Genomic DNA, 54,784 nt, shown 5'->3' on the forward strand with positions numbered 1-54,784 from the left:
TCCGGCGCCAAAGGCACCTTGCGGGCGTGAACCTTGAGGATCTTCTCGCGGCCGATGAAATCCGGGTTCGGCACCTGGATCTGCCGGTCGAAACGGCCCGGACGCATCAGCGCCGGATCGAGCACGTCCGGACGGTTGGTCGCGGCGATCAGGATGATGCCCTCATTCGCCTCGAAGCCGTCCATCTCGACGAGCAGCTGGTTCAGCGTCTGCTCGCGCTCGTCGTTGCCGCCGCCAAGGCCGGCGCCGCGATGGCGGCCGACCGCGTCGATCTCGTCGACGAAGATGATGCAGGGCGCGTTCTTCTTCGCCTGTTCGAACATGTCGCGCACGCGCGAGGCGCCCACGCCGACGAACATTTCGACGAAGTCAGAGCCCGAGATCGAGAAGAACGGCACGCCCGCCTCGCCGGCGATGGCGCGCGCCAGCAGCGTCTTGCCGGTGCCGGGCGGTCCAACGAGCAGCACGCCGCGCGGGATGCGCCCGCCGAGCCGCTGGAACTTCTGCGGATCGCGCAGGAATTCGACGATCTCCTGCAGATCCTCCTTGGCTTCGTCGACGCCGGCGACGTCCTCGAAGGTGACGCGCCCTTGCGTCTCCGTCAGCAGTTTCGCTTTCGATTTGCCAAAGCCCATCGCGCGGCCGCCTGCCCCGCCCTGCATCTGCCGCGCCATGTAGATCCAGACGGCGATGAAGAGCAGCAGCGGCAAGCCATTGACGAGCAGAGTCGTGAGCCAACCCGGACTGTCGTTCGCAGGCTTGGCGCTGATCTGCACCTTCTTGGACTCAAGCTTCTGCACGAGGCTCGGATCGCTCGGCGCGTAGGTCGTGAAGGAGCGGTTGTCGTTAAAGTGGCCGGAAATCTCATTGCCGGACATCGTCACGTCATGGACGCGGCCTTCATCGATCTGCACCAGCAGCTCGCTGAAGGTGATCTCGCGCGCCGGCGTGCGGGTCTGCTGATGCTGGAACAGCCCGAAAAGCAACGCGCCGACTGCGACGAACAGGACCCAAGGCAAATATTTCTTCCAATTCGCCTTCATTTTCACCTCCATGACGAGAGCCGCGGCGGGCCGGGCGTCGTCGCCAATATGTATGCATCCCCCCGCCGGAGCCGTAGATGCCTCGACTAGCGCAGGATGAGATTAGAAGTAATCTAGGTCAGGATGGCGCAATAGCCAAACAGGCGTCATAATTCGCCAAAAGTTGAGCGGATGAAAAAGATTGTCATCGCCGGCCTAAATGAATGCCTGGGCTCGGCTTTCTCGGGACTGACGGATGTTTTGACGCTCGCGCGGCGCGCCGTCGTTCGCGCCGCCGCGCCCGCTCAAAACGCCGAAAATCCTTTCTATGTCGTTACGGCAAGCGCGGACGGCGAGTCGATCCGCGATCGCGCGGGAGCGATCTTCCCCGTCGCGGCGCCATTCGAGGCCATTGCGACCTGCGACGCGATCATCGTGCCGAGTTTCTGGCCCGACGAGGACGGAAAGCCGCCGGACATGTCGCGCTTTAGCGCGGCGGCCGCCTGGCTGCGGCGCCACCACGCGCGCGGGGCGCTGATCGCAGGGTGCGGATCGGGCGTTTTTCTTCTCGGCGAGGCGGGTCTCCTGGATGGCCGCCGCTGCACGACAAGCTGGTGGCATCATGAAGAATTGAAGCAGCGGTATGCGCGAATCGACGCAGCCTGGGGCGCGCGGCTGATCGAGGACCGTCGAGTGGTCTCCGCCGCTGGCCCGCTGTCGTGGATCGACGTCGCTCTGCATGTCGTTCGCGCGCTTTGCGGAGTCGATGCGGCGCGAATTGCGGCGGATGTCACCCTGGGCGAGGCGGCGCCCGTCAAAGGCGCGCAGCGCGGCCAGACCGTCTACAACGCCGCGGCGCTGAACGAAGGCGCCGGCGCCTTTCTGACCGACGCCGAGCGAATCATCCGGCAATCCGATGCGGCGATGAGCGCTCAGGAGCTGGCGCGGGCTCTTTCGACGTCCGAGCGAACGCTGCATCGCAGGCTCAAACTGGCCTCCGGAGAGTCGCCCAAGACCTTCATCGATCGGATACGGGTCGAGACCGCGCGCATGTTGCTGGAAACCAGCGCCAAGCCGGTCAAGGAACTCGCCGCCAGCGCCGGCTTCGCCGACGAGGCGAGTTTTCGGCGCGCGTTCCGGCGTTTCGCCGGCATGGCGCCGAGCGCCTATCGGGTGTGGGCGCGCGCCAGAAGCCAGAACAAAGGCCAGCTTTTCGCATTACGCAAGGAAGCGGAAATCATTCCGAAAATGCTGACGACCATTTTCGACGCCTGCGTCAATGGCGTCACGCTCGCAGACCCCGAACTCGAAGATTCGCCGATCATTTACGCCAATCGACCGTTTATGCGAATCACCGGCTATGAACTCGACGAGATTATCGGACGCAACTGCCGCTTTCTTCAGGGCGGCGACCGCGACCAAGAGGGAAGACTGCGGCTGCGCGAAGCGATCCGCAATCGAGAACAGATCGAAGTCACGCTGCGCAATTATCGCAAGGATGGCGCGCTCTTTCATAACACGCTCAACATCACGCCTCTGTTCGACGCCGACGGCCGCCTCCTCTATTTCCTCGGCGTGCAATATGACGTCAGCACTCAGGTGCAGGCCGAGCTGGAAATCGGCGACCTTAAAGCGAAGCTTATGTCTTTGACGGATTAATCGTCATTGCGGCGCACTGACGCTGAAGCCCAGCCGACTAACCGTTGTTTAAGCCGGGATTACGGGCTGCAAGCCGAATCAGCGCGGCGCTCTTTTGAGCGGTGTGGCAGGTGCATCGCAAAACCTTTTCCTACTTGGCATATTTCTAAGTCGGTGCGCTAATTTGTCGCGCCTGCCTCAGATGCGGCTCTTCGTTTCCTCAATGGGCAGCGAGCCACAGGACAAACGCCATGAACGCGATCTCTGCGATTCTCTCAATTTTCGCCGCCGCCGCCGCTATCACGCTTGCGATCACAGCCTTCGTGAACGCCTGACAAATCGCGCGCGCACATACGAAGAAGCGTCGCTCGCCGCCCCGCGGCGAGACGCCGACGCCCCGCATTAGTCTATTTCCCTTGGATCGCTCGCCCGCGAGACGTTGTGCTCATGACCGGCAGCCCGTCTGGCGTAGTTTTTCTAGATCGGCAAGATTGATCGGCGGCGCCGTGGCGCCGGCGAGACTTTTGAACGGCGCGTTCATCGCAGCGCCGACCTCATAAAGCACAGCGCACATGTCGGCGCCGTCGATGCGCATGGACCGCGCTAATGTTTCGCCTGCGCAACCGCGCTGCGACAGCAGGCGATGCATCGACCTGTCGAAAACGCCGATCACATGCGTCAGCGCGGCGGCTTCAGCGATTGCATTCAGCGCGACGCCGAGCTGACCGATGGTGCGATCGCTGGCGACATCCGTCGCGCGAAAATCTCCGGCGGCGCGGAGCGTCAAACGACTTGCTTCCCAAATCAGCGGGCTTTCGACGCGTATGCCATCCGGCGCCGCTCCCGCGAAGGCATCGTTCAACATCGTCACGCCGGCAGTCGGCAAAACCCGCAGCGCTCCCGCGACGCATTCCGTTTCGTCGAGGGCAAGTACGTAGAGCGGATCCAGCGAATCAAAATAGTCGACGACCGCCAGCCGATGAACAGCGCCGGACGGCCGACCGGCATGCGCGTGAGCAGCGCCGAGGCGCAGGCCATACATCTCGTCCATGAGTCGGGGAAAGAGCGCGCGCGATTCGCCAGGCAGCAGCGCGATCATCGCTCCCGCCGATCGACCGAAGAAAGGTCCGTAGGAGCGGACTCGATCGCGGAACGCGGCCGTTCGACTCCGACGCGAATCAACCCTGTCTGGCAGGCTTCCTCAATCGCATCGTCGACGGAGGCGGCGTGAAGCCTGGCGCGCGCCGCTTCGAGCCAGAAGCGCACGGCAGTTGCACGAGCGCCGAGCGCGATTCCGATCTCATGATCGTCAATTCCTCGGGCCTTGAGGCGCAGGCAAGCCAACTCGCGATCCGACAGCCGAACGTCAACGTGGGATTCTCCTTTGAAAGCGTCTCGCACGCTGACGTGAAAGATCGCGCTCATGACCATGAGCCGGCGAATCAGGTCATGGCGCGGCGACAGCAGGGATGAAGCGTCTTCAGGGCAGCAGACGCTAAACAGCCCATATTCGCCGCTTCGGCCGCGCAGGGGAATGGAGACGCCGTCGGCGCCGAGGTCGAGCTCCAGCGCCTCGCCCAGGAGTTTTCTAACGACCGGATCGTCGCGATCCAGCAGGCGCCAATCGATCGGCATGATCCCCCCGAAGCCCGCGCGTACGACGGGCTCGAGGTCGACACGGCGCGCCTGGACATGGGATTTTCGCCACGACGCCGCATGAGCGGCGGAGAGCAGAGGTCGGTCGGACAGGCCCGTCGGGACGTTGAAGGCGAGGTAAGCGACATTCGCGAGGCCTGTCGCCCGCAGGAACTCGCTGAGGAAGCTGTTGGGAATAGGGATTCTGTCGGCGCGCGTGAGCCGATCGATGAGATCGAAAACATCTTCGAAATACACGCGACGCCTGTGGCCGGAAACAATTATCAATTTGATACAGCGTCGCCCGAAGTGAGGCAATGCGCAGGCCGCGAAGATAGCAAAAGGGGGGCTTAAGCCCCCCTGTAAGACGAAACGGGGCGTGAGCCCTTTCCAAAAGAAAGAGCCCGGCCGATCGGCCGGGCTCTTATATTTCGAACGTCAGGCTGGATCAGTATTTCGCAACAATCGGGGCATTGCCCCAGTTGAAGTGATAGTTGACGCCAGCGCGCACAATGTTTCCGTTGAAGCGAGTCTGCGACTGCGAAACCACTCCGGCGACAACGCTACCCGGGAAGAGTGTATTGCCCAAGGTTGTCAAGAGGCCCGCCGAGTAGCTGACATTGCCGAGATCGTAATACAGATATTCGACCTTGGCGGACCAGTTCGGCATGAACATCCACTCAAGTCCGGCGCCCGCCGTCCAGCCGACGCGCGTGTCGGAAAAGGTTCCAGACGAGAAAGCAGAGCTAGCGAGACATCCCGCCGGGAACTGAGCGCAGTCATTGTTGAACTGCGCGATGCCGGTCGACACCGAGACGCCGCCATAGGCGAGACCGCCTGTGCCGTAAACAAGCATGGTCGGGGTGAAGAGCCAGCCGAGTCGGCCGCGAACCGTCCCGATATAGTCAAGACGCTTCGAGGTCGTGATCGCGGTCGTAACGATTTCGCTGGCGGCGATAAACGGAAATGCGCCCGCCGCGGTAACCGACGTCTTGTTGCTGTTGCTGCTGGCGACGCCTTGGATGTCAGCCTCGACGCCCGCGACAAGGCGGCCGCCCCAGAACTGCCAATTATAGCCAATCTGGCCGCCACCGATGAATCCGCTGGTGTTGCCCTGCGAAACGCCCGAAGCCCCGAGCGCGGAATACGCGGCATATAAATTGGCCGCGCCGACTCCGGGGAGGGAGGAAATCGGGGCTGACGAGGTCCAGATGTTGTTGCTGTTGCCCCATGTCCCGCCGGCGTTCAGACCGACGTAAAAGCCGCTCCACAGCGGGGGCGGCGGCAGCGGGGGCGGCGGAGGAGCCTTGTAGCTGGGAAGATCGGCCGCCAAAGCCGAGCCCGTCAGCGCAACCATAAGAGCGGCGACGGAAAGAGCTCTTTTCATCTGTGTCCTCGTTGCTTGAGGCGGAAAATCTTCGCCCGATTGACTTGTTGAAACCTTCAGCGATCGCTCGCCATGCACTGCACTCAATCAGTCGAGGCCGCGCACAGTCAATGCAAAAGCCTCTGGTTTCACAGGCGCTCGGTTTGAATCTGGACGGGTGTGGCGCCGGCGCCACATCTCTCGCTCACGACAGAGGTTCGGCGACATGTAGACCGGTGACGCCCACGGCGAATGGGTGGCCGTAAGCCGCGATTCCCCAACGACTAACAGCGCCAGGGGATATTCCCGTCGCGGCTCGAGCAGGGAGCAGCCGAGAAGGGTGATCGGCGCGCGCGAAAAGCGTAAAGCCTCGCCCTGCTATGAACGTGATTGAAGGCGATGGCTCACAGCAAGCAGGCTTTGAAAGCCGCTAACCATCGGCCAGGCGCGCGATCTCGGCGCGGCGCCAAACCTCTTTTGAGCCCTCCGCCGCCTTGTGCTCCAGCATCCGCGCGGCGACCAGATCGAGTGGTCCCACGGGACAAATTCCCATCCACTCGAGCCGCTGCGTGGGCGCAAGCGACCCCAGTACGCGCGAACAGCTCTTGCCGAAATGACGCAGAGGCAGAAGCAGGAGTTCGAGTTCCGCCGCATCCCTGTCCGGCGCTGTCCGAGCGCGCGCGACTAGCGGCGTTTGGGCGTCGATAACCCGGCGCATCGCCTCAGCCATCGCCTCCTGCCGCTGCGCTCGCCACCAATCAAGGAAACGGCGTCCCTTCTGCTCGCGCTGCCAGAGGGCGTTAACCCGAGCGCCACAGAGCCGGAGTGGCAGTCGACGCTCCGGGTCCACTTCGATGATGAATATGTCGGGCAGAATATGGCGAATCGCGACGGGATCGATTTCCGCTCGATCCGGCGCCGCCCGTTCTCCCTTCAATCGACCCCAATAGTCGTGAAGCTCCCTAGTGCCCGGTAATATCATTCAATTCCGCCCGACGCTCGCGCGCCCCCGCCCAGAATTGGGACGCCTGCCCCCGCCGCGTTCCAATTCTTGCTGAAGAGAGCAGCGATCGTGCCATCGGAGCGGCAACCTCCAGGATGGCGGAGATTACGACGGCCAGGACTCCGCAACCTATGAGTGAAACCAACAAGCTGAGCCGGGCGGAAGCTGTCTCGAGCGACCCGCTGGGCGCTCACGAATCAGCGCTTGCCCTCGCCGCCAGGCGCTTCAAATCGGGACGCTGGCCGACGCCGGTCGCGCTAGATTAGCATTGAGGCTGCGCGGGCCCCTGCCCAGCAAAACGAACAGGAGCGAACGTGCCCGCAAGGCGAGAACGAATTTTCAATCTCCCGACAGTGACCAAGACGCTGATCGTCGTACTGACGGCGACGCAGTTCGTCGTCGCGTACGGCCCTTTGGAATTCTCAAACTGGCTGATATCGACTTTCGCCTTCATCCCGGCGCGCGTGACGCTTGAAGGCGGCGCCGAATACGCCACCATGCTCACCTACTTTTTTTTACACGGCGACTGGACGCATCTCATCGTGAATGCGTTAGCGCTTGCAGCATTCGGCACGCCGGTCGAACGTCGATTCGGTTCGGCGCGCTACCTCCTCTTTCTCGCCGCGAGCGCTTTCGCAGGCGCGTTGTTGTTTCTTGCGCTGCACCCTTACGAAATCGCCCCTGTCGTGGGCGCATCAGGCGCAATCTCAGGAACAATGGGGGCAATTGTGCGTTTCGCATTTACGCCAGGAGCGCGGCTGGCGGACAAGCGGCGCAGCCCCCGGGCGCCATATGACGAGGAATCGCATTCCACTTCGCTGTCGCAACTGCATTTGAACCGACAGGCGATGTTTTTCCTTGTCGCATGGTTAGCGGTGAACGTGCTTCTTGGCGCCTTTCCCCAGGCGGTCGGCGTGTCGAGCGCGATCGCATGGGAAGCGCACGTAGGAGGGTTTCTGTTCGGCCTGCTCTTTTTCAGCTTCTTCGATCGCGCGGGTCGGCATGCCCTTTAGTTCGCAGTAACGCCCGTCGGCTGGCGAGGGAGGCCGGTCGCGAGCGAAAAGGAGGGCCAGATGACGATCTCGAACATACTCGCAGAGAAAGGAAGAGAGGTGGTGACTGCGAGCGCCGACACGACGCTGCAGCAGGCCGCTCAGCTGATGATGCGCTATCGAATCGGCGCGCTCGTCATTCTGGACGACAGCGGCCGACTGGCCGGACTGATCGCTGAGCGCGACATTGTGTCGGCGGTGGCGCTCGACGGGCCGGAGGCGCTGACGCAACGCATATCTGCGTATATGCAGCCCAGCCCTCAGCCGGCGAGAGAAGACGACGCCGTCGAGAACACGATGCGCGTGATGACCATCGAACGGCGCCGGCATATTCCCGTGATCCGGGAAACGCGCCTCGTCGGCCTCGTGTCGATCGGCGACGTGGTCAAATACCGCATTCGCGTCATCGAGGAAGAGCACCGATCGATGCGCGAATACATCGCCCAAGCCTAGGGCCAAGCCTAAGGACCAGGCGGGGCCGAGAGCGGGATGTGGGCGAAGATGTTGGGCAGCGCGCGCTTCGTCGCCTCGCGCCCCACATGGATCAGCTGATCAGCCTTGTGGAAGTCGAACATGCCGACTTCCTCCAGCCGCGCGGTGATCGTCGCGTCGGGCGGGTCGCCAGCCAACCGCGAACGCAGGATGCGATCCTGGATGATGTTGAAGGCGTCGATCATCGCCGTGGCGACGTTCGGCGCATCGCCCGGCTGACGATCGAAATAGCGGGGCAGGAACCGATCGACGAAAGATGCGTCGGCCTTCTCCCCGAACGGCCCGGCCTCCGCGGCCTGATGCAGTGCAGTAGGATCGTCGCGGATGACGCGCGCGCGATACATCGTGTCGGCGGTGACGTTCACGGCGATCACATATTCCGCGCCGAGCGCGCGGCACACGGTGACCGGCACGGGATTGACCAGTGCGCCATCAAAGAGCCAGCGATCGCCAATACGCACCGGCTCGAAAACGCCCGGCAACGCGTAAGATGCGCGGATGGCGAGCGATAGGGAGCCATGTTGCAGCCACACCTCGTGGCCCGTCCCAACCTGAGTCGCCACCGCCGCGAAGGGTATAGGCAGCTCCTCGATCTCCACGTCTTCGAGCTCCTTCTCCAGAGCGGACCGCAGCCGTTCGCCAGTGATGAGGCTGGCGCCGGAGAAGGAGAGATCCATCAAGGTGAAGACGCGCCGCTTGGTCAGCGTGCGGGCAAAGGCTTCGATCTGATCAAGCTTGCCGGCGGCGTAGCATCCGGCGACCACCGCGCCGATCGATGTGCCTGCGATGACGTCCGGCTTGATGTCATGGGCGGCGAGCTCGCGCAGCACGCCGATGTGCGACCAGCCGCGCGCCGCGCCGGCGCCGAGCGCCAGCCCGATCGTCGGCTGACCGCGTCTTTGCCGTTTGGCCTCGGTATCCGCCTTGCGTACGAGGGTCGTCGGAGGAGCTTGTGGTTCGTCCGTCATCGCGCCAGCCGCCTCGGCATCGGGAAGTTGAGGGTTGCGTGAGCGTAGCGATAACATACGGGCCTTCCCGCGCCGCCGTCTCCGTCATGGTAAGCGGCACAAGATATATTTGGAGACCAGCCTGCGCTTCGGAAGGTGGGCTTCAGGTTAACTTTCCGCCAAATATGGGCGCCTATGCGCCAACGGCGGAGAAAACCAGCGCGCCCTCGTCGCCGAGCGCCCGATAAAAGCAGGACTTTCTCCCCGTATGGCACGCTTTGCCGTCGCCGCCGACTTCGACCTCAAGCAGCACGGCGTCCTGATCGCAGTCGACGCGCAGCGAGAGCACTTTTTGCGTCTGCCCCGAGGTCTCGCCTTTGCGCCAAAGCGCGCCCCGAGACCGCGACCAATAATGGGCGAGACCCGTCTCGATCGTCTTCTCGAGCGCGAGTTCGTTCATATAGGCGACCATCAGCACTTCGTGCGTCGCCGCCTCAGTGGTGACGCAGACGATGAGGCCGTTCGCGTCGAATTTCGGCGCGAAAACGCTCCCCTCCTCCACCTCTCTGGACGCCTGCGACATCACCGCGCCCCGCGCAGGAGCGTGTAGAAATGCGCCTGCTCCGTCGGATCCTCGCGGAATACGCCGGAAAACTGCATGGTGACCGTGGACGATCCCTGCTTCATCACGCCGCGCATCGACATGCACATATGTTCCGCCTCGACCATCACGGCGACCCCGCGCGGCGCGAGCGCTTCGTCGATCGCCGCCGCGATCTGCGCCGTCATCGCCTCCTGAGTCTGGAGGCGGCGGGCAAAAATCTCGACGAGACGGGCGAGCTTCGATAGGCCCACAACCCCGCCATTGGGATAATAGGCGATATGCGCCTTGCCGACGAAGGGCACGACGTGGTGCTCGCAATGCGAGGTGAAGGGAATATCGCGAACGAGCACGAGATCGTTGTAGCCTTCGACCTCCTCGAAGACTTTCGACAGGACCTCATCGGCGCTCTCCCGATAGCCGCTGAAGAACTCTTCATAGGCTTTGACGACTCGACGCGGGGTGTCCAGCAGTCCCTCGCGGTCCGGATCGTCTCCCGCCCAGCGCAACAGGGTGCGCACGGCGGCTTCGGCTTCATCGCGGGAGGGGCGTTCGACGGTTTTAACCGTCTCGAGCGAAGAAAAGGGACAGGTCTTAACCACGTCATCCATGTGGCGCCTCCATATGCTTCAGCGCGCGCCTATAAAAGGCGCAGCGGCAGAGAATGCCTCGCGCCAGCGAGGCGGTCCCTCAAATCGTCGCCCTCTCCAGATGGTTCGAGATCATGCGAGAATTCGAGACTAACGAGGGCCGCTGACGGCCCCGGCGCGACCCCCCGCTTTCGCGAAGGGGCGCAAAATACTATATAGAGTTTTACCAAGGCGATGGTAAGGCCTTGGCTTGAATGCACCGGCGGCGATGCTCAACAACATTTACAATCAACGCATTCTGGAACTTGCCGGAAACATTCCGCGCATCGGCCGGCTGCCGCGCCCCGACGCGACCGCCTCGGCCTATTCCAAACTCTGCGGCTCGACGATCACCGTCGATCTGAGGCTGGAAGACGGGAAAGTGGCCGATTATGCGCATGAGCTGAAGGCCTGCGCGCTCGGCCAGGCGTCGGCCTCGATCATGGCGCGCAATGTGGTTGGCTCCACGCCGCAGGAGCTGCGCGAGGCGCGTGAGGCGCTGCGCCGAATGCTCAAGGAGAACGGTCCGCCGCCGACCGGCAAATGGGCGGATCTTGCGGTGCTGGAGCCGGTGCGCGACTACAAGGCCCGGCATGGGTCGACCATGCTGGCTTTTGACGCAGTCGCGGACGCCGTAAAAAAGGCGGAGGCTTGATCGCAGCCCGAAGAGGGCGGAAAAGCTCTCATCCTGTCGCCTCGACACAATCTATAGCCACGACAAGGGCCCCGCGCACTTGATCTCACAAGAACGAACGACCGACCGCCTAGGCGTCCTCGGCTGGTGGCGCGCGACACCCCTTTATCTGCGAATCTTAGGTGCCGTGGCGCTGGGGCTTGTCGTTGGCGTCACGCTTGGCGACCAGGCGGCAGTGCTCGAGACGCCGGCGAAGCTCGTCCTGCGGCTCCTGGGGGCGCTTGCCCCTCCGCTGATTCTGCTGGCGATTATGCAGGCGCTGATGCGCGCGCATCTTGGCGGGCGGAAGGCCCTGCGGCTGGTGACGCTGCTGTTGACCAACACGCTGGTGGCGATCGGCATCGGCCTCCTTGTCGCCAATGTCCTTCAACCCGGTTCATGGTCGAACCCCTCGCCGGCGCACGCGCCCGCCAAAGCCGCAGCCGGCGCCGATCCTCTCGCGCAATTCCTGGACAGCGTGCCAAGGAGCATCGGCGGGCCATTTTCGGACAATGGCACGGTGATGGGCGTGATCTTCATTGCGGTGGCGCTGGGCGTCGCGCTGAGAAGCCTGCGGCATCATGAGGTGCGCACCGTCGAAGACCTCGTTCACGTGGCGCTGACCAGCCTGATTACGATTCTGCACTGGATCATCGATCTGGTGCCGCTGGCCGTGTTCGGCATCGTCGCCAGCATCGTCGGCGTGAAGGGCTTTGCCGATTTTCTCGCTTTAGGGGGCTTCGTCGTCGCCGTGCTCGCGGCGCTGACGTTGCAAGCCGGCTACTACCTTATTCGCGTGCGTCTAGGTTCCTGGGTGCGTCCGCTCGAACTGCTGCGGGGCGTGCGCGATGCGCTGGTGATGGCGTTTTCGACCGGCAGCTCCACCGCCACGATGCCAGTGACCTATGCGCGCCTGCGCGAAAATGTCGGGCTTCGGGAGGAGTCCGCCAGCATGGGCGCGCTCGTGGGCGCGAATTTCAATAATGACGGCACGGCGCTTTATGAAGCCATGTCGGCCTTGTTCGTCGCGCAATTGCTCGGCATGCATTTGACGCTCAGCCAGCAGTTCATCGTCGTGGTGACGTCGGTCGTCGCATCCGTCGGCGCGGCCGGCATTCCAGAGGCGGGATTGGTGACGATGACCATGGTCTTCAAGGCGGTCGCGTTGCCCACCGACTACATCGCTATGCTTTTCACCGTCGACTGGCTGCTGGACCGCTGCCGGACGGCCATCAATGTCATGGGCGACGTGACGGTCAGCTGTCTGCTGGATGGCAAAACGCGCGAGCCGCTGGAGACGCGACCGCCCTGAGGCGTCCGAGACGCCGCAAGAGACGCCGCAAGAGTCTCGCCCCGCCGCCCCTTTCCGCCTACGCTCGCCGCATGACCCCTGCCCCGATTCGCATCCTCGGCATTGATCCCGGCCTGCGCAACACCGGCTGGGGCGTCATCGAGGCGCAGGGCTCGCGGCTCTCCTTCATCGCCTGCGGGCGCGTGCGCTCCGACGCAAGTCTCAACATGGGCGAGCGGCTTTCGCAGCTGCATCTGGGGCTGATGGGGGTCATCGCCGACCATGCGCCGCATGAAGCGGCGATCGAGGAGACCTTCGTCAACCGCGATCCGCAGTCGGCCTTGAAACTCGGACAAGCGCGCGGCGTGGCGCTGACCGCCCCCGCGCTTGCTGGCCTCGTCATCGCCGAATACGCCGCCAATCTCGTCAAGAAGACCGTGGTCGGCGCCGGCCACGCCGACAAGACGCAAGTGCAGATGATGGTGCGGGTGTTGCTGCCGGCGAGCGGAGCGACGAGCGCCGACGCCGCCGACGCTTTGGCGGTCGCGATCTGCCACGCCCAGCATCGCGGCGCGAGACTGCGGATTTCGGCATGATCGGCAAGCTCAAAGGCCTCATCGACAGCTATGGCGAGGACTTTGTGATTCTCGACGTTAATGGCGTCGGCTATGTCGTGCACTGTTCGACACGCACGTTGCAGCAGCTGCCGCGCGTCGGCGAAGCCACCGCGCTCGCCATCGAGACGCAGGTGCGCGAGGATTCGATCAGGCTCTTTGGCTTCGCGACCGAGTCTGAGCGCGACTGGTTCCGCCTTTTGCAGACCGTGCAGGGCGTCGGCGCTAAAGTGGCGCTGGCGATCCTTTCAATTCTTCCTGCGAACGATCTCGCCTCGGCCATCGCCATGCAGGACAAGGCGAGCGTCTCCCGCGCGCCGGGCGTCGGGCCCAAGCTCGCCGCGCGCATCGTCGCGGAGATGAAGGACAAGGCGCCCGCCTTCGGCGCCGTCGACCCTGCCCTGGCGCGGCTCTCGGGCGAGGAGCCGGAGGGCGCGCCGTCGGCGGCGCGCGATGCGATTTCCGCTCTGGTCAATCTCGGCTACGGGCGCCCGCAGGCGGCGGCCGCCGTGGCCGAGAGCCTCAAACAGCTTGGCGAAGCGGCCGAGGCGAGCGCGCTGATTCGCCGGGGCCTGCGCGAACTCGCGCGCTGAGCGCGCGATCAGGCGGCAATCACGTCGCGGTAGATTTCGGCGAGCGTCGTTTCGAACTCTATCGCCGGGAGGCGCATGGTCGCTTCTATTGCGCCGAGTCGCGGACGTTCAAAGAACCCGCCCTCGACACGGTCGATGACATCGACGGCGAGATGGTCGCGCTCGACCAGCACATAATGCTGCAGCGACGGAAGCTTTTGATAGAGCCCCCATTTTTCCCATCTGTCGCGATGGGCGGAGCCTTTCGACACAACTTCGATGAGCACGACCGGGTCGTCGAGCGAGGTCGCGTCGGGCGAAAGCGGCCCACAACGCACCATAACGTCAGGAAAGCACGCGAGATCGAGCAGCCGCTGCTTCAGGTAGAACGTCTCATCGAAGGGGCGACAGTCCGACCCGCGCCGCCGAAACTCATTCATTAGCGCGACTGTCAGATTTTGAACGATCCGCTTATGCTCCCAGCGTGCGCCAACCATCATGCGCACGACGCGGCCGCCGATCAGCTCCCACTTCTCGTCGGCGGGCTTGTCGGGCAAAAGTTCCTCGAAATCGTCGAGAGACATATACTCATATTGCGAGGACGGGCGATTCACGGCGCGGCTCCGTTTGCCGCATCTTAGCATAGCGCCTGCGCCAGCGCATGGGAGCCGCCCGCTTGACCACGCCGCCAGCGCGCCTTGTCAGCCCCGAGCAGCGCGACGATGACGCCGACGCGTCGCTGCGTCCGCTGTCGCTTTCGGACTTTACGGGTCAGGAGGCGGCGCGCGCCAATCTCAAGGTCTTCATCGAGGCCGCCAAGACGCGCGGCGATGCGCTCGATCATGTGCTGCTCGTCGGCCCGCCTGGGCTGGGCAAGACCACGCTGGCGCAGATCGTCGCGCGCGAGCTTGGCGTCAATTTTCGCTCCACCTCCGGCCCCGTCATCGCCAAGGCCGGCGACCTTGCGGCGCTGCTCACCAACCTCGAGCCGCGCGACGTGCTGTTCATCGACGAAATTCACCGGCTCAATCCGGCGGTGGAGGAGATCCTTTACCCGGCGATGGAGGATTTTCAGCTTGACCTGATCATCGGCGAGGGCCCGGCGGCGCGTTCGGTGAAGATCGATCTTGCGAAGTTCACCCTCGTCGGCGCAACGACGCGCGCGGGTTTGCTGACGACGCCGCTGCGCGATCGCTTCGGCATTCCTGTTCGATTAAATTTCTACACGGCGGAAGAATTGGAGCTGATCGTCAAGCGCGGCGCGCGCGTGCTGGGGATCGGCGTCGACGGCTCGGGCGCGAAGGAAATCGCCCGGCGTTCGCGCGGCACGCCCCGCATCGCCGGCCGCCTTCTGCGACGCGTGCGCGACTTCGCCGTAGTGGATGGCGTCGGGTCAATCACCCGCAAACTCGCCGATCACGCACTGTCGCTCCTCGAGGTCGATTCAATAGGCCTCGACGTGATGGATCGTCGCTATCTCAATCTGGTGGCCGTCAATTTCGGCGGCGGCCCGGTCGGCATCGAGACGATCGCCGCGGCGCTGTCGGAGCCGCGCGACGCGATCGAGGACATTATCGAGCCGTTTCTTTTGCAGCAGGGTTTCTTGCAGCGCACGCCGCGCGGGCGCTTGCTGACGCCGCACGCCTTCCGCCACCTCGGCCTCGCCGAGCCGGCGCGTCCCGCGGCGCAGTTCGGATTGTTTGGCGAAGGCGAAGACTAACCAGCGATCACGCGGTGAGCACGAAATAAATCATTGCGCCAAATAAGAGAACGGCGGCGATCTCGCCGGCATGCTCCAGCGCCTTCAGCGCGCGGCTTAGAAATTTCGAGTTCATGATGCACACTCCGTAGAAGCGTACATGGCGTCTCAAGCTACGCTTTCCAGCTCCTTCGGCGGAGTCAACTCGGTCGAGCCAATGTCCGACTTAGCCTGCGAGCGGACCGCCGGCCTTTATCCAGGCGTCGAGGCCGCCCTGAATGTGGCGCACCGAAGTTAGTCCCGCTTCCTGCGCGGCCTCGACCGCCATCGCCGAGCGCTCGCCGAAGGCGCAATAAAAGACGATGCGCTTGCCAGTGGCGACCGCCAATTCATGCAGCAGTCCGCCGTCCCGAATATTCTCGTCGAGTTCGTCGTACGGCATATGCAGCGAGCCGGGAATGACGCCATTGACTTCGCGCTCGCGCGTTTCGCGCAGATCGACGAGAGCCGTTGAGGGCTGACCGAGCAGTTCGAGCGCCTCTTGCGGCGTCAACGACCAGCCGCGCCGCGCGATGTCCTCCTGATGCAATCCGATGTGAATGTTCGCCGGCACCGCGACGTCCATCATTTTCGGATTGGGCAGATGCAGGCTTTCCATCAGCGCGACATATTCATCTATGGATTTAACCTGCAAACGCGGATTGAACGCCCGCTCCTCGCCAATCGTGCTGACCGTATCGCCCTTATAGTCGTGCGCAGGATAGACAAGCGTCGAATCGGGAAGCTTCAACAGCTTGCCGAAAAGCGACTCGTACTGCGCCCGCGCGTCGCCGTTCTGAAAGTCAGTGCGGCCGGTGCCACGAATCAACAGCGTGTCGCCGGTGAAAACCCGGTCGGCCATCATAAAGCTGTATGAATCGTCGGTGTGTCCGGGCGTATAGAGAACATCGAGCTCGACGCCCGGAATGCGGATGCGCTCGCCTTCGCGGACGCGCATCGACACCACGTCAGCGTTGCTGCGCTCGCCCATCACCGTGATGCAATGCGTGCGGTCGCGCAGCGCGCCCGATCCGGTGATGTGATCGGCGTGGGTGTGCGTGTCCAAAGACTTGACCAGCCGTACGTCGAGTTCGCGCATCAGCTGCAGATAGCGATCAACCTTGTCGAGCACCGGATCGATGATCAGCGCCTCCCCGCCGCGATGGCCGGCGAGGAGGTAGCTGTAGGTGCTGGAGACGCTATCGAACAGTTGCCTGAAGATCATCGCCCGCTTTCCTGCGCCTGCCGCGCGTCATTTCGGTTGCGGTACAATGCGAAGATAGGGCCGCGGCGCGTTCCAGCCGTCCGGATAGATCTTCTTGGCTTCCTCGTCGGAGACCGAACCGGCGATGATGACGTCATCGCCCGGCCGCCAGTTCACGGGCGTCGCGACCTTATGTGTCGAAGTTAATTGCAGCGAGTCGATGATTCGGAGCACTTCATCGAAGTTGCGGCCGGTCGTCATCGGATAGACCATGATGAGCTTGATCTTCTTGTCGGGCCCGATGACGAAAATATTGCGCACCGTCTGGTTGTCGGCCGGCGTCCTGACGCTGGCGTCGCCGCCCGCGCTCGCCGGCAACATTCCATAGAGCTTGGAGATGCGCAGGTCCGGGTCGCCGATCATCGGATAATTCGGCTTCGCGCCCTGGGTTTCCTCAATGTCGACGGCCCATTTGGCGTGATTGTCGACCGGATCGACGCTCAAACCGATGATCTTGACGTTACGTCGCTTAAATTCCGGTTCGAGTTTGGCCATGTAGCCAAGTTCGGTCGTGCAGACCGGCGTGAAGTCCTTGGGATGCGAGAATAGAATGCACCAGGAATCGCCAATCCAATCATGAAACTTGATATGTCCTTGCGTCGTGTCGGCTTCGAAATCCGGCGCGGTGTCGCCAATCTGGAAAGACATGTGGAAGCTCCTCGGTTATGGTTGCGACGCGCCTTCGAGCGCGAGCGACGCTCTTCGCCGCCTGAGAGCGTAGGCCTATAAATGCGATTATTTCGCTCAGTATCAAGAACAGCCGCGTTCAAGCCAATCCCGCCTCTTTGATGAAACTCCAACCTAGCCGCCAGCCGAACGCAGAATGACGACGATCGCGCCATGTCAGTCCCTCTCCATTCGCGTCTATTACGAGGACACGGATTTTTCCGGACTCGTCTATCACGCCTCCTATCTGCGCTTCATGGAGCGGGCGCGCACAGAGATGTTGCGTTCCCTCGGGCTCGATCAGAAGGCGCTGCTGGCGGGCGCCGCAGGCGCGCCGATTTTTTTCGTCGTCCGGTCGATGGACGTCGACTTTCAAAAGCCCGCGACAATGGACGACCTGCTGACCGTCGAAACCGAGACTCTTGAACTCGGCGGCGCCTCGCTCACGCTTGAGCAGCGGGTTTTGCGGCAGGCGGAAGTGCTTGTCCGCGCCAAAGTCCGGATCGTGTGCGTCGAAGCCGGCCGCGCGCGCCGCCTGCCGCCCGAGGTGCGCGCGAAATTCGAATGTCATCTGCCAAATTCAGAGTAGAATGCCGTCGCCATCTGGACGCCGCCTTTTGCGGCCTAAATTGGCGTTGAGATGGGAATCAACGAACCCGCTGCGCGCCTTCGGCCCCGGACCGAGCCTTCGGATCCGGCGGAGACCGGCGTTCTGATCGTCGACCTCTCCGCCCTCGCCGACAATTGGCGCACGATGGCTCGACTGGCCGGCGGCGCGGAATGCGGCGCGGTGGTGAAAGCCGACGCTTATGGCTTGGGGCTCGCGCCCGCGATGCGCGCGCTGCTCTCAGCCGGCTGCCGAACCTTTTTCGTGGCCAATGTCGTCGAAGGCGAAGCGGCCCGGGCCGTCGCCCACGACGCGACCATTTATGTGCTGGACGGGCTCGTGCCCGGCGCGGCGCCGCGGCTCGTCGCCGCCGACCTTATCCCAGCCTTGGGTTCGCTCGGCGAAATTGACGAATGGGCGGCGACGGGGCGCAAGCCCAAAGCCGCCATCCATTTCGACACGGGGATGAACCGCTTCGGAATTCCGATCAGCGAGGCGGCGCAGGCGGCCGAGCGTGCGCGCCATATCGCGCCTACGCTGGTGATGAGCCATTTCGTCAGTTCGCAAATGCGCGACGCCCCCTGCAACGCCCGGCAGATCGAGGCGTTCCTCGACGCCCGCGCGCGCTTCGCCGAGATTCCGGCGTCCATGGCGAATTCCTCGGCCGTCTTCCTGCCGCAGCGCCCGCATTTCGATCTCGTTCGTCCCGGTTACGCGCTCTTTGGCGGCAACCCCACGCCTTACGCCGAATGCCCGGTGCGGCCGGTCGCGCGGCTCAGCGCGCGCATTCTCTCAACGCGCGAGATCGAGCCAGGCGCCTGCGTCGGCTATGACGCGCTGTGGTCGGCGCCAAAGCGGACGCGCATCGCCACGATCGGCGTCGGCTATGCGGACGGCGTGCCGGTCGGGGCTGCCTCTTGCACGGAAAAGCCCACGGGCGAAGCGCTCGTCGGCGGAGTCCGCTGCCCCTTCATCGGCCGCGTGTCGATGGATTATGTCGTGCTGGACGTTTCCGAGGCGCCGCGCGAGGCCGCGCAGCGCGGCGAATGGGTCGAACTGCTGGGCGACGGCATTTGCATCGAGGACGCCGCGGCGCGCGCCGGCACCATCGGCTATGAGATTCTCACACGGCTCGGCGCGCGATTCTCCCGGCGCTACCTCTCGACCGTCTAAGCGTCCTCAGAAGCGGAAATGACCTAGATAATAATCGCTGAGACCCGCAGCGTTCGGCGAATCGAGAGCGGTGGGAAAGGTCTCGTCCGTCTTTCTGAATGTCTTCCCTGCCTTGCGCACAAAAGTGACTTCCAGCACTGAAGGAACTGAAACGCCGCTAATTACCGCCATAGGCGCATAATTATTGGCGTGCACGTGAATGGGCTGGTGATGCACCGTCAGTGCGCTGATCGCCCTGAGCATCTGATGGTAGCGCTGAGGCTGAACCATCCTCTCCAGCCAGTGAAATTCGACAACGATCTGACGAAACTGCGCGAGGCAGGCCGGGTCGGCCATTCCGAAGACGTCCCACTCGGCGTCTTCTATGTCGCATTTCAGAATGAGTTCGATTGCTTGTGCGTGGCCATTGCTGACCAGCGCATCCGCCAGCGTGGTGAGCGGCAGGTTCGCGTCAGGAAGAGGTCCAATTCCGCAGCGAAACCAGTGGAAGCGCGGGTGCTGCTCCGGCAGCGCCTCGATTGTATGGTCGTATTGAAAAACGTCGATGCCGCAGTCGGCGATCTGCCGATCCCAAGCCGTGTCGCGGTTGACGCCGAAAGAATAAGCGGCCTGCACGCCCACGAAGTCGTCCAGCATGACATAGCCGCCATCATGAGCGCGGCCGACCCGCAACTTGGAACAGCCTTCGACCGCCATCGGCTCAAGACGACGCAAAAGGAAGAGCAAGTCTGCCCTATGGCGTGGGTCCGGTCTGTTATACGCCGCCAAATGATGCAGCTGCTGGCGAAAGGCGTCTCGTTCGGCCGTGACCTTCTTCAGCTCGCCTAAGAGCCTGTCTCGTTCTTTTTGGAGGGCGGCGGAAGCGGCGGCTGTCGCGGAAACGTCAGGACTTGCCGGCTGCGCCGACTGGGCCAGGGGAGCGTCTGCAAGAACTGTTGCAAGAACTGTTGTAGGTGCGTCACTCACGTCTTGCCCCATCGCGCGCGCTCCCCCCAAGCCCTCGCCAAGCCCTCGGCGGCCCACACGCCTTTTCGGCCTCGTTGCGGCCGAAGGGCCGCGTCACGCCATCGCGAACCACGGCGCGAGCACCGGATATCCCTCGCCTGCGAGGAGCGACACCGTCTCATGCAGCGGCAGGCCGACGACGGCCGTATAGGATCCGACGATCTTCGCCAGAAAGACGCCGGCGCGTCCCTGAATGGCGTAGCCGCCCGCCTTGCCGCGCCACTCGCCGGTTGAGAGATAGGCCTCGATCTCGGTCGAGCCGAGGCGCTTGAACCGCAGCCGCGCCTCGACGAGACGCCTGCGCTCATAGCCGCGCGGCGTGATCAGGCTCACCGCCGAAAAGACCCGGTGCTGGCGCCCCGAGAGCAGCTGCAGGCACTCCTCGGCCTCTTCCCGCGTCTCCGCCTTGGGCAGGATGCGCCGGCCGACAGCCACGACCGTGTCGGCGGCGATGAGAAAAGACTCCTTCAGCTCGGGCTGCGTCGCCCGCAGCTTTACCGCGGCAGCCGCCTTCTCGCTGGCGATTCGTGTGGCGTAGGCGCGCGGCGATTCCCCGCGGTGCGGCGTCTCATCGATGTCGGCCGGCAGCAGGGCGTCGGCGTCGAGTCCCGCCTGCTGCAACAGCGCCAGGCGCCTCGGCGAAGCTGATGCGAGAATGAGCTTGGGACGGGCGATTGGAGGATTGGCTGTCAAGAATGTCGCTCCGCCAAAGGAAAATTACCGGAAACGATATGTTATACGGCCTTTGGTCAAATCATAAGGGGTCATCTCGACAAGCACCTTGTCGCCAGTCAATACGCGGATGCGGTTCTTGCGCATTTTGCCGGCGGTATGGGCGATGATTTCGTGGTCGTTTTCGAGCTTGACGCGAAACATCGCGCTCGGCAGCAGTTCGGTGACGACGCCGGGAAATTCGAGCAGTTCTTCCTTGGCCATGTGGTTCCTTGTGAGGCGCTCTCCGCCGCGAGTTTTGCCGCGCGGCTTAGATAGCGCGTGAAATGCGAAAAACCCGCTGCCCCGGCCGGGGAGCGGACTCGGCGCGGACCCTAGTCGAGAACGAAGGATTTGTGAACCAGGGAGTTGAGGGGCCTCAACGCCCCTTCTCAGGTTTGACGGCCTCGAATGGATCAAGAATTATTGCCCCGAGTCCCTCAACGTCTCGAACATTGCGCGTCACAAGTGTCAGATCATTCGCTTTGGCCGTGGCCGCAAGCAAGGAGTCCACAACAGGGGCGGTCCGAAGAGCGCTCATTCGCCCCCACTCCCCCGCAACGTCAGAGTCGACCGGCAGAATACGTCCGACGAAAGCGCGTTCGACATCAACCAACCAACGGTCAAGAGCGTCGGCGCCCCTCACGTCCCTTCGCCGCAGCCTTTCCGCCCCCCGGCGGATTTCGCCAAGCGTCAGCACGCTCAGATAAAGCTGCTCGTCCTTTACCGAGGCGAACCAAGACGCGACACGCGCATCGCATCGCGCACCTTTGCGAAACTCGGAAATCACATTGGTGTCGATCAGAAAATTCAAAAGGCGACGTCCCGGCCGAGATCGCGCGGGCGTTCTAGGTCAACGCCTTCAAGCGGCGCTGCGGCGAGAAGCGCCTTGAGCGAGCCCGGAGCTGGGGAGGGCACGACATCGCGGAGAACAGCGCGTACTTCCGCTTCGCGGAGGGGATCGGCGAGCGCGGCGGCGACGCCGCGAACAAGCGCGACATCCTCCTTGCGCGCCTGCACCTCGACACGCACGAGGCCCTTTCGCTTCATTCGCTGTCGATAGATTTGGACGCTGGATTTTAGAGGCTTTGGCATCCCGGACCTTCTTCCGGAAGAGCTACCGGAAATCTGGCGCGTAAGCAAGTATCTGGACCGGCTTTCATGCCTTCCTTCTCCCATTTACGGGAGAAGTGAGAAGCATCGTCACTTCGGCTTGCCCTTCACCGTGCGCGTGCCGGGCTTGCCGCCCGAAGAGCGTGGCGAAACGCGCGGCGGCGGCGTGAGCCGACCCAGCGGCCGCGCTTCCCCGCCGCCGAAATTATGCGGCCCCATGTCGGCGTCGGTCGGCTTATGCGCGCGGGTCGCGAGCTTTTCCTCTTCGTCGCGGCGGACGGCGCCGCGCCCTCCCCGACCAAAGGAGGCGCGAAATTGCGGACTCGCCTCGGCGAGCAATTCGGCGCGTTGCAGCCGCTGGATTTCATCGCGCATGCGCGCCGCCTCCTCGAAAGCGAGATCGGCCGCCGCCGCCTTCATGCGCTTTTCGAGATCGGCGATCGTCGCCGCGAGATTATGCCCCGGCGCGATGTCGTAACCCGTGTCGATGGTCACATGATCCTGCTCGGCGACCGAGCCGAGAATGTCAGCGATGCCGCGCTTGATCGACGCCGGCGTGATGTTGTTCTCGAGATTGTAGGCTTCCTGCTTGGCGCGGCGACGGTCGGTCTCGTCCATCGCGCGTTTCATCGAGCCGGTGATCTGATCGGCGTATAAAATCACGCGGCCGTCGATATTGCGCGCCGCGCGGCCGATCGTCTGCACGAGCGAGGTCTCGGAGCGCAGAAAGCCCTCCTTGTCGGCGTCGAGAATGGCGACGAGGCCGCATTCGGGGATGTCCAGACCTTCGCGCAGCAGATTGATGCCGACGAGCACGTCGAAGGCGCCGAGCCGCAGATCGCGGATGATCTCGATGCGCTCGATCGTGTCGATGTCGGAATGCATGTAGCGCACGCGCACGCCGTTCTCATGCAGATATTCAGTCAGATCTTCCGCCATCCGCTTGGTGAGCACGGTGACCAGCGAGCGATAGCCGATTTGCGCCGTCGCGCGCGCTTCGTCGAGAAGATCGTCGACCTGGGCGCGCGCCGGGCGCACCTCGACAATAGGATCGATCAATCCCGTCGGGCGAATCACCTGTTCGACGAAAACGCCGCCTGTCTGATTGAGCTCCCAGTTTCCCGGCGTGGCAGACACCGAAACGGTCTGTGGCCGCATCGCGTCCCATTCCTCGAAACGCAGCGGGCGATTGTCCATGCAGGACGGCAGGCGGAATCCATATTCCGCGAGCGTCGCCTTGCGGCGGAAGTCGCCCTTATACATCGCGCCGATCTGCGGAATGCTGACATGGCTCTCGTCGGCGAAGACCAGCGCATTGTCGGGAAGATATTCGAACAGCGTCGGCGGCGGCTCTCCGGGCCTGCGGCCGGTGAGATAGCGCGAATAATTCTCGACGCCGGCGCAGGAGCCCGTCGCCTCCATCATCTCGAGGTCGAAGCGGGTGCGTTGCTCGAGTCGCTGCGCCTCCAGGAGACGCCCGGAACGGTGCAATTCGTCGAGTCGCGCGCGCAATTCCTCCTTGATCGCCTTGATCGACTGCAGCAGCGTCGGCCTCGGCGTCACATAATGCGAATTGGCGTAGACTTTGACGAATTCGAGGTCGACCGTCTTCTTGCCGGTCAGCGGATCGAATTCGGAGATCGACTCCACCTCATCGCCAAAGAAGCTGACGCGCCAGGCGCGATCCTCATAGTGGGCCGGGAAGATGTCGACGGTGTCGCCGCGCACGCGAAAGGTACCGCGGGTGAAATCGGCGCCGATCCGACGGTAGTGCAGCGCGACGAGATCGGTGACCAGCTGCCGCTGCTCCAGCTTCTCGCCAAGAGTCACCGAAAAGGTCATCGCCGTATAGGTTTCGACCGATCCGATGCCGTAGATGCAGGAGACCGACGCCACGATGATGACGTCGTCGCGCTCGAGCAGCGCGCGCGTGGCGGCGTGGCGCATGCGATCGATCTGCTCGTTCACCGAGGATTCTTTCTCGATATAGGTGTCCGAGCGCGGCACATAGGCCTCGGGCTGGTAGTAGTCGTAATAGGAGACGAAATATTCGACGGCGTTATTGGGAAAGAAGCTCTTGAACTCGCCGTAGAGCTGAGCGGCGAGGGTCTTGTTCGGCGCGAGAATGAGCGCCGGCCGCTGCACGCGTTCGATCACGCTCGCCATGGTGAAGGTCTTGCCCGATCCGGTGACGCCAAGCAGCACCTGATCGCGTTCCTGCGCCGCGATGCCCTTGACCAGCTCCGCGATCGCCGCCGGTTGGTCGCCCTTCGGCGTGTATTCGGACACGAGGTCGAACCTCACGCCGCCTTCGGACTTCGCCGGCCGCTCGGGCCGATGCGGCGTCCAGGGCTTTTGGTCGCGAATGTTCGGATCGCCAAGGCGCAGCAGTTGCGCAAGACTGTCGGCGGTGGCTTCCACGCCGCCCATGTTTTGAGCGGCGCTTCCTGAAGTCGCGCCGCCCGCCTGAAATCCCTCGCCGAGGCCGTATTTTTCGATGTCCTCCTCGCCGAGGCCGTGAATCGAAGAGGCGTCATAGGCGGCCTGCGGCGCCTCGCCGAACCCGGGCGCCAGCGCCGGATTGAGGAGCTGCATGAGATGCGGCGCGAGCGGCTCCACCACCGGCTTTGACGCCTTGGCGCGCGTCGGCCGCGCAGGATCTCTGGGCTTTCCGGGAGGTTTCGCCATGGCCGCAATATGGGGGAGACGAGCGCGGGATGGAAGCGCCCAAAGGAGCGGTTACGCCACACCCAGATCAATGACGACGATCTCCGGCGGACAACCGATCCTCACGGGCGCGATCGAACAGCCAAGCCCGGCGGAAACGACTAGGTGACGATCGTTCTCAATCTTGTGACCATAAGCGTAGCGCGCGCCATAGCGTGATGGCACGCTCGGCCGCCAGCCAAAGAAATTCAGTTGTCCGCCATGCGTATGGCCACTGAGCGTGAGCGAAACGCGCGCCGGCACGCTCGGAAAAATATCCGGCTCATGCGCCAGCAGAATAATCGGCGCGTCGTCAGCGACTTTCGTCATCGCCGCGGTCAGATCATCGATCCCATATCGCGGATGGCCCCACCCCCGCACCGGGACAAAGGCGATTTGATCGCCCAGTCCGACAATCCAGAACGGTTTCCCGTCCTTGACCAAACGCACGGCGTCATTCTGATAAACGGCGAGACCCGCATCCTGCATGGCCTTGCCAACATCCGGCAAACCCTCGCCGCGGCGCATCGACGCCTCATCCGCCCACCAATCATGGTTGCCGAGCACGGCATGAATGCCGAGAGGCGCGTCAAGCCGCGCCAATGCGCGCGACCAGGCGCTCGCCGGCTCCTGTCTCTGAAATTTATGAGTCGCCACATAGTCGCCAACGAGCAAGGCGCAGTCAGCGCCCTGACTGTTGGTCAGGTCGACAATTTCCGTCACACGCTCGGCGGTCATCCACGGACCGCAGGCGTGAAGATCGGCTACGATCGCGAGCCGCAGCCTTAAATCTTTTGGCCACGTCAGCGGCGTGAAGGCGTAACGGGTGACGCGCAAACGAAAAAGCGGCTCGATGAGCGAGCCATAGATCGCGATGCCGCCGCCAGCAACAGTAAGTGAGGTGATCAGGCGCAAGAATGCGCGGCGATGGAGCATTTGCAATCGCCAGATGAAAGATGACGAGACACTTTAAATCAAATCCCGGCGCAGTGGAAATCTCGTGACCAGCGAGACCCAGGTTTGGGAATGGCGCAATATAGTGGGAGTTCAGGTTCAAGGGCAGCGGAAATCGCTGCTCCACATCCCCTCGGACAAGCGAAAGCTCGGTTTGGCGCGAGCGCGTTCCTCGCCATGGAGAGCCACTCCTTAGGAGGAGACGCCGCGTATATGAGCACGTGACACTGCCGTCTCCTGTTGGACAACGCATCGACCGCGCTATCTGCCTCCATAGGGGGCCAACATGCGCAGACGTCGATCGAAAATGAACAAGCTTTTCTCCGACACGCTCAAGATGAGCTTCGTGGCCAATCAGGTCATCGGCTTGCGGCTGATGAAGATCGCCACCGGCGGCGCGCATGGCAAGCGCGAAAGCGACCTGATGGTGAGCGAAAAGCTCGAAGCCGCGGCCGAGGCCAGCCTCGCGGCCGCGATGAGCATGGCGACAGGACAACCGCATCGCGCCGCCGAACGCGCGCTCGCCGTTTACACGAAGCGGGTCAATGGCAATCTAACGCGACTGTCGAAGCGCTGACGGAGACGACTTGTCTTGGGCGAACCGTGGCCGGGGCGCCGCGCGCTTGCGCCGCCATATCCCCAGCGCGCAGCCAGCCCCCACAAGCGAGAGCACGCCGAACGCGGCGGACCATTCAGCCCCCTCGCCCACCGAAAAATCATACTGCCCGACATATTCCTTGGCGCCGTCGTCGCTGGTCGCCCTGACGAGAGCGACATAGCTTCCGTCGCTGACGAAATTATGCGTGAAGCTTGTCGTGCCCTTGTCCGCCAAATATTTCTGTGGCGGCAAAACGGCGACGGTGTTGGCGTCGAGATCGTCGCGCCAATCGGCCTGACCGACATTGCGTAGCACGCGGATTTCGATGTTCATGTCGCGCAGCTCGATCTGCCGCGCGTCGAGGATGATCATCGTCGGACCGAGCGTCGGCACATGCCGGCAGAATATCTCGTCGGTCTGATTTTCTTGAAAAGCGCTGAACATCATTTGCGTCGGTCCGACGCTCATCACGCAATGGCGTGGATGTTCCGCCCTGATCTGCGCCCGAGCGATGTTGACGCATACGCAGGCGAGAAGCGCGGCGAGCAGAAGTCTTCCCGACATCGGACCCTCCGGTCATGGCGCGCGAGACCTTCGGCTCGGCGCCGTCGACTTGCCGCCAATAAAAGCATCCAAGGCCGCCGCCCCCGTTAAATGCGCCAAGCTTTCAAGCTGCCGCCAATCCGGATTTTGACAAAGAAGCGATCTGGCCAAAAAGCGGCCAGAATTCGCCATCCGAGGCTCCCGTCGCCTATTCCGCCTCCTCCAATTCCTCCCGCTCGGCCTCCAGCAATTTGGCGCGCGCCTCGGCGGCCTCGCGCTGACGGTTCCACATGCCGGCGTAATGGCCGCCAAGCGCCAGCAGCGCCTTATGCGTGCCGCGTTCGACGATTCGGCCATGATCGAGAAACAGGATTTCGTCGGCGTCGACGATCGTCGACAGACGATGCGCGATGACGAGCGTCGTGCGGCCGCGCGCGACCCGCCTCAACGCCTCCTGAATTTCATGTTCCGTCAAGCTGTCGAGCGCCGACGTCGCTTCATCGAGGATGAGAATGGGCGGACCTTTGAGAATCGTGCGCGCAATCGCGACGCGCTGCTTTTCGCCGCCAGAAAGCTTCAGCCCGCGCTCGCCGACCTGCGCCTCATAAGCCTCCGGCACGCTCTCGATGAAGCGGTCGATCTGCGCGAGCCGGGCCGCCTCGCGAACCTCTTCGTCGCTCGCGTCCCACCTTCCATAGCGAATGTTGTAGCCGATCGAATCGTTAAACAGCACGGTGTCCTGCGGCACCATGCCGATCGCCGCCCGCAGGCTTTCCTGCGTGACGTCGAGAATATTCTGTCCGTCGATCGTGATGCGGCCGCCTTGCGGCTCGTAGAAACGATACATCAGGCGCGAGATCGTCGATTTTCCCGCGCCGGACGGCCCGACAATGGCGATGGTTTGTCCGGGCTCGGCTTCAAAGCTCACGCCCTTGAGGATCGGCCGGTTCGGCTCGTAGTGGAACGCGACATTATCGAAAACGATCCGCCCTTCGCGCACGAGAAGCGGCGTCGCGCCCGGCTTGTCCAAGATCTCGGGGCTCTGCGCCAGGATCGAAAACATCGTTTCGATGTCGATGATCGCCTGCCGCACCTCGCGATAGAAGGTGCCCATGAAATTTAGGGGCTGCGCCAACTGACCCATCATCAGGTTGATCAGGACGAAATCGCCCACCGTATTGCGGCCGGCCTCGATGCCATAGACGCACATCACCATCATGGTGGTGAGGCCGATGATAAAGATCACCGTCTGGCCGGCGTTGAGCACCGCAAGCGAGACATAGGACTGCGTGCTCGCCTGCTCGTAATGGATCATCGATTTGTCGTAGCGCTCAGCCTCACGTCTCTCCGCACCGAAATATTTGACCGTTTCATAGTTCAGCAGGCTGTCGATCGCCTTCTGATTGGCGTCGGTGTCGCTGTCGTTCATCCTGCGCCGAATGGCGATCCGCCAGTTTGTGGCGAGCGTCGTATAGAGAAAATATCCGGCGAGAGTCGCGACCAGGACGAGCCCGTAACGCCAGCCAAACTGATAGAGAAAAATGCCGAGGACCAGCGCCATCTCCAGCACTGTCGGGGCGCCCGTCGACATGATGAGGCGCGACAGCGTCTCGATGCCGTTGCGCCCGCGCTCCAGCACGCGCGTGAGCCCGCCGGTCTTTCGGCCGATGTGAAATCGCAGCGACAGCTCATGCATATGCACGAAGAGGTCAGTCGCCAGCCGGCGCACGGCGTGCATCGCCACCGCCGCGAAGACGCCGTCGCGCAACTGCATCAGCACGACCGAAGTTATGCGGATCGCGCCCATCAGAAGCGTGAAATAAACCGCGGCGGCCGCCATTTTCCCCGCCACGCCGGGTCCGCCCTCGGCCAGCGCGTCCGTCGCCCATTTGAAAGCATATGGCGTCGCGGCGTTGAACAGCTTGCTGACGACGAGCAGCGCAAAAACCGCGGCGACCCGAAACTCGAGATCGCGGCGGCCGCGCGGCCAGATGTAGGGCCATAAATGGCGTATCGTCTTGAAAAGAGACGATTCCGACAGCTGCTGTTCATTAATGGGCTGAGGCGCGGCGTCATCCGCATCGATTGCGCTTGATTCGCCTTGATCAGGATTCAGCATAGGTCTCCGATTGAATGGGCCGCCGTCGCGACGTTTTGCGTCATATATGAGTTTTAGAAGGAATGCGCACCCCAAGCCGCAGCGCGGCGATAGCGCTGCAGGAGAATGAAAATAGCGCTGCAAGAGAATGAACATGCGAAAGATTGAGAACGTTTGCGTCTATTGCGGCTCCTCGATCGGCGCCGATCCGCGTTACACAGCGGCGGCGCGCGCGCTGGGCGCGGCCCTCGCGCGCGCCGGGGTCGGCCTCGTTTATGGCGGCGGAGCCATTGGCTTGATGGGCGTTCTGGCGAAGGCCACGGTCGCCGCCGGCGGCGTTGTCACCGGGATCATTCCCGAGTTCCTGGACCGACGGGAGATTCCCTTTGTGGGCGCGACGGAGCTCGTCGTCGTCGACGACATGCACACGCGCAAGCGCCTGATGTTCGAACGATCCGACGCCTTCATCGCGCTGCCGGGCGGCGTCGGCACTCTGGAGGAGCTGACCGAACAGCTGACCTGGATCCAGCTCGGCCGTCACACCAAGCCTCTGGTCATTGCCGACATCGGCGGCTTCTGGCGGCCGCTGCTGTCGCTTTTCGCGCACATGCGGAACGAGGAGTTCTTCGGCGAAATCGATAACGTGCGCTATCTCGTGGCCGAACGCGTGGAAGACATTCTGCCGATGATTTTCGCGGCGGTCCGCCACTCTCCAGACATCAGCGAGACGGCGATCACCGAACGGCTGTAGCGGTTCGACGGTCGTTGCGCTCGACCGACACCAGCAGCTTATAGTTGATCGCATCGACGAGCGCCTCGAAGGACGCGTCGATGACATTGGCCGAAACGCCGACGGTGGACCACCGCGCGCCCTCGCCGTCGGCGCATTCGACGAGAACGCGCGTCACCGCGTCGGTGCCGCCCTGGAACACGCGGACGCGATAGTCGACGAGCCGAACGTCCTCGATGAAACGCTGATAGGCGCCAAGATCCTTGCGCAGCGCGAGATCGAGGGCGTTGACGGGGCCGTTGCCTTCGGCGGCGGAAATCCGGCTCTCGCCATCCACATTGATCTTGACGATCGCCTCGGCGCCCTGGTCCTCAAAGCCGCCATTGCGGGCGAAGCGCCGATCGACCGCGACGCTGTAGCGTTCGATGTCGAAGAAATGCGGCGCCTCGCCGAGCACGCGCTTCGCGAGAAGAAAGAACGAGGCGTCGGCGCCCTCATAGGCGTAGCCTTGCGCTTCCTTCTCCTTCACCTCATCGAGAAGCCGCGCCAGACGCGGATCCTCCTTGTCGAGGACGACGCCCAATCGGCCAAGCTCCGCCGCGATGTTCGAGCGCCCCGCCTGATCCGATACGAGCACGCGCCGCACATTTCCGACCGATTCCGGCGTGACATGTTCGTACGTGCGCGGATCGGTCAGCACAGCCGAGGCGTGAATGCCGGCCTTGGTCGCAAAGGCGCTGGCGCCGACATAGGGCGCGTGGCGGTTCGGCGCGCGGTTGAGAAGCTCATCGAGCGCATGGCTCACGCGCGTCAGATGCGTCAGCTTCTCTTGCGTCACGCCGATGTCGAAGCGGTCGGCAAATTCGCTCTTCAGCAATAGTGTCGGAATGATCGTCGTGAGATTGGCGTTGCCGCAGCGTTCGCCAAGACCATTGAGCGTGCCTTGAATCTGCCGCGCGCCGGCGCGCACGGCGGCGAGCGAATTCGCCACCGCCTGTCCCGTGTCGTCGTGGCAATGCACGCCGATGCGGTCTCCTGGAATCTGCTTGACGACCTCCGCGACGATGCTTTCAACCTCGTGCGGCAGCGTGCCGCCATTGGTGTCGCAGAGGACCACCCAGCGCGCGCCAGCCGTATGCGCGGCCATTGCGCAGGCCAGCGCATACTCGGGGTTCGCCTTGAAGCCGTCGAAAAAATGCTCGCAATCGACCGCGACTTCCTTTCCGCGCGCGACGGCGGCGTTTACGGATTGCGTAACGCTTGCAAGATTATCCTCTTCCGTTGAGCGTAAGGCGACGCGGACCTGAAAGTCCCAGCTCTTGGCGACAAAGGTGACGACGTCGGCGCTGCTGTCGAGGAGCGCCGCGACGCCCGGATCATTCTCGACCGAGCGGCCCTGACGCCGCGTCATGCCGAAGGCGGCCAAGCGCGCGCGCAGTTTCGGACGCTGCGCAAAAAACTCCGTGTCGAGCGGATTCGCGCCGGGATAGCCGCCCTCGACGTAGTCGATTCCGATCTCGTCCAGCATAACGGCGATCTGACGCTTGTCGTCCAGCGAAAAATCGACGCCCGTCGTCTGCGCGCCGTCGCGCAGCGTCGTGTCGTATAGCGTCAGCCGTTCTTTGGCCATCAATGCGCTCTCCCGGCGGCGGGCGCCGCCAGCTCCTTGGTCATCGTCGTATTGCCGAGCCATTGCCCGCCGATCTCGATCATATTGCGGGTCGTGGCCACATAGCCGCGCGTCGCGAAAAAATCCTGCGCAGCGTCGGAGGCCTCAACCGTCAGCAGTGTCGTGCAGCGCGCGGCGGCGAGTTTTTCGATCGCCTCGGCGAGCGCCGATCCGACGCCTTGGCGCGCCATGTCGGGCCGCACATAGAGCATGTCAAACATCTTGTTGTCGCGCAGCGACGCGAAACCGGCGATGCCCCCGTCGACGAGCGCGACGATGGTCAGCGCGTCCGAGAGGCGCGACGCGAAGGCCGCTTCGTCGTCAGCCGCAGACGCCCAGGCTTCGCGCTGCGCCTCGTCATAGTCATCGGCCGCAAGCGCCTCGACGCTGGCGCGAAAGAGCGCCGCGAGCCTCGCGGCGTCTGCCGGAAGAAATGGCCGCAGACCGGGCGTTTGCGCGCTGCGCGCCATCACACGATCTCGAAGGCGCGCAGCAGATGCCAGGCGATGTAGGCGGCGAGCGCGAGCACCAGCAGCTTGAACGCGAGATAGAGCGCCCAATGGCGCTTGAAGGGAAGCGTCTTTTTCCAGTCATCATTGGACATTTGATATCCCCTTCTGTTCAGCCCACCCGGTTCGCTTCGCGAACCGCCCTCCCCGTCAAGGGGAGGGATTGGCCTGCATGCTCGAAACGCAAGAAATCACAAATCTCGCCTTGCTTAAGCGTTCGATCGTTACGCCGAGTCGCGCCGTTCTGATCCCTCCCCCTTGCGGGGAGGGTGGCGCGCGAAGCGCGCCGGGTGGGGGAGACGCCAGCGCTTCTCATGACGCCTCCCGCATATGTTCCTTCGCTCGGGCGATGATGGTCTCCACGACGCCGATCAGATTGGCGTCGATCTCGTGATTCCAGAAGCGCAGCACATGAAAGCCGTTCGCCCGAAAAATCGCGTCGCGCCTGGCGTCATGGCGAAGACCCTTATCCTCTCCATGCTGCGCGCCGTCAGCTTCCACTATCAACCGATACTTGTAACAAACAAAATCGAGCACATAGCCTTCAAGCGGCGCCTGACGACGAAAATGAAACCCTTGCGGGCGAAGCTTACGCAACTGCGACCAGAGCTTCACCTCTTGCGGCGTCATGTTCTTGCGCAATTCGCGCGCGCGGGGGTTGGCCATGTCCGTCACCCCACCCGGTTCGCTTCGCGAACCACCCTCCCCGTCAAGGGGAGGGATTGGCCTGCATCAGCGAAACGCACAACTTCATGCAAAATGCCTCGCATGGGCGCGTGATCGCTACGCCGAGTCGCGCCGTTCCTATCCCTCCCCCTTGCGGGGAGGGTGGCGCGCGAAGCGCGACGGGTGGGGGAAAGAGCGCTCATCGCTTCACCTCCCAGGTTGTCGTGCCGTCTTTATTGTCCTTGAGGGCAATGCCCATAGCGGCGAGTTCGTCGCGGATGCGATCGGACTCGGCCCAGTTTTTAGAAGCGCGGGCCGCGAGGCGAGCAGTGATGAGTCGCTTGACAATATCGCCATGTTTTTCGAAGAACGCCTGATCTTGATCGTGCCTCCATGCCCGAAATGCTTCCAAATCGATGCCGGAAAGCTCCAGCATGATCGATAGAACTCGATCTGTGCGAAGTTCAGAAAATGCGCGATCTAATATTTGCATTGCGAGCGGAGTGTTTAGGTCATCGGAAAGCGCTTCCAAATAGGTCGACGGAATTTCATCAGAGCGCAGAGGTTGATCGGCGATCCTCCCATCTGAACCCAAAGGCGCGACGGAAAAATCCATAGCGGTCATCCAATATGTAAGCTTCGTCTCCGCCTCCTCCAGCGCCTTAACTGTCCAATCGATCGGCTGGCGGTAATGCGTGCGCAGCATCGCAAGCCGCAGCACTTCGCCCGGCCACTTCCGCCCCCCAAACTTCTCCGTGTGCAGCAGCTCGTGGATCGTCACGAAATTCCCCAGGCTCTTGGACATTTTCTCGCCCTCGACCTGCAGGAAGCCATTATGCATCCAGTAATTCGCCATCACGTCGCGCCCGAAAGCGCAGCAGCTTTGCGCGATCTCGTTTTCGTGATGCGGAAAGACGAGGTCGATGCCGCCGCCGTGAATGTCGAAGGTTTCGCCAAGATGCGCGGCTGACATTGCGGAACATTCGATGTGCCAGCCGGGGCGTCCCCTGCCCCAGGGACTTTGCCAGCCCGGCTCATCATCCTTCGACGGTTTCCAGAGCACGAAATCCATATCCCCGCGCTTATAGGGTGCCACGTCGACGCGCGCGCCAGCGATCATTTCGTCGAGTGGGCGCCTCGACAGTCGTCCGTACGTGGGCATGGACGTCACATCGAAAAGCACATGGCGATCTTCAACATATGCATGACCCGAATCGAGCAAGCGTTGAATCAATCGAACCATGTCGATCTGCTTGTCGTCGTTCCTGATGTAATCTGTTGCGCGCGGCTCGATGGTCGGATTCAAACATCCAAGAGCGCGAACGTCCTCGTGGAATATGTCGATGGTCTTATCGGTCAGTTCGCGAATCGAGATCCCGCGCTCGAACGCCCGCGCGTTGATCTTGTCGTCGACGTCGGTGATGTTGCGGACGTATGTGACATGCTCGGCGCCGTAGAGATGGCGCAACAAGCGAAACAACACGTCGAAAACGATGAGCGGCCTGGCGTTGCCGATATGCGCGTAGTCGTAGACCGTCGGCCCGCAGACATACATGCGCACATGCGCGGGATCGATCGGACGGAATTCCTCCTTCGTCCGGCTCAGCGTATTGTAAATTTTCAGCGCAGGCGTCGACATGAATTTCCCCGCAAGGCCGCCGGCCGGGGCGTCGCTTCATGTCGTTTGGAGAGACGTGACGGCTCCGGCCAGCGTGATCGCTAGCTGATAATGGTCTTCCGACAAATGGTGAGCCGAAGCGTCATGGCGGCGACCATGCGCTAAAGCGCGCCGCCGCGTCAAGCGCGAGCCTGCCGAGCGGCGGGCGATTTAACTCGGGTTTTACCGCTATGCGCTAGGTCTTCGGCAGGTTGTCGGGGTCGCGTGGGGCTTGTTCATCATGTGGAAATATGAGGCGCCGTTCGGGCGGCGCGCGTTTGCGTCGCTACTTGCAGGAATGTGGATCGGCGTCGGCTACGCCTGCGCCGCGCGAGCTGAGGCGGGCGCGGGCGCCGCCTATGTTATCGCCGATCAGGAGGGCTACGGCCTGACGGAATGCCTCACGCATAAGGCCGATTGCGGCAAGATCGTCGCCGACTCCTGGTGTGCGGCGCATGGCCATGGCGCGGCCAGAGCTTTTGGCCGCGCGGACGATGTGACCGCCTCGATCGACGTCCACGCTGCGCGCGCCTCGATTGAGCCGGACGCCGCGGTCGTCGCCTGCGTCGATTAGCGTCAGCGCAGAAACTCTCCGCATTGCGGGACTTCGTTCTGGCCGGCCCAGGGCTGAATGGCGACGGTCGAGGTCGAACTCTCGGGCGAACCTTCGACGAGCTTGTCAGAATAGACCATATAGATCAGCACATTGCGCTTCGCATCGCAGCCGCGAACGATATGCATGCGCTTGAACAACAGCGACCGCCGCTCGCTGAACGCCGTATCGCCCTGGCCGAACTTCTCCTTGAATTTGACCGGGGCATATTGCCGACAGGCGAGCGAAACCTCCGACGACTGCTCCGCCACGCCGAACATGCCGGCGACGCCGCCCCTTTCATGCGCCGTATAGTAGCAGGCGACGCCTTCGATCGTCGGGTCGTCGATCCCGTAGGTCGCGAGCTTGTCGTTCGGGGTGAGGAGCTTGAAATCGACCGATTTGCGGAAAATGAGATCCGGCCCACTCTGCGCAAAGGCCGGCGCGGCGCCGAAATAAACAAAGGCCGTCGAAATCAGAGCCAGCAATTTGGAACGCTTCATATCGGCAACCTCCTGGATCACGCTGCCTTTGGGCGGAATCGCCAAAGGCGGATAACATGATCGATCTCGAAAGCTTAGAGCGCGCTCTGTGCGAAAACCGAATTCCACTTCTTCGCGAGCGGCGCTCTAGCGACGCCGTTGCCGATATGGGCGAAACGCCCCGGCAAGGGAAGGGCTTCGACCCTGGGCGAGGCAAAAAATTCGGCGCGCGGCGGGGGAATTGGCGTCGTCGTCCGGCGCCTTGTTGCCGACATGATGGGCGCGATTAATCGAGCGACGTTTGCTACGCGGCCCGGATTGGTGAAAATGACGCGATTCGTCGTAAGCGACGCGCGCCGGAACATCAGTCGCCAAGCGATCGCGCAAGCGTTTCTCGGCTTCTTACCAGAGTGAAGAGAGCCAAAAACTTCAATGAGGCCGCGACCATAAAGCCCTTTTTGACGAAAAGCGCCTTCATGCGGACGAAACTCGCCGCCGCCGCTGGCGTCGCATTCGGCCTCCTCGCCATTTCGCCGGCGGCAGGGGAAAGTCCCTACTGTACGGAGTTGCGCGCGCAGATCGCCCGCGCCAACGCCGGCGGCAGCGCGGGGAGATTCCAGGCCGCAGCCGCCAAGCAGCGCGGCGACTATGCCCGCGTCTCGGCGAGAGCCCGCGCGCTCGGCTGCGATCGCGGCCAATTCCTGTTCTTCGGCGATCCGCCGCCGCCTCAGTGCAATCAAATCAACGCGCAGCTCAACCAACTCTCTGGCGCCATCGCCAGCTATGAACGGGCGAGCGCCGACGACGGCGGCCAGCGTCAGGCGCTTGCCGCCCGCTACGAGGCTGAATGCCGCAATCCTCAGGCGGCGCAAGCGCGCGCTGCACGACCGCGCAATTTCTTTGAAGAGCTGTTTGGCGTCGCGCCCGATGAAAGTCCGGGCGCGCGCGACATGCCCGTCGGTCCAGACCCGGATCAGGAACCTTCAGACGGGAAGCCGCGCGGGGGTCCAATGGCGATCTGCGTGCGCGCCTGCGACGGCGGGTTTTTCCCGATCAGCTATTCGGCGCGCGGCTCCAACCTCGACGATCTTGCGACGATGTGCCGGGCGCTGTGTCCCAACGCCGAGGTGAAACTCTATACGGCGTCGCAATCGAAGGTGCTCAGTTCTGCGCTTTCGATCGACGGCGAGGCTTATTCCAGCCATCCCAACGCGCATAAATTCGAGACAACCTATGATCCGTCCTGCGGCTGCAAGCCGCCGGGGCAGTCGTGGGCCGAGGCGCTCGCCGAAGCCGAGCGACTCATCGCCGAGCGCCACGCAAAGGACCAGGTCGTCACCGCGGAGCAGGCCGAGCAATTGTCGCGCGCGCTGCCGCCCGGCGCGGCGCGCGGTCGGAAAGCGAAAGGCGCCGCGCCGGCGCCAGAGCCGACGAAGACGCCGGAATCCGCAGCGCAGGCGCAGCCCAGCGCCGCGGATGGCGCGGCCGCTACGCCGGAAACCTATCGCGAAGTCATCGGACCTGACGGGATCAAGCGCCGCATGCGGGTCGTCGCGCCGGCGTTGTGAGCCTCATCCCGCTCGCTTTAGTTCTCCGCCGCGTCAGGGCATATGCGCCTTGACCGTCTCGATCAGCTGTTTGATCGAGAACGGCTTCGCCAGAAAACCGAAGTCGCCCTCGGGAAGATTTTTGGCGAAGGCCTCTTCGGCATAGCCGGAAACGAAGATCACTTTCGCCGCGACGCCGCGCTTGCGCAGTTCGGCGAACATCGCCGGGCCGTCCATCTCCGGCATCACCACGTCGGAGACGATGAGGTCGATCTTGCCGTCGACGCGTTCGACGACCTCGAGCGCCTCCATCCCCGTCGCCGCTTCGAGCACCGTGAATCCGCGCGAACTTAAGGCGCGTGCGCCGATCGAGCGCACGGCGTCTTCGTCTTCGACGAGGAGGACCACGCCCTGTCCCGTGTAGTCCGCAGCGACCTTGGGCGTATCCGCCTTCTGCGACGTCTCCTTCTCCTCCGGCACGTAGCGCGGCAGGAAAATGCGGAAAACCGCGCCTCGCCCGATCTCGCTGTCGACGGAGATGAAGCCGCCCGACTGCTTGACAATGCCGAAGACCGTCGAAAGGCCGAGGCCCGTGCCTTTGCCGACTTCCTTCGTCGTGAAGAAGGGTTCGAAGATTTTTTCTTTCACATCGGCGGGAATGCCGCTGCCCGAGTCCTCGACCTCGACTAGCACATAATCCGCCGCCGGCAGCGCCGCCTCATTAAAGGCGGCGCATTCCGAGGCGGCGACATTGCGCGTGCGGATCTGTACGCGTCCGCCTGACTCCAGCATGGCGTCGCGCGCATTGACGACGAGATTGATGATCACCTGTTCGAACTGGGTGATGTCGGCCTTCACGAACCAGAGATCGCGGCCAAGACGCAGTTCGAGCTCGTTCTTTTCGCCGACGACCCGGCGCAGCAGATTCTGCACTTCGGAGAGCGCGTCGCCGAGTTGCAGGACTTGCGGGCGCAGCGTCTGACGCCGAGAGAAGGCGAGCAGCTGCCGCGTCAGGCCTGCCGCGCGGTTGGCGGTTTCCTTGATCTGGCGAATGTCGCGGAAGGCGGGGTCGGTCGGCCGGTGGCTGGAGAGCAGCAGATCCGAATAGCCGATGATCGCCGTTAGCATATTGTTGAAGTCATGCGCGATGCCGCCGGCGAGCTGGCCGACCGCATTCATTTTCTGCGATTGCGCGAACTCCTCCTGCAGCTTGCGCTGCTCGGTCGTGTCGAGCGCATAGACCATCGCGCCTTTCTTGCCGGCGTCCTCGGCGGAAGAGACGAAGAACCGCGCCGAACGCGTCGCCGCGCCGGCGGCGTCTTCCTCGAACACGACATTGATCGGGCGCACCTCGCCTTTGCCTTCGATCGCGTCTTCGATCGCGGCGCGCAGGGCGGCGCCATCGCGTTCGCCGAGTCCCGTCAGCACCGACCATGGCGCGGCGGCTTGTCCCTGGCCCGACTTCAGCGCCTGCGGCAGCAGTTTCGCGAAGGCCGCGTTCGACGTCAGCACGCGGCCCTCGCCGTCCAGCGTCGCCATCGCCATCGGCGTCGAGTTGAAGAAGCGCGCGAAACGCACCTCGGCCGCGCGCAAATTCTCTTCCGGCTGTTCGCCAGAGGCGCGGTTGAGCACCAGGGTGCGCGAGGGGCCGGATTCGCCGTCGTGGCCGAAAGCAACCTGGTGCAGCAGCCTGACAGGCAGCGACTTGCCGTTGCGGCATCGCAGGTCGAGGTCGATCTGCTCGGTGCGCACGTCGCCCGGCGCGCCCGACATCGCGGCGAGAAGCGCCGCGCCGCTATGGGCGACGATGGAGGACAGCGTCGCGCCGCCAGATCCGACTTGCGTGAGATCATAGCCCAGCCATCCGGCGAGCGTTTTATTCATATAAGAGACGGCGCCGTCCGGACTCGCGGAAAAGAAACCGGCCGGCGCGTGATCGAGAAAATCGATGGCGTGCTGGAGCTCCTGGAAGACGTTCTCCTGCCGCTGTCGATCGGCCGTCACGTCGGCCACCGCCCAGAGACAGAAGCGCCCCCCCGACGTCGTCGGCAGGGGCCGCACGCGAATGCGGTACCAGCCGACAGGCCCCTGCCCCGAGAGCGGCGGCGAAAGCCGCAGGTCTTCGCTATGCGACACCGCGGCGCGCGCCGCCTGGACCAGTCTGTAGATCGCCTCCGAGACCTCGGGCGGCCCTGAGAACAACCGCTCGACCAGCTGAACGCCGGAAGCGTCTTTAGCGTCGCACATCGCCGAATAGGCTTCGTTGGCGTATACGATGCGCGCATCGCCTTTGGTGACGAGCAGCCCTTCGCCGGATGTGTCGGCGATGAGTTTCGTCACGTCATTGCCCGCGACTCGGCCGGAGAAGTGAATCAATCCGACCGCATAGGCGAATAGAAAGAAGATTCCGGCGACGCCGAAAACCGCGAGCGCCAGAATGGTGACGCGCGGCCCGAGGTCCGAAGGCGTCAGGTAATAGGCGGCGACGCCTGCGACCAACGCGATGACGAGGGCGAGCGTCAATCCGATATTCGCGGGCCGCTCGCTGCGTCCCAAGGCGGCCGCTTCGGTCCTGTCGCTCATTTCTTAACCACCCGCGTCATATATCGCCGATCGCGACGGCCATGCTGACGCCGGCGCGCCGATTATTACTCTGCCGACGCTTACAGAATCATCTAAAACAATGGCTGTGAACGCCCATAATAGCAACGCCGGACATCGGAAGGGCGCTGATTCATCAAACATTAACCATTCATTAACCTTTTTTCGGCGCTTGCCATGAAAGCTGTTAATTTGGCAAGGTTCACGCGCGTCCGAACGAGAGACTAACCGTTCATGCCTGATAAATTCACTCAACTGCTGCCGGCGCTCGGAGCGCTCGTTGCGTTCCTCGTCGCTGCGGTGCTCGTGCTTTATATTTTCCGTCTGTTATTCGGACGCCGCATTCGAGCGCCGGGAGGCCGCAATCGCGCGCGCCGGCTGGACGTCGTCGATGTCTATGACCTCGATCGCGAGCGCCAGCTCGTCATTGTGCGGCGCGACAATATCGAACATCTGCTCCTGATCGGCGGCCCCAACGACATCCTCGTCGAAGCGACGATCAGCCGGCTCGAAGGCGCTGTCAGCCGCGGGCCGGAGCAACGCCCCGGACCGCCGGCGGCCGCGAACTGGCCGGCCGGGCCCTCGGCTCCGCCTCGAGAGCTGGAAACGCCGCTGCCGAAACCCGCCGCGGCGGGAGGCGCCGTCAATCTGCCGCCTGACCTCTTCGCGCCGGCGCCAACCAAGCCTGCTGCGCCGCCGCCTGCCCCGCCTCCGCCGGCGGGCCCTAGAATTTCGAGCCCGGCCGCGCCGCCGCAGCGCCCGGCTCCGCCCCGTTCGCCGACCCCGCCCTTCCTTGCGCGCGCCCAGCAGCGGCTGGCCCCGCGTCCGAAAGAGCCGCCGCCGCCTGAAGCCGCGGCTCCGGCGCCGCCGCCTCCGCCTCCGCCGCCCGCGGCTCCTCCCAGACCGGCAGAACCGCCGCCGCCAAGGCCTGCAGCGCCGCCGGCTCCCCCGCCGCCAGCGGCGGCGAGACCTGCTGCGCCGCCCCCTGCGCCCCCGCCGCCGCCCAAGCCTGCGGCGCCGCCGCCGCCGCCTACGCCGCCACAGGCGGCTCCGGCCGACGTCGATCCGCTGGACTCGCTCGAAGCGGAGATGGCGCGGTTGCTCGGCCGCCCGGATCAGAAGGAATGAAAAAGGGCGTCGCCGGCGGCGACGCCCTTCACTTTTCCCCCGAAGGTTTCGGACTAATCGTCTCGATAGACTTTTTCGCGCCGTTCGTGACGCTCCTGCGCCTCGATGGACAGCGTCGCGATCGGGCGGGCGTCGAGGCGCTTGAGAGAAATCGGCTCTCCCGTTTCCTCGCAATAGCCGTAACTGCCGTCGTCGAGGCGCGTCAGCGCCGCGTCGATTTTGGCGATGAGCTTGCGCTGCCGGTCGCGGGCGCGCAGTTCGATGGCGCGATCGGTTTCAGACGATGCGCGATCCGCAAGATCAGGATGGTTTTCATTTTCATTCTGCAGAGTGGCCAGCGTTTCGCGACTCTCTTGCAGAATGTCCTCCTTCCAAGCCAGCAGTTTGCGCCGGAAATATTCGCGCTGCCGATCGCACATGAAGGGTTCGTCTTCGGAAGGCTTATACGTTTCTTCCAGATCCACCGCCATCTCGCGAATCCTTAATTGGCCTATAGGCGACGCCTATATAGCCGCGACGGGCGCCACATACAATCATTCCCGCGCCGCCGCTCACTCCATGGCTCTGCGCAGATTTTCGTCGATCTTGTCCAGGAACCCTGTCGTCGACAGCCATCTTTGATTGCAGCCGACGAGCAGGGCGAGGTCCTTGGTCATGAAGCCCGACTCGACGGTCGCGACGCACACTTCCTCAAGCGTGCGGGCAAAACGGACAAGATCCTCGTTCCCATCGAGCTTGCCGCGATGCGCGAGCGCGCGCGTCCAGGCGAAAATCGAGGCGATCGAGTTGGTGGAGGTCTCGTGACCCTTCTGATGTTCACGATAGTGGCGCGTCACGGTGCCGTGAGCCGCTTCGGCCTCGACGGTCTGGCCGTCGGGCGTCATCAGCACGCTCGTCATCAGACCGAGCGAACCGAAGCCCTGCGCAACGGTGTCTGACTGCACGTCGCCGTCGTAATTCTTGCACGCCCAGATGTAGCCGCCCGACCATTTGAGCGCCGAGGCGACCATATCGTCGATCAGACGATGCTCGTAGGTGAGGCCGAGCGCCTGGAATTTCGATTTGAACTCGGCGTCGTAAATCTCCTGGAACAGATCTTTGAATCGGCCGTCATAGGCCTTAAGGATCGTGTTCTTGGTCGAGAGATAGACCGGATATCTGCGCGTGAGCCCGTAGTTGAACGTCGCGCGCGCGAACTCGCTGATCGACTCGTCAAGATTATACATCGCCAGCGCGACGCCGGAGCCGGGGAAATTGAAGACTTCCTTCTCGATGACGTCGCCGTCGACGCCCTCGAATTTGATTGTGAGACGCCCCTTGCCGGGCACCTTGAAGTCGGTCGCCTTGTATTGATCGCCAAAGGCGTGACGGCCGACGATGATCGGCTGCGTCCATCCCGGCACCAATCGCGGCACGTTCCTGCAGATGATCGGCTCGCGGAAGATGACGCCGCCCAGGATGTTGCGGATCGTGCCGTTCGGCGATTTCCACATCTCCTTGAGCTGGAATTCCTTCACGCGCGCCTCATCGGGCGTGATGGTCGCGCATTTCACCCCGACGCCATGCTCCTTGATGGCGTAGGCCGCGTCGACCGTCACCTGATCATTGGTGGCGTCGCGATTTTCGATCGAAAGATCGTAATAAAGGAGATCGACGTCGAGATAGGGCCGAACGAGCTTTTCTTTGATGGCGGCCCAGATGATGCGGGTCATTTCGTCGCCGTCGAGTTCGACGACAGGATTCGCAACCTTGATCTTCCGCATGCAACCGCTCCTCTGTGCCGCGCGCCTTATAGCGTCGGCTAAAGGTTTTGGGTAGCAATCCAGGGGCCTGCGGCTAAGCGGCGAAGCCGCCCTTCCCCCCGCGCGCTTTCCGCCCTAATTTGCCGGCCGCTTTGGGGCGAGGAGTCAAATTGGTCGGGGCCGGAACGGATCGCAGCAAGACGGCCCTTTCCGGGGGGCCGGCGATTGTGCTCGTGCGTCCGCAGCTCGCCGTCAACATCGGCATGTGCGCCCGCGCCATGGCCAACTTCGGCCTCTCCGATCTGCGCCTCGTCTCGCCGCGTGAAGGCTGGCCGCGCACCGGCGCCTACCGCAAGGGCGCCTATGCGGCCGCCGCCGGCGCCGTGCATCTCCTCGAAAGCGCGAAGCTCTACGAGAGCGTGCGCGAAGCGATCGAGGATCTCTCATTCGTCTATGCCGCCACGGCGCGCGGACGCGGCCAGATGAAGCCGGTGCTGACGCCGGCACAGGCCATGCCGGGCATGGCGGCGCGCGTGACGGCGGGCGAAAAATATGGCGTGCTGTTTGGGCCCGAGCGCACCGGCCTCGACAATGACGACGTTGCGCTCGCCGACGCCATCCTCACCTTTCCGGTCAATCCCGCCTACGCTTCGCTCAATCTCGCGCAGGCGGTGCTGCTCACCGGCTATGAATGGTTTCGCGCCGCGCATGGCGACGCCATTCCCTTTGAGATCGAAGAGCGCTCGCCCCCGGCGACGCGCGAGATGACCCTTGCTTTTTTTGATTTTCTCGAAGGCGAACTCGACAAGCGCGGCTTCTTCCGCCCGCTGACGAAAAAGCCCGTCATGTCGCGCAACCTGCGCAACATGTTCCACCGCATGGGCCTCACCCAGCAGGACGTGCGCACGCTGTGGGGCATGGTCGTGCGGCTGGTGGAAGGCCCGCGCCGTGAGCCGAAGAAGACGAGCCGAAAAAAGCAGGCGGAAGGCGCGGACTCCTGAGCCGCGTCACCTGTGACGACGACCGTCCTAATGAAGCGACCGCTTGCCTTCCCGCCGCGTCGGCGGCGGGGCGAGCGGGCTCGCCTGATGGTGCACGAGCCGCCAGCGCTCCCCGTTCCAGCGAAACCAGTTCGTCGCCAGCAGCAGGCCGCCGCCGACCTCCTCGATGCAAAAGACCCGACCCTCGGCGCCCTCGATGAGCGTCTGTGGATCTCGCGTCGTGACCGCTTCCTGCGCCGGGTTACGAAAAATATCGCGATAGGAGGCGAGCACCGGCATGCGCCCGACGAGCGCCGGCCAGCCGGGATGAGCGCAAGAGACGCCCTCTTCCGCCCAAAGTTCATTCAAACCGCCAAGGTCACGTGCGGCGAAGGCACGGTAATAAGCAGCGTTGGCGTCGAGCAGCGAGATTTCATCCATCGGGGGACACTGCGAGATTCGATCGGGCATGGCAAATGCCAGACAGGGCCCAGAGCAAGACGGCGTCCAAAGAGATTGACCGATGGATGCGCTGACCTGGTTCGAGCTCTTCGCGGTAAGCGCGATGCTGCTGACTTATTCAATGGAGGAACGCAGCCATTGGTTCGTGCTGGGATTCGCGGGCGCCTGCGCTCTGGGATCAATCTATGGATTCCTTCAAGGCGCTTGGCCCTTCGGCCTGGTCGAAGCGGTGTGGGTGGGGGTTGCGCTCAAGCGGTGGCGCTCGCGGCGAAGAACCTCGCAAGACCGCGGCGAAGCGCTTAAGTAGTATGCAGAGATGTCACAGCACGCCAAATTTGTGATATTTGCGCACTTCCGGCCGGCCTTGAACCGGACGTAGGAGTCTACCGATGTTCATCCAGACTGAAGCCACCCCCAATCCTGCAACGCTCAAGTTTCTGCCCGGCCAGGACGTTCTGGGCCAGGGCGCCATGGAATTTCGCTCGCGCGACGACGCCATCCACGCGCCGCTCGCCGAGGCGCTGCTCTCCATCGACGGCGTCGAGGCGGTGATGTATGGCGCGGATTTCGTCTCGGTGACGAAGAACGGCGCCGAATGGCCGCATCTGAAGCCCGCCATTCTTGGCACGATCATGGAGCATTTCGCCTCCGGCGCGCCGCTCCTGACGGAAGGCGCGGCGCCGGCGCAGCCCCACGGGGAGTTCTATGACTCGGCCGACGCGGAGACGGTCGCCACGATCAAGGAGCTGATCGAGACGCGCGTGCGCCCGGCGGTCGCCGGCGACGGCGGCGATATCGTCTTCCGCGGCTTCAAAGACGGCGTCGTCTACCTTGCCATGAAGGGCGCTTGCTCCGGATGCCCGTCATCCACCGCGACCTTGCGGCACGGCATCGAGAACCTGCTCAAGCATTTCCTGCCGCAGGTGAAGGCGGTCGAGCCGGCGTAGCGGCGGCGTCTCCGGAACGACGTTGATCGCGCTCCGAAAACCGTCATAATCGACGAATCATGCGAATCCTTGGGATTGACACCGCTCTGCCAGCCGTCTCGGCCTGCGTGCTGGACCATGACGCGGCGGCGCCGATCGCCGCCGAGTCGATTGAGATGGAGCGGGGGCACGCCGAGGCGCTGCTGCCGCTGATCAAACGCGTCATGAGCAAGGTCGAAGGGGGGTTCGCCTCGCTCGACCGGGTGGCGGTGACCGTCGGGCCTGGCTCCTTCACGGGCATTCGCATCGGCCTCGCCGCCGGTCAGGCGATCGCGCTCGCCTGTAAGATCGAGATTGTCGGCGTCTCGACGCTTGCCGCGCTTGCGGCGCCGCTGATCATCGATCCTTTCGACGGCGTCGTCGCGGCGGCGATCGACGCCCGCCATGACAAGGTCTACATCGCCGCCTTCGGCCCCGACGGGCGCCCGCTCCTCTCGCCGCGCCGCATCAACGCGCATGAAGCGCTTCGCGCGCTGGGGACCGGCCCGCTGCTGCTGACCGGCTCCGGCGCGCCACTGCTTGCGAGGGAGGCGCGCGCCCGCGGCGTTCCGGTCAGGATCGCGAGCGAGCGGCCTGCCCCCGATATCGCCCTCGTGGCGCGTCTTGGCCTTGCCGCGCAGCCTGATACTGCGCCCGCCCGCCCGCTTTATCTTAAAGAGCCCGACGTCACGATGCCCGCCGCCCGACCCAACGCCCTAATGGCTGTTGCAGGCTTGGGCGATGCGGCCGCGCGCGCCGCCGCCGCGGCTCAGGCGTGAGCTTTGCGCCATGACGCTGCTTTCGTCCTTCTTCGCCAAGCCGACATTCGTCATCGAACCCATCGGGGCGGAGCGCGCCGATGACTGCGAACGTCTGCACGGGGCGTCTTTCGCTTTTGGTTGGTCGAAAATCGATTTTGAAAATTATTTGACGGACCCGCACATCGTCGCCGACGGGGCGGTTCCCGAAGGTCGCAGAGGCGAGCTAGGGGGCTTCATTCTCTCGCGGCTGACGCCGCCCGACGCCGAAGTCCTCACTTTCGCCGTCGACCCTGGCAGACGCGGCGCGGGACTGGGCCGGCGCATTCTTGAAAAGCATCTCGAAAATCTCGAGCGCGGCGGCGCCCGCCTCGTCTTTCTGGAGGTCGCCGACGACAATGAGGCCGCGCTGAAGCTCTACGCACGCGAGGGCTTCAAGGAGATCGGCAGGCGCGAAAATTACTATCAACGCGCCAACGGCGAGCGGCGCGCGGCGATCGCTCTGCGGCTGGAAATCTGAATATGCACGCTCGCGGGGACGGCTGTGACAGCGGGCCAGTTCAGAAAATATGAGTGCAGAGCCCTCTTGCGGCGCTAAGGCGCAAAAAAAGTCGTATACTGAGTCCGCTCGGGCGGCGCGCCGAGTCGCCGGGCGAGCGATGGAGCAGAAAAATAGTCACAGACGTCAAAGAACTGATTGAGGCGCGATCCAAACCTCAGCGGTCAGAAGCGGCACGACTATCCAAAGTTCTGGTCAAGTCATACGGCTGCCAGATGAACGTCTATGACGCGACGCGCATGGCTGACCTGCTCGGCCGCGAGGGCTATGCCGAGACCAAGAGCGAAGAAGACGCCGATCTCGTCATTCTCAACACATGCCATATTCGCGAAAAGGCCGCGGAAAAAATCTATTCCGAACTCGGCAAGCTTGCGATCGCCAAACGGGCGCTGAACGCGCAAGGCCGCGACATGAAAATCGTCGTCGCCGGCTGCGTCGCCCAGGCTGAAGGCGAAGAGGTGCTCAAGCGCCAGCGCGCCGTCGATGTCGTCGTCGGTCCGCAGAGCTATCACCGACTGCCGGAGCTGCTGCGCCAGGCTAAGAACGGCGCAAGGGTCTCGGACACGGATTTCGCCGTCGAGGACAAATTTCGCGTCCTGCCCGCTCCCGGTCGCGCGCAGATTCGCGCCCGCGGCGTTTCGGCTTTCGTCACCGTGCAGGAAGGATGCGACAAGTTCTGCTCGTTTTGCGTCGTGCCCTATACGCGCGGCGCCGAAGCATCTCGTCCCGTCGCCGAGATCATCGCCGAGTCCATGCGCCTCGTCGACGCCGGCGTGCGCGAGATCACGCTGATCGGCCAAAACGTCAACGCTTATCTCGGTCCGGATGGCGACGGCCGGCAGGCAAGCCTTGCGCAGCTTCTCGACCGGCTGGCGCAGATCGAAGGATTGGCGCGCCTGCGCTACACCACAAGTCATCCGGTCGACATGGCGCAGGAGCTGATTGACGCGCATGGCGCAAATCCAAAACTCATGCCCTTTGTGCATCTGCCGGTTCAATCCGGTTCGGACCGCATTCTGAAAGCCATGAACCGCAAGCACGGCGCAGACGCATACCTCTCCATCGTCGAAAGCCTGCGAAAGGCGCGCGCGGACGTCGCCCTGTCGTCGGACTTCATCGTTGGCTTTCCCGGCGAAAGCGACGCCGATTTCGAGGCGACGATGGCGCTCGCCCGCGCTGTGGGCTTCGCTTCAAGCTTTTCATTCAAATATTCGCCTCGGCCCGGCACGCCCGCCGCCGACCGCGACGATCAAATTGACGAGACCGTCAAGAGCGAACGCCTCGCGGCGCTACAGGTTTTGCTTGAAGAGCAGCGGCAAGCCTTCAACGCGGCGACGGTCGGCCGAGAACTCGACGTGCTCTTTGAAAAAGCCGGTCGGCACGAGGGGCAAATTGGGGGCAAGAGTCCCTATATGCAGGCTGTGCATGTTGAAGGCCCCATGGCGTGCGTTGGCCGCGAAGTCAGAGTGGAGATCATCGCGGCGGGCTCGAATTCCTTGAGCGGACGGCTCATGAGCGAGGAGGCGAAGGCTTGACGACCATCGACGACCCGTTGCTCGCCGCACGGGGACCGGAGCCTGTTGACCCGGAAGCGGAAATCACGCTCGCCTTTGAAAACAACCGTCACGCCTCGCTCGTTTTCGGCCTCTACGACCAGAATCTCGCCAAGATCGAACGACGCTTGCGGGTCGCCTCCTTCGCCAATGGCAATCACGTCACGCTCAAAGGCAAGTCCGAGGCCTGCGAACATGCGCGACGCGTGCTGGAGGCGCTTTATGAGCGCGTCGCGATGGGTCAGACGATCACGCTGGGCGACGTCGACGGCGCCATAGAAGAATCAGCGCGCCAACGCAGCCTGTTTCCCGATTCGGAGCCTTCACGCGGCGCTTTCGAGCAGATCCTGACCCGCAAACGCGGGTCAGTGCGCGCGCGCAACGCCGCGCAGGACCAGTATTTGCGGGCGCTCAAGCGCTACGAACTGGTTTTCGCCGAAGGTCCAGCGGGCACGGGCAAGACCTGGCTCGCGGTCGGCCATGCCGTGCAGCTGATGGAGCAAGGCGCGGTCGAACGGCTGATTCTCTCCCGTCCCGCCGTCGAGGCCGGCGAGCGTCTCGGCTTTTTGCCCGGCGATATGCGCGACAAGGTCGACCCCTATCTCCGCCCGATTTACGACGCGCTGCATGACTTCATGGATGCGCGGATGGTCGAGCGCGGCATGCAGACGGGTCTCATCGAAGTCGCGCCGCTCGCGTTCATGCGCGGACGAACGCTGACGCGAAGCTGTATCCTGCTCGACGAGGCGCAGAACGCCAGTTCGATGCAGATGAAGATGTTTCTCACTCGGCTCGGCGAAGGCTCGCGGATGATCGTCACCGGCGATCCATCGCAGACCGATCTGCCTCCCGGGCAGAAATCCGGCCTCTCGGAAGCCGTGAACCTGCTCGCCAATCTCGACGTCGTCGGCCGCGTGAGATTTTCGGAAGGCGACGTGGTGCGTCACGATCTCGTTCGGCAAATCGTTGGAGCCTATGAGCGCGCCGCGCGCGCCAACAAGCAGACGCGCGGGGACTGACTTTGGAGATCGACGTGAATGTCGCGGCGCCTGCCTGGCGGCGCGTCGAGGATCTGGAAGATTTGACGAAACAATGCGTTCGCCAGAGTCTTGCCCTAAGCGCGGCCACGCTCGCGCCGGAATGTGAAATCAGCGTCACATTTTGCGACGACGCGGCGATCCAGGAACTCAACGCCGAGTGGCGCGGCAAGGATCAGCCCACGAATGTGCTGTCTTTTCCGACGCCTGGCCCGCTTGGGCGCAAGCCTCTGCTTGGCGACATTATCATCGCCTTCGAAACCGTCGCCAGAGAGGCGGAGCAACAGGGCACGCTTTTGCGCGCCCACACGGCGCATATGATCGCGCATGGATTTCTGCATCTAATCGGATATGATCACGAGACCGCCGCCGAGGCCGAGCGGATGGAAGCGCTGGAGCGTAAGATCGCGACGGCGCTTGGATTTCCCGACCCCTATGCGGAAGACGCAGACGGGCCGGCCGGCGGAGCGAATTGAACAAAGCGCATGTCGACGCCATACGATAACGCCGACGATCCAATTCCATTCAGACGAACTGGCGATGGACCACGCCTGAGCCTCGTCGACAGGCTGCGCGGGCTGCTCGGTCTGGCGCCGGCCTCGGTGCGCGAGGACATCGAGGATAGGCTCGAAGAGTCGGCGTGCGACGTGACCCCGCATGAGCGGGCGCTCTTGAAGAACGTCCTCGGCCTGCACGACATGCGCGTCGACGACGCGATGATCCCCCGCGCCGACATCGTCGCCATCTCGCTGGACGCGCCGCTGCGCGAAGCCCTGGAGCTGTTTCGCACCGCCGCCCATTCGCGCCTGCCGGTTTACGCCGATACGCTCGACGATCCGCGCGGGATGATCCATATCCGCGATTTCGTCAATCATATCGCGTGCTGCGCCGATCGGCCCCAAGGCGCCGACGCGACGACCGTCGAACCGAGAAAGATCGACTTCGACACGCCGCTGTCGCAGGCGAATTTGCTCAAGCCGGTGCTCTTCGTGCCCCGCTCTATGCCGGCGCTCGATCTGTTGATCCGCATGCAGGCGACGCGCACGCATCTGGCGCTCGTCATCGACGAATATGGCGGCACCGACGGCCTCGTCACTATCGAGGACATCATGGAGATGATCGTCGGCGACATCGAGGACGAACATGACGTCATCGACGAGTCGGGCTTCGTCGAGCTTGAAAACGGCGATTTCATCATCGACGGGCGCGCCGATCTCGACGAAGTGACGGCGCGGCTCGGCGTCGACTTCAGACTTGAAGACACGCCCGCCGAGGTGACGACGCTCGGCGGTCTGGTCGCGTGGCTCGCCGGCCGCGTTCCGATGCGCGGCGAGATCATCGCGACGCCGGTCGACTCCCACGAATTCGAGATCGTCGACGCCGATCCGCGGCGCGTCGGCAAGCTGCGCGTGCGGTCGCGCCGGCCGGCGTGAGATATCCTTCGCGCGCGCATAAATTTGTCTGCTAAATCCGCTGTAAAGTCAGCCTGCCGATTCGCAGCGCTTCGAGGATCGATGGCGCAGATTGCCGAAATCGCCGGCGTGCGCGCGTCGGCGCCAGCTCTTTTGCAACGTATTGTCCTCGCCCGCGGCTGGACGCGCCGCGCGATCGCGTTCTGCGCCGGCGCGGCCGGCGCTCTCGCCCTTGCGCCTTTTGATTTCATCCCGGCGATGTTCGTCCCGCTCACCTTCGCCGTCTGGCTGATCGACGGCGCGGCGGACGGCGAAGACTCGCCGCGCTTTGCCCTCGCGCCGATTCTCTCGGCGGCGGGCGCCGGCTGGTGGTTGGGCTTCGGCTATTTCGTCGCGGGCCTCTGGTGGATGGGCGCCGCAATGCTCGTCGAAGCCGACCAATTCGCCTGGGCGCTGCCGCTCGCCGTGTTCGGCTTGCCGGCGGTTCTTGCGGTTTTTCCCGCCGCAGGTTTCGCTGTCGCGCGCCTCTTGTGGTCGCCTGGCGGCGCCCGCGTCTTCGCGCTCGCCGCGGGACTGGGCGCCGCGGAGTGGCTGCGCGGGCATCTGTTCACGGGCTTTCCCTGGAACGATTTCGGCATGGCGCTCGCCGGCGCCGGGCCGCTCGCGCAGACGGCCTCTCTCGTCGGCCTGCACGGGCTCGACGTCATCGCGATCGTGATTTTCGCCGCGCCGGCGACGCTCATCGATCGCGCGCCGCGCGGCGCCCGCCGCATCGGCGGAACGATGTTCGCCGCGGCGGCGCTCGCCATGCTGATGTTCGCCTATGGCGTGTTTCGGCTGGGCGCCAACAAGACGGAATATGTCGACGGCGTGGCGTTGCGCCTGATGCAGCCCAATCTCCCTCAGGATGCGAAATTTCGCCCCGAGAACGGCGCGAAAATCTTGCATCACTATCTCGACCTGTCGGAGCGCGCGACAAACGCGCGGCCGTCCGGCCTCGCCGAGGTCACCCATCTCGTCTGGCCCGAATCGGCGTTTCCCTACGTCATTTCAAGCCACCCGGAAGCGCTGGCGGCGATCGCCCGCGCGCTCAAGGGCGGCGTTCTTCTGACCGGGGCGGCCAGGGCCGAAGGCGACGGCGACGGACGGCGGGGCAGGATCTTCAATTCGATCGAGGCGCTCAAGGGAGACTCGATCGTCGCCTTTTACGATAAGGTGCATCTCGTCCCCTTCGGAGAATATCTGCCGCTGGAGGACCTGCTCCGGCCGCTTGGAATCAATCACCTCGTTCCGGGCATATGGGACCGCGGCGCGGGTCCGCGCCTTCTCGCGGCGCCTGGCCTGCCGCCAATTGCGCCGCTCATCTGCTACGAAGCGATTTTCTCGGGCGAGACGATCCAGCGCGACGCCGCCGATCGCCCCCGTCTGTTCCTCAACGTCACCAATGATGGATGGTTCGGCCGCACGACCGGCCCCTATCAGCATCTGGTCCAGGCGCGCCTGCGCGCCATCGAAGAAGGGCTGCCAATGATCCGCGTCGCCAATACCGGCGTTTCGGCGATCACCGACGCCTATGGACGCGTCCTTCAGTCGCTGCCGCTCGGCGAAGAAGGCCTCATCGACGGGCGTCTGCCGAGGGAGGCGGCGCCCACCGTCTTCGCCGCTTACGGCGCGCTGGCGTTCCCGGCGCTCCTTGCCCTCGCGACGGCCCTGGCCTTGCTCGGCGTCGTGCGGCGCCGCCGGCCATAAAGTCGCTCCCGCTTCGTCGGGCGTTCGATGATCCGCCCGCGGCGAAAAGACGCCGCTTGCATGCAGGCAGAGCGCTTTCTTCGATCCTTCGAACCTTGCAACTTTTCGCGGTTCCAGGCCGCGCAGCTATCGACGCAGGCGGGGAAATGTAGACTGCCCGTCGCCGGCAAGATCGCCGCTCAACCGTGCTTAACTGAAATCTTCTTGAATTTCATGCACCTACCTGCAATGTAGGTTGCGCGCCCGGCGAGGATTCGGCTACAACTGTGCAGGAGGCGGTAACGTTGAAGAAGGCGCCAGATCCGATCGATCGTCACGTCGGCAGCCGCGTTCGGATGCAGCGTATCCTCATGAAAATGAGTCAGGAGAAGCTCGGCGACGCGCTCGGACTGACTTTTCAGCAAGTGCAGAAATACGAGAAGGGCGCCAATCGTATCGGCGCGAGCCGCCTGCAGCAGATTTCGAAGACTTTGAACGTGCCGCCGTCCTTTTTCTTCGAAGGCGCGCCAACGAGCGGCGCGCCCGCGACGTCCGACGGATTCGCTGAGGAGTCTTCATCGCAATATGTCGTCGATTTTTTATCGACGACGGAAGGCCTGCATCTCAATCGCGCATTCGCACGCATCCGCGATCCCAAGGTGCGAAAGCGCGTGCTGGATCTCGTGACGACGCTCGCAGAGCAGTCCGAGCCGCCACGGGAGTAAAAGAATGTCGTTCTCCAAAACGAACGATTTGGCCTTTTCGGCTTGACGCACCGAACGGGCGCTGGCAGATGACTCCCCCTGCTCCGCAGTTGTTCGACTCTTCCTCAAAGCCATCGGAGATTTGGAAGTGACCCGGAAAAATTATCTTTTCACGAGCGAGTCCGTTTCCGAAGGCCATCCGGACAAGGTTTGCGACCGTATTTCAGACGAAATCGTTGACGAATTCTTCCGTGAAGGCCCCAAGGCCGGCATCGACCCCTACGCCATTCGCGTCGCGGCGGAGACTCTCGCGACGACAAACCGCGTGGTCATCGCCGGAGAAGTCCGCGGGCCGCATGTTCCCTTCGATCGCATAATCGAGATCACACGCGGCGCGATTCGCGCCATCGGCTACGAGCAGCGAGGATTCCACTGGAACACCGCCAATGTGGAAGTGCTGCTGCACGAGCAGTCGGTCGATATTGCGCAGGGCGTGGACGCCGCCGGCAACAAGGACGAAGGCGCGGGCGACCAGGGCATCATGTTCGGCTACGCCGTGCGCGAAACGCCCCAACTGATGCCGGCGCCGATCTATTATTCGCATAAGATTCTGGAGCTGCTCGCCCAGGCGCGCCATAGCGGCAAGGAAAAAGGCCTCGGTCCCGACGCCAAGAGCCAGGTCACGGTACGCTACGCCGACGGCAAGCCAGTCGAGGCGACGCAGATCGTGCTGTCGCATCAGCACGTCGACGAGACCCTGTCGCCCGCCGACATTCGCAGCATCGCCGAGCCCTATATCCGCAATGCGCTGCCCGACGGCTGGATCACCAACACGACCGTCTGGCACGTCAATCCGACCGGTAAGTTCTACATTGGCGGGCCCGACGGCGACGCCGGCCTGACCGGCCGCAAGATCATCGTCGACACCTATGGCGGCGCTGCGCCGCATGGCGGCGGCGCGTTCTCCGGCAAGGATCCGACCAAGGTCGATCGTTCGGCCGCGTACGCCGCGCGTTATCTCGCCAAAAACGTCGTCGCGGCCGGGCTCGCCGACCGCTGCACGCTGCAGCTGTCCTACGCGATCGGCGTCGCCGAGCCGCTCTCGATCTATGTCGATCTGCATGGCACCGGCCATGTGTGCGAGGAGAAAGTCGAAGAGCTGCTGCCGCAGCTCATTCGCCTCTCGCCACGCGGCATTCGCGAGCACCTTCAGCTCAATCGGCCGATTTACGCCCGCACCTCCGCCTACGGCCATTTCGGCCGGACGCCTGATGCGGACGGCGGCTTCTCCTGGGAGAAGACCGATCTCGTCGACCAGCTGAAGTCGCATTTCGCGTAACTTCCGCCAAAATCGACGAACGGCTCGGAACGCGAAGGCCGCAGCGGGGAAATTTCCGTCGCCAGATGGCTCTGTTCATGGCGGGCGCAAGCCGGCCATGAACAGAGTGACGTTAGCATGATCGCGGCCAGTTAGCGCTTATGAGCGAGACCTCTCAGCAACGCGGCGCTCATGCCCGTCTCTATGGCCGCTCGAAAGGCAAGGCGCTCAGAAAACGTCAGGCGACGCTGATCGACGAGCTCTTGCCGCGTCTGTCGCTCGACCTTGCGCAACCGCCGGAGCCAACGGCCCGCGAAAGGCGCCTCGAGATCGGCTTTGGCGGCGGCGAGCATCTGATTGCGGCGGCGAGCGACAGCCCCGAGGTCGAATTCATCGGCTGCGAGCCCTTCCTCAACGGCATGGCGAAGCTCCTCGCCCGAATCGACGAGCGTGGACTGACGAATATCCGCCTGCATCAAGGCGACGCCGCAGATGTGCTCGACTGGCTGCCGGAGGACAGCCTGTCGCGCGTGTATCTGTTTTACCCAGATCCTTGGCCAAAGAGGCGCCAGCGCAAGAGGCGTTTCGTGGCGCGAGAAAATCTCGACCGTCTGGCGCGGGCGATGCATGCGGGCGCGGAGCTGCGCTTTGCGACGGATATCGACGATTACGCCGCCTGGACCTTGGCGCGGCTGCGCGCCCACCCAGCCTTCCGCTGGCGCGCGCAGCGCGCCGAGGACTGGCGAACGCCATGGTCAGGTTGGACTCGAACCAAATATGAAGCCAAAGCCATGGCCGAAGGCCGCAATCCGGTCTATCTGAGCTTCATCCGGGCGCTGCGCTAAGCCGCCTCGAAGCTGCAAAGCCTTCAAGATCACACGGCCGATGATGGCGACAAAGGGAGACGCGCATGGTTGAGACGGCGGGAATGGCTAACGCGCCGACGACGCCGATCGAAACGACCACGGATCGTTTCCGCGCCGACGTTCTCGACGCTTCGATGCGGCAGATCGTGCTCGTCGATTTCTGGGCGCCATGGTGCGGCCCCTGTCGCCAGCTCGCGCCCGTCATCGAGCGTCTGGTGGCCGCCTCCGGCGGCAAGATCGCGCTCGTCAAAATGAATATCGACGCCGATCCGCTGATCGCGGATCAGCTTGGCGTCAAGTCGATTCCGGCCGTCGTGGCGTTTCAGCGCGCACGACCGATCGATGGTTTCGTCGGCGCGCTGCCCGAAAGTCAAATCAAGGGCTTCCTGGAGCGGCTCATCGGCCCGA

At 63.4% G+C, this 54,784-nt stretch carries 59 protein-coding genes (1 of these 59 cut by a window edge); 29 read left to right on the forward strand and 30 right to left on the reverse strand.

Going from position 1 to position 54,784, the window contains the following annotated elements; translation table 11 throughout:
- A partial coding sequence (locus tag IYX23_RS09260; RefSeq protein WP_196398845.1) for an ATP-dependent metallopeptidase FtsH/Yme1/Tma family protein occupies positions 1–1,043 on the reverse strand: 1,043 nt, incomplete at its 3' end.
- 171 nt (positions 1,044–1,214) lie between these two features.
- Here IYX23_RS09260 and IYX23_RS09265 point away from each other — a divergent pair.
- Complete coding sequence (locus IYX23_RS09265; RefSeq protein WP_196392510.1) at positions 1,215–2,681, forward strand: helix-turn-helix domain-containing protein; 1,467 nt, start codon at positions 1,215–1,217, stop codon at positions 2,679–2,681.
- A 424-nt stretch (positions 2,682–3,105) separates the two neighbouring features.
- On the opposite strand, the gene IYX23_RS09270 is transcribed toward IYX23_RS09265, so the two are convergent.
- The 4 genes from IYX23_RS09270 to IYX23_RS09285 all read right to left on the reverse strand — a co-directional run bounded on the left by IYX23_RS09270 (position 3,106) and on the right by IYX23_RS09285 (position 6,643).
- Positions 3,106–3,759: an acyl-homoserine-lactone synthase gene (locus IYX23_RS09270; protein ID WP_196392511.1), complete on the reverse strand. Its 654-nt coding sequence runs from the start codon at positions 3,757–3,759 to the stop codon at positions 3,106–3,108.
- Positions 3,756–4,553, reverse strand: a complete 798-nt coding sequence (locus IYX23_RS09275; protein WP_348643643.1) for an autoinducer binding domain-containing protein — start codon at positions 4,551–4,553, stop codon at positions 3,756–3,758. Before IYX23_RS09275 ends, IYX23_RS09270 begins: the two co-directional genes overlap by 4 nt.
- A gap of 190 nt (positions 4,554–4,743) precedes the next feature.
- Positions 4,744–5,682, reverse strand: coding sequence for an outer membrane beta-barrel protein (locus IYX23_RS09280; RefSeq protein ID WP_196392513.1), 939 nt, complete (start codon positions 5,680–5,682; stop codon positions 4,744–4,746).
- Between the two features lie 409 nt (positions 5,683–6,091).
- Positions 6,092–6,643 (reverse strand): PAS domain-containing protein, encoded by a 552-nt coding sequence (locus IYX23_RS09285; RefSeq protein ID WP_196392514.1) that lies wholly within the window; start codon positions 6,641–6,643, stop codon positions 6,092–6,094.
- A gap of 335 nt (positions 6,644–6,978) precedes the next feature.
- Here IYX23_RS09285 and IYX23_RS09290 point away from each other — a divergent pair, with 335 nt between their 5' ends.
- Complete coding sequence (locus IYX23_RS09290) at positions 6,979–7,677, forward strand: rhomboid family intramembrane serine protease (protein ID WP_196392515.1); 699 nt, start codon at positions 6,979–6,981, stop codon at positions 7,675–7,677.
- A 60-nt stretch (positions 7,678–7,737) separates the two neighbouring features.
- Complete coding sequence (locus IYX23_RS09295; protein ID WP_196392516.1) at positions 7,738–8,169, forward strand: CBS domain-containing protein; 432 nt, start codon at positions 7,738–7,740, stop codon at positions 8,167–8,169.
- An 8-nt stretch (positions 8,170–8,177) separates the two neighbouring features.
- Here the strand turns inward: IYX23_RS09295 and IYX23_RS09300 are convergent, their stop codons facing one another.
- The 3 genes from IYX23_RS09300 to folE form a co-directional block, all read right to left on the reverse strand.
- Positions 8,178–9,176 (reverse strand): patatin-like phospholipase family protein, encoded by a 999-nt coding sequence (locus IYX23_RS09300; protein ID WP_196392517.1) that lies wholly within the window; start codon positions 9,174–9,176, stop codon positions 8,178–8,180.
- Between the two features lie 172 nt (positions 9,177–9,348).
- On the reverse strand, positions 9,349–9,738 hold the full coding sequence (gene hisI, locus IYX23_RS09305; protein ID WP_196392518.1) for a phosphoribosyl-AMP cyclohydrolase: 390 nt from the start codon (positions 9,736–9,738) through the stop codon (positions 9,349–9,351).
- A complete protein-coding gene (gene folE, locus IYX23_RS09310; RefSeq protein ID WP_196392519.1) occupies positions 9,738–10,367 on the reverse strand; it encodes a GTP cyclohydrolase I FolE in 630 nt (209 codons plus the stop codon). Before folE ends, hisI begins: the two co-directional genes overlap by 1 nt.
- A gap of 247 nt (positions 10,368–10,614) precedes the next feature.
- On the opposite strand from folE, the gene IYX23_RS09315 reads away from it, so the two are divergent.
- From IYX23_RS09315 to ruvA, 4 genes are all read left to right on the forward strand, one after another.
- Entirely contained in the window at positions 10,615–11,040 is a 426-nt protein-coding gene (locus IYX23_RS09315; RefSeq protein ID WP_196392627.1) for an iron-sulfur cluster assembly scaffold protein, read from the forward strand.
- Between the two features lie 79 nt (positions 11,041–11,119).
- Positions 11,120–12,370 (forward strand): dicarboxylate/amino acid:cation symporter, encoded by a 1,251-nt coding sequence (locus tag IYX23_RS09320; RefSeq protein ID WP_196392520.1) that lies wholly within the window; start codon positions 11,120–11,122, stop codon positions 12,368–12,370.
- A 71-nt stretch (positions 12,371–12,441) separates the two neighbouring features.
- Entirely contained in the window at positions 12,442–12,945 is a 504-nt protein-coding gene (ruvC, locus tag IYX23_RS09325; protein ID WP_029648475.1) for a crossover junction endodeoxyribonuclease RuvC, read from the forward strand.
- Positions 12,942–13,556, forward strand: a complete 615-nt coding sequence (gene ruvA, locus IYX23_RS09330; RefSeq protein ID WP_196392521.1) for a Holliday junction branch migration protein RuvA — start codon at positions 12,942–12,944, stop codon at positions 13,554–13,556. The genes ruvC and ruvA overlap by 4 nt, the downstream gene beginning before the upstream one ends.
- 8 nt (positions 13,557–13,564) lie before the next feature.
- Here ruvA and IYX23_RS09335 read toward each other — a convergent pair whose 3' ends face one another.
- The gene (locus IYX23_RS09335; protein WP_348643644.1) at positions 13,565–14,149 is read right to left on the reverse strand and encodes a Uma2 family endonuclease; all 585 of its coding nucleotides are present in this window, start codon (positions 14,147–14,149) and stop codon (positions 13,565–13,567) included.
- Between the two features lie 47 nt (positions 14,150–14,196).
- On the opposite strand from IYX23_RS09335, the gene ruvB reads away from it, so the two are divergent.
- Positions 14,197–15,255, forward strand: coding sequence for a Holliday junction branch migration DNA helicase RuvB (ruvB, locus tag IYX23_RS09340; RefSeq protein WP_196392522.1), 1,059 nt, complete (start codon positions 14,197–14,199; stop codon positions 15,253–15,255).
- Positions 15,256–15,460: 205 nt separating this feature from the next.
- Here ruvB and IYX23_RS09345 read toward each other — a convergent pair whose 3' ends face one another.
- Entirely contained in the window at positions 15,461–16,498 is a 1,038-nt protein-coding gene (locus IYX23_RS09345) for an MBL fold metallo-hydrolase (RefSeq protein WP_196392523.1), read from the reverse strand.
- Positions 16,499–16,525: 27 nt separating this feature from the next.
- Complete coding sequence (locus tag IYX23_RS09350; RefSeq protein ID WP_175093110.1) at positions 16,526–17,185, reverse strand: peroxiredoxin; 660 nt, start codon at positions 17,183–17,185, stop codon at positions 16,526–16,528.
- A gap of 175 nt (positions 17,186–17,360) precedes the next feature.
- On the opposite strand from IYX23_RS09350, the gene ybgC reads away from it, so the two are divergent.
- Positions 17,361–17,792: a tol-pal system-associated acyl-CoA thioesterase gene (ybgC, locus tag IYX23_RS09355; protein WP_196392524.1), complete on the forward strand. Its 432-nt coding sequence runs from the start codon at positions 17,361–17,363 to the stop codon at positions 17,790–17,792.
- Positions 17,793–17,843: 51 nt separating this feature from the next.
- A complete protein-coding gene (gene alr / locus IYX23_RS09360) occupies positions 17,844–18,983 on the forward strand; it encodes an alanine racemase (RefSeq protein WP_196392525.1) in 1,140 nt (379 codons plus the stop codon).
- A gap of 6 nt (positions 18,984–18,989) precedes the next feature.
- Here alr and IYX23_RS09365 read toward each other — a convergent pair whose 3' ends face one another.
- From IYX23_RS09365 to IYX23_RS09395, 7 genes are all read right to left on the reverse strand, one after another.
- Positions 18,990–19,961, reverse strand: coding sequence for an FkbM family methyltransferase (locus tag IYX23_RS09365; RefSeq protein WP_196392526.1), 972 nt, complete (start codon positions 19,959–19,961; stop codon positions 18,990–18,992).
- Between the two features lie 81 nt (positions 19,962–20,042).
- Complete coding sequence (locus tag IYX23_RS09370; protein ID WP_196392527.1) at positions 20,043–20,681, reverse strand: Maf family nucleotide pyrophosphatase; 639 nt, start codon at positions 20,679–20,681, stop codon at positions 20,043–20,045.
- Between the two features lie 24 nt (positions 20,682–20,705).
- Positions 20,706–20,924, reverse strand: coding sequence for a translation initiation factor IF-1 (gene infA / locus IYX23_RS09375; protein WP_014890360.1), 219 nt, complete (start codon positions 20,922–20,924; stop codon positions 20,706–20,708).
- A gap of 154 nt (positions 20,925–21,078) precedes the next feature.
- Positions 21,079–21,513, reverse strand: a complete 435-nt coding sequence (locus tag IYX23_RS09380; RefSeq protein WP_196392528.1) for a type II toxin-antitoxin system VapC family toxin — start codon at positions 21,511–21,513, stop codon at positions 21,079–21,081.
- Entirely contained in the window at positions 21,510–21,749 is a 240-nt protein-coding gene (locus IYX23_RS09385; protein ID WP_051381675.1) for a hypothetical protein, read from the reverse strand. The genes IYX23_RS09380 and IYX23_RS09385 overlap by 4 nt, the downstream gene beginning before the upstream one ends.
- Before the next feature lie 153 nt (positions 21,750–21,902).
- Positions 21,903–24,500, reverse strand: coding sequence for an excinuclease ABC subunit UvrB (gene uvrB, locus IYX23_RS09390; protein WP_196392529.1), 2,598 nt, complete (start codon positions 24,498–24,500; stop codon positions 21,903–21,905).
- A 51-nt stretch (positions 24,501–24,551) separates the two neighbouring features.
- On the reverse strand, positions 24,552–25,454 hold the full coding sequence (locus IYX23_RS09395) for a metallophosphoesterase (RefSeq protein ID WP_196392530.1): 903 nt from the start codon (positions 25,452–25,454) through the stop codon (positions 24,552–24,554).
- Positions 25,455–25,779: 325 nt separating this feature from the next.
- On the opposite strand from IYX23_RS09395, the gene IYX23_RS09400 reads away from it, so the two are divergent.
- Complete coding sequence (locus IYX23_RS09400; protein WP_018407845.1) at positions 25,780–26,049, forward strand: hypothetical protein; 270 nt, start codon at positions 25,780–25,782, stop codon at positions 26,047–26,049.
- On the opposite strand, the gene IYX23_RS09405 is transcribed toward IYX23_RS09400, so the two are convergent.
- Both IYX23_RS09405 and IYX23_RS09410 read right to left on the reverse strand, forming a co-directional pair.
- Positions 26,026–26,634 (reverse strand): hypothetical protein, encoded by a 609-nt coding sequence (locus IYX23_RS09405; RefSeq protein ID WP_196392531.1) that lies wholly within the window; start codon positions 26,632–26,634, stop codon positions 26,026–26,028. The genes IYX23_RS09400 and IYX23_RS09405 overlap by 24 nt on opposite strands.
- A 187-nt stretch (positions 26,635–26,821) precedes the next feature.
- Positions 26,822–28,732, reverse strand: coding sequence for an ABC transporter ATP-binding protein/permease (locus IYX23_RS09410; RefSeq protein ID WP_196392532.1), 1,911 nt, complete (start codon positions 28,730–28,732; stop codon positions 26,822–26,824).
- Positions 28,733–28,865: 133 nt separating this feature from the next.
- On the opposite strand from IYX23_RS09410, the gene IYX23_RS09415 reads away from it, so the two are divergent.
- Positions 28,866–29,462: a TIGR00730 family Rossman fold protein gene (locus IYX23_RS09415; protein ID WP_196392533.1), complete on the forward strand. Its 597-nt coding sequence runs from the start codon at positions 28,866–28,868 to the stop codon at positions 29,460–29,462.
- Here the strand turns inward: IYX23_RS09415 and cimA are convergent.
- The 5 genes from cimA to cysS form a co-directional block, all read right to left on the reverse strand.
- On the reverse strand, positions 29,446–31,071 hold the full coding sequence (gene cimA / locus IYX23_RS09420) for a citramalate synthase (RefSeq protein ID WP_196392534.1): 1,626 nt from the start codon (positions 31,069–31,071) through the stop codon (positions 29,446–29,448). The two genes, IYX23_RS09415 and cimA, sit on opposite strands and share 17 nt — an antisense overlap.
- On the reverse strand, positions 31,071–31,580 hold the full coding sequence (locus IYX23_RS09425; protein WP_196392535.1) for a GNAT family N-acetyltransferase: 510 nt from the start codon (positions 31,578–31,580) through the stop codon (positions 31,071–31,073). Before IYX23_RS09425 ends, cimA begins: the two co-directional genes overlap by 1 nt.
- Positions 31,580–31,714, reverse strand: a complete 135-nt coding sequence (locus IYX23_RS20500; protein WP_281431781.1) for a hypothetical protein — start codon at positions 31,712–31,714, stop codon at positions 31,580–31,582. Before IYX23_RS20500 ends, IYX23_RS09425 begins: the two co-directional genes overlap by 1 nt.
- A gap of 217 nt (positions 31,715–31,931) precedes the next feature.
- Positions 31,932–32,285: a DUF559 domain-containing protein gene (locus tag IYX23_RS09430; protein WP_196392536.1), complete on the reverse strand. Its 354-nt coding sequence runs from the start codon at positions 32,283–32,285 to the stop codon at positions 31,932–31,934.
- Between the two features lie 199 nt (positions 32,286–32,484).
- Positions 32,485–33,924, reverse strand: a complete 1,440-nt coding sequence (cysS, locus tag IYX23_RS09435) for a cysteine--tRNA ligase (RefSeq protein WP_196392537.1) — start codon at positions 33,922–33,924, stop codon at positions 32,485–32,487.
- A 259-nt stretch (positions 33,925–34,183) separates the two neighbouring features.
- On the opposite strand from cysS, the gene IYX23_RS09440 reads away from it, so the two are divergent.
- The gene (locus IYX23_RS09440) at positions 34,184–34,516 is read left to right on the forward strand and encodes a hypothetical protein (RefSeq protein WP_196392538.1); all 333 of its coding nucleotides are present in this window, start codon (positions 34,184–34,186) and stop codon (positions 34,514–34,516) included.
- A gap of 2 nt (positions 34,517–34,518) precedes the next feature.
- On the opposite strand, the gene IYX23_RS09445 is transcribed toward IYX23_RS09440, so the two are convergent.
- The gene (locus IYX23_RS09445; protein ID WP_196392539.1) at positions 34,519–35,037 is read right to left on the reverse strand and encodes a CreA family protein; all 519 of its coding nucleotides are present in this window, start codon (positions 35,035–35,037) and stop codon (positions 34,519–34,521) included.
- Positions 35,038–35,492: 455 nt separating this feature from the next.
- Between IYX23_RS09445 and IYX23_RS09450 the strand changes: the two genes are divergently transcribed.
- The gene (locus IYX23_RS09450; protein ID WP_246716607.1) at positions 35,493–36,584 is read left to right on the forward strand and encodes a DUF2865 domain-containing protein; all 1,092 of its coding nucleotides are present in this window, start codon (positions 35,493–35,495) and stop codon (positions 36,582–36,584) included.
- 33 nt (positions 36,585–36,617) lie between these two features.
- Here the strand turns inward: IYX23_RS09450 and IYX23_RS09455 are convergent, their stop codons facing one another.
- Positions 36,618–39,146 (reverse strand): response regulator, encoded by a 2,529-nt coding sequence (locus IYX23_RS09455; RefSeq protein ID WP_196392541.1) that lies wholly within the window; start codon positions 39,144–39,146, stop codon positions 36,618–36,620.
- A 252-nt stretch (positions 39,147–39,398) separates the two neighbouring features.
- Here IYX23_RS09455 and IYX23_RS09460 point away from each other — a divergent pair, with 252 nt between their 5' ends.
- Entirely contained in the window at positions 39,399–40,292 is an 894-nt protein-coding gene (locus tag IYX23_RS09460) for a flagellar biosynthetic protein FliO (protein ID WP_196392542.1), read from the forward strand.
- 53 nt (positions 40,293–40,345) lie between these two features.
- On the opposite strand, the gene dksA is transcribed toward IYX23_RS09460, so the two are convergent.
- A complete protein-coding gene (gene dksA / locus IYX23_RS09465; RefSeq protein WP_014890379.1) occupies positions 40,346–40,762 on the reverse strand; it encodes an RNA polymerase-binding protein DksA in 417 nt (138 codons plus the stop codon).
- Positions 40,763–40,843: 81 nt separating this feature from the next.
- The gene (locus IYX23_RS09470; protein ID WP_196392543.1) at positions 40,844–42,055 is read right to left on the reverse strand and encodes an NADP-dependent isocitrate dehydrogenase; all 1,212 of its coding nucleotides are present in this window, start codon (positions 42,053–42,055) and stop codon (positions 40,844–40,846) included.
- 149 nt (positions 42,056–42,204) lie between these two features.
- Between IYX23_RS09470 and IYX23_RS09475 the strand changes: the two genes are divergently transcribed.
- Positions 42,205–43,035 carry an RNA methyltransferase gene (locus IYX23_RS09475; protein ID WP_196392544.1) on the forward strand — a complete coding sequence of 277 codons (831 nt, stop codon included), beginning with the start codon at positions 42,205–42,207 and terminating at the stop codon, positions 43,033–43,035.
- 27 nt (positions 43,036–43,062) lie between these two features.
- On the opposite strand, the gene IYX23_RS09480 is transcribed toward IYX23_RS09475, so the two are convergent.
- A complete protein-coding gene (locus tag IYX23_RS09480) occupies positions 43,063–43,485 on the reverse strand; it encodes a nuclear transport factor 2 family protein (protein WP_246716609.1) in 423 nt (140 codons plus the stop codon).
- Between the two features lie 52 nt (positions 43,486–43,537).
- Here IYX23_RS09480 and IYX23_RS09485 point away from each other — a divergent pair, with 52 nt between their 5' ends.
- From IYX23_RS09485 to IYX23_RS09545, 13 genes are all read left to right on the forward strand, one after another.
- A complete protein-coding gene (locus IYX23_RS09485) occupies positions 43,538–43,783 on the forward strand; it encodes a hypothetical protein (RefSeq protein WP_196392545.1) in 246 nt (81 codons plus the stop codon).
- 82 nt (positions 43,784–43,865) lie between these two features.
- The gene (locus IYX23_RS09490; protein ID WP_196392546.1) at positions 43,866–44,423 is read left to right on the forward strand and encodes a NifU family protein; all 558 of its coding nucleotides are present in this window, start codon (positions 43,866–43,868) and stop codon (positions 44,421–44,423) included.
- Positions 44,424–44,482: 59 nt separating this feature from the next.
- Positions 44,483–45,220: a tRNA (adenosine(37)-N6)-threonylcarbamoyltransferase complex dimerization subunit type 1 TsaB gene (gene tsaB, locus IYX23_RS09495; RefSeq protein ID WP_196392547.1), complete on the forward strand. Its 738-nt coding sequence runs from the start codon at positions 44,483–44,485 to the stop codon at positions 45,218–45,220.
- A gap of 10 nt (positions 45,221–45,230) precedes the next feature.
- Complete coding sequence (locus tag IYX23_RS09500; RefSeq protein ID WP_196392548.1) at positions 45,231–45,719, forward strand: GNAT family N-acetyltransferase; 489 nt, start codon at positions 45,231–45,233, stop codon at positions 45,717–45,719.
- A gap of 173 nt (positions 45,720–45,892) precedes the next feature.
- Entirely contained in the window at positions 45,893–47,293 is a 1,401-nt protein-coding gene (gene miaB / locus IYX23_RS09505) for a tRNA (N6-isopentenyl adenosine(37)-C2)-methylthiotransferase MiaB (RefSeq protein ID WP_210330542.1), read from the forward strand.
- Positions 47,290–48,330 carry a PhoH family protein gene (locus IYX23_RS09510; protein WP_196392549.1) on the forward strand — a complete coding sequence of 347 codons (1,041 nt, stop codon included), beginning with the start codon at positions 47,290–47,292 and terminating at the stop codon, positions 48,328–48,330. Before miaB ends, IYX23_RS09510 begins: the two co-directional genes overlap by 4 nt.
- 2 nt (positions 48,331–48,332) lie before the next feature.
- Complete coding sequence (ybeY, locus tag IYX23_RS09515) at positions 48,333–48,824, forward strand: rRNA maturation RNase YbeY (protein ID WP_196392550.1); 492 nt, start codon at positions 48,333–48,335, stop codon at positions 48,822–48,824.
- A gap of 9 nt (positions 48,825–48,833) precedes the next feature.
- Positions 48,834–49,781, forward strand: a complete 948-nt coding sequence (locus tag IYX23_RS09520) for a hemolysin family protein (protein WP_018407819.1) — start codon at positions 48,834–48,836, stop codon at positions 49,779–49,781.
- Between the two features lie 81 nt (positions 49,782–49,862).
- Positions 49,863–51,509: an apolipoprotein N-acyltransferase gene (lnt, locus tag IYX23_RS09525; RefSeq protein WP_196392551.1), complete on the forward strand. Its 1,647-nt coding sequence runs from the start codon at positions 49,863–49,865 to the stop codon at positions 51,507–51,509.
- Positions 51,510–51,844: 335 nt separating this feature from the next.
- The gene (locus tag IYX23_RS09530) at positions 51,845–52,213 is read left to right on the forward strand and encodes a helix-turn-helix transcriptional regulator (protein ID WP_196392631.1); all 369 of its coding nucleotides are present in this window, start codon (positions 51,845–51,847) and stop codon (positions 52,211–52,213) included.
- Positions 52,214–52,340: 127 nt separating this feature from the next.
- The gene (gene metK / locus IYX23_RS09535) at positions 52,341–53,531 is read left to right on the forward strand and encodes a methionine adenosyltransferase (RefSeq protein ID WP_196392552.1); all 1,191 of its coding nucleotides are present in this window, start codon (positions 52,341–52,343) and stop codon (positions 53,529–53,531) included.
- 140 nt (positions 53,532–53,671) lie between these two features.
- Entirely contained in the window at positions 53,672–54,355 is a 684-nt protein-coding gene (gene trmB, locus IYX23_RS09540) for a tRNA (guanosine(46)-N7)-methyltransferase TrmB (RefSeq protein WP_196392553.1), read from the forward strand.
- 65 nt (positions 54,356–54,420) lie between these two features.
- Positions 54,421–54,784 carry the 5' portion of a co-chaperone YbbN gene (locus tag IYX23_RS09545; protein WP_246716613.1) on the forward strand. 530 nt of this gene lie beyond the right edge of the window, so only the first 364 of its 894 coding nucleotides appear in the window; it begins with the start codon at positions 54,421–54,423; its stop codon lies off the right edge, out of view.

Origin of the sequence: Methylocystis sp. L43 (genome assembly GCF_015709525.1) — a bacterium.
In the GTDB taxonomy this organism is placed as follows: Bacteria; Pseudomonadota; Alphaproteobacteria; order Rhizobiales; family Beijerinckiaceae; genus Methylocystis.

What these genes read in the sequence shown, in the direction of transcription:
- IYX23_RS09265 (WP_196392510.1), top strand. Translation starts at nt 1,215, where the DNA reads ATGAAAAAGATTGTCATCGCCGGCCTAAATGAATGCCTGGGCTCGGCT.
- IYX23_RS09270 (WP_196392511.1), bottom strand. Translation starts at nt 3,759, where the DNA reads ATGATCGCGCTGCTGCCTGGCGAATCGCGCGCGCTCTTTCCCCGACTC.
- IYX23_RS09280 (WP_196392513.1), bottom strand. Translation starts at nt 5,682, where the DNA reads ATGAAAAGAGCTCTTTCCGTCGCCGCTCTTATGGTTGCGCTGACGGGC.
- IYX23_RS09285 (WP_196392514.1), bottom strand. Translation starts at nt 6,643, where the DNA reads ATGATATTACCGGGCACTAGGGAGCTTCACGACTATTGGGGTCGATTG.
- IYX23_RS09295 (WP_196392516.1), top strand. Translation starts at nt 7,738, where the DNA reads ATGACGATCTCGAACATACTCGCAGAGAAAGGAAGAGAGGTGGTGACT.
- IYX23_RS09300 (WP_196392517.1), bottom strand. Translation starts at nt 9,176, where the DNA reads ATGACGGACGAACCACAAGCTCCTCCGACGACCCTCGTACGCAAGGCG.
- hisI (WP_196392518.1), bottom strand. Translation starts at nt 9,738, where the DNA reads ATGTCGCAGGCGTCCAGAGAGGTGGAGGAGGGGAGCGTTTTCGCGCCG.
- folE (WP_196392519.1), bottom strand. Translation starts at nt 10,367, where the DNA reads ATGGATGACGTGGTTAAGACCTGTCCCTTTTCTTCGCTCGAGACGGTT.
- IYX23_RS09315 (WP_196392627.1), top strand. Translation starts at nt 10,615, where the DNA reads ATGCTCAACAACATTTACAATCAACGCATTCTGGAACTTGCCGGAAAC.
- ruvC (WP_029648475.1), top strand. Translation starts at nt 12,442, where the DNA reads ATGACCCCTGCCCCGATTCGCATCCTCGGCATTGATCCCGGCCTGCGC.
- ruvA (WP_196392521.1), top strand. Translation starts at nt 12,942, where the DNA reads ATGATCGGCAAGCTCAAAGGCCTCATCGACAGCTATGGCGAGGACTTT.
- ruvB (WP_196392522.1), top strand. Translation starts at nt 14,197, where the DNA reads ATGGGAGCCGCCCGCTTGACCACGCCGCCAGCGCGCCTTGTCAGCCCC.
- IYX23_RS09345 (WP_196392523.1), bottom strand. Translation starts at nt 16,498, where the DNA reads ATGATCTTCAGGCAACTGTTCGATAGCGTCTCCAGCACCTACAGCTAC.
- IYX23_RS09350 (WP_175093110.1), bottom strand. Translation starts at nt 17,185, where the DNA reads ATGTCTTTCCAGATTGGCGACACCGCGCCGGATTTCGAAGCCGACACG.
- ybgC (WP_196392524.1), top strand. Translation starts at nt 17,361, where the DNA reads ATGACGACGATCGCGCCATGTCAGTCCCTCTCCATTCGCGTCTATTAC.
- alr (WP_196392525.1), top strand. Translation starts at nt 17,844, where the DNA reads ATGGGAATCAACGAACCCGCTGCGCGCCTTCGGCCCCGGACCGAGCCT.
- IYX23_RS09365 (WP_196392526.1), bottom strand. Translation starts at nt 19,961, where the DNA reads ATGGGGCAAGACGTGAGTGACGCACCTACAACAGTTCTTGCAACAGTT.
- infA (WP_014890360.1), bottom strand. Translation starts at nt 20,924, where the DNA reads ATGGCCAAGGAAGAACTGCTCGAATTTCCCGGCGTCGTCACCGAACTG.
- IYX23_RS09385 (WP_051381675.1), bottom strand. Translation starts at nt 21,749, where the DNA reads ATGAAGCGAAAGGGCCTCGTGCGTGTCGAGGTGCAGGCGCGCAAGGAG.
- uvrB (WP_196392529.1), bottom strand. Translation starts at nt 24,500, where the DNA reads ATGGCGAAACCTCCCGGAAAGCCCAGAGATCCTGCGCGGCCGACGCGC.
- IYX23_RS09395 (WP_196392530.1), bottom strand. Translation starts at nt 25,454, where the DNA reads ATGCTCCATCGCCGCGCATTCTTGCGCCTGATCACCTCACTTACTGTT.
- IYX23_RS09400 (WP_018407845.1), top strand. Translation starts at nt 25,780, where the DNA reads ATGAACAAGCTTTTCTCCGACACGCTCAAGATGAGCTTCGTGGCCAAT.
- IYX23_RS09405 (WP_196392531.1), bottom strand. Translation starts at nt 26,634, where the DNA reads ATGTCGGGAAGACTTCTGCTCGCCGCGCTTCTCGCCTGCGTATGCGTC.
- IYX23_RS09410 (WP_196392532.1), bottom strand. Translation starts at nt 28,732, where the DNA reads ATGCTGAATCCTGATCAAGGCGAATCAAGCGCAATCGATGCGGATGAC.
- IYX23_RS09415 (WP_196392533.1), top strand. Translation starts at nt 28,866, where the DNA reads ATGCGAAAGATTGAGAACGTTTGCGTCTATTGCGGCTCCTCGATCGGC.
- cimA (WP_196392534.1), bottom strand. Translation starts at nt 31,071, where the DNA reads ATGGCCAAAGAACGGCTGACGCTATACGACACGACGCTGCGCGACGGC.
- IYX23_RS09425 (WP_196392535.1), bottom strand. Translation starts at nt 31,580, where the DNA reads ATGGCGCGCAGCGCGCAAACGCCCGGTCTGCGGCCATTTCTTCCGGCA.
- IYX23_RS20500 (WP_281431781.1), bottom strand. Translation starts at nt 31,714, where the DNA reads ATGTCCAATGATGACTGGAAAAAGACGCTTCCCTTCAAGCGCCATTGG.
- IYX23_RS09430 (WP_196392536.1), bottom strand. Translation starts at nt 32,285, where the DNA reads ATGGCCAACCCCCGCGCGCGCGAATTGCGCAAGAACATGACGCCGCAA.
- cysS (WP_196392537.1), bottom strand. Translation starts at nt 33,924, where the DNA reads ATGTCGACGCCTGCGCTGAAAATTTACAATACGCTGAGCCGGACGAAG.
- IYX23_RS09440 (WP_196392538.1), top strand. Translation starts at nt 34,184, where the DNA reads ATGTGGAAATATGAGGCGCCGTTCGGGCGGCGCGCGTTTGCGTCGCTA.
- IYX23_RS09445 (WP_196392539.1), bottom strand. Translation starts at nt 35,037, where the DNA reads ATGAAGCGTTCCAAATTGCTGGCTCTGATTTCGACGGCCTTTGTTTAT.
- IYX23_RS09450 (WP_246716607.1), top strand. Translation starts at nt 35,493, where the DNA reads ATGCGGACGAAACTCGCCGCCGCCGCTGGCGTCGCATTCGGCCTCCTC.
- IYX23_RS09455 (WP_196392541.1), bottom strand. Translation starts at nt 39,146, where the DNA reads ATGAGCGACAGGACCGAAGCGGCCGCCTTGGGACGCAGCGAGCGGCCC.
- IYX23_RS09460 (WP_196392542.1), top strand. Translation starts at nt 39,399, where the DNA reads ATGCCTGATAAATTCACTCAACTGCTGCCGGCGCTCGGAGCGCTCGTT.
- dksA (WP_014890379.1), bottom strand. Translation starts at nt 40,762, where the DNA reads ATGGCGGTGGATCTGGAAGAAACGTATAAGCCTTCCGAAGACGAACCC.
- IYX23_RS09470 (WP_196392543.1), bottom strand. Translation starts at nt 42,055, where the DNA reads ATGCGGAAGATCAAGGTTGCGAATCCTGTCGTCGAACTCGACGGCGAC.
- IYX23_RS09480 (WP_246716609.1), bottom strand. Translation starts at nt 43,485, where the DNA reads ATGCCCGATCGAATCTCGCAGTGTCCCCCGATGGATGAAATCTCGCTG.
- IYX23_RS09485 (WP_196392545.1), top strand. Translation starts at nt 43,538, where the DNA reads ATGGATGCGCTGACCTGGTTCGAGCTCTTCGCGGTAAGCGCGATGCTG.
- IYX23_RS09490 (WP_196392546.1), top strand. Translation starts at nt 43,866, where the DNA reads ATGTTCATCCAGACTGAAGCCACCCCCAATCCTGCAACGCTCAAGTTT.
- tsaB (WP_196392547.1), top strand. Translation starts at nt 44,483, where the DNA reads ATGCGAATCCTTGGGATTGACACCGCTCTGCCAGCCGTCTCGGCCTGC.
- IYX23_RS09500 (WP_196392548.1), top strand. Translation starts at nt 45,231, where the DNA reads ATGACGCTGCTTTCGTCCTTCTTCGCCAAGCCGACATTCGTCATCGAA.
- IYX23_RS09520 (WP_018407819.1), top strand. Translation starts at nt 48,834, where the DNA reads ATGTCGACGCCATACGATAACGCCGACGATCCAATTCCATTCAGACGA.
- lnt (WP_196392551.1), top strand. Translation starts at nt 49,863, where the DNA reads ATGGCGCAGATTGCCGAAATCGCCGGCGTGCGCGCGTCGGCGCCAGCT.
- IYX23_RS09530 (WP_196392631.1), top strand. Translation starts at nt 51,845, where the DNA reads ATGCAGCGTATCCTCATGAAAATGAGTCAGGAGAAGCTCGGCGACGCG.
- trmB (WP_196392553.1), top strand. Translation starts at nt 53,672, where the DNA reads ATGAGCGAGACCTCTCAGCAACGCGGCGCTCATGCCCGTCTCTATGGC.